The sequence below is a fragment of the Luteimonas soli genome, assembly GCF_042648865.1.
Taxonomy (GTDB): domain Bacteria; phylum Pseudomonadota; class Gammaproteobacteria; order Xanthomonadales; family Xanthomonadaceae; genus Luteimonas; species Luteimonas soli.
On the sequence record NZ_JBHRYA010000007.1, the window covers coordinates 517,213 to 567,923 of the forward strand.

At 70.7% G+C, this 50,711-nt stretch carries 43 protein-coding genes, 1 tRNA gene and 1 pseudogene (1 of these 45 running past the window's edge); 27 read left to right on the forward strand and 18 right to left on the reverse strand.

Annotated elements, in window-relative coordinates:
- Both ACFONC_RS09690 and rpoH read left to right on the forward strand, forming a co-directional pair.
- A protein-coding gene (locus ACFONC_RS09690) for a YadA-like family protein (protein ID WP_386743564.1) crosses the window boundary here: on the forward strand, positions 1-94 show its final stretch. 6,377 nt of this gene lie to the left of the window's left edge; 94 of the gene's 6,471 nt are visible here — the last part of the coding sequence; the start codon falls outside the window, past its left edge; its stop codon occupies positions 92-94.
- Positions 95-593: 499 nt separating this feature from the next.
- A complete protein-coding gene (rpoH, locus tag ACFONC_RS09695; protein ID WP_386744635.1) occupies positions 594-1,481 on the forward strand; it encodes an RNA polymerase sigma factor RpoH in 888 nt (295 codons plus the stop codon).
- Between the two features lie 129 nt (positions 1,482-1,610).
- On the opposite strand, the gene ACFONC_RS09700 is transcribed toward rpoH, so the two are convergent.
- Positions 1,611-2,909, reverse strand: coding sequence for an NAD(P)/FAD-dependent oxidoreductase (locus tag ACFONC_RS09700; protein WP_386743566.1), 1,299 nt, complete (start codon positions 2,907-2,909; stop codon positions 1,611-1,613).
- 162 nt (positions 2,910-3,071) lie between these two features.
- Here ACFONC_RS09700 and ACFONC_RS09705 point away from each other — a divergent pair, with 162 nt between their 5' ends.
- Positions 3,072-3,833 (forward strand): NYN domain-containing protein, encoded by a 762-nt coding sequence (locus tag ACFONC_RS09705; RefSeq protein ID WP_386743568.1) that lies wholly within the window; start codon positions 3,072-3,074, stop codon positions 3,831-3,833.
- A 141-nt stretch (positions 3,834-3,974) separates the two neighbouring features.
- Here ACFONC_RS09705 and ACFONC_RS09710 read toward each other — a convergent pair whose 3' ends face one another.
- Positions 3,975-6,188, reverse strand: coding sequence for a primosomal protein N' (locus ACFONC_RS09710; RefSeq protein WP_386743570.1), 2,214 nt, complete (start codon positions 6,186-6,188; stop codon positions 3,975-3,977).
- A 435-nt stretch (positions 6,189-6,623) separates the two neighbouring features.
- Between ACFONC_RS09710 and ACFONC_RS09715 the strand changes: the two genes are divergently transcribed.
- Together ACFONC_RS09715 and ACFONC_RS09720 are read left to right on the forward strand one after the other, a co-directional pair.
- Positions 6,624-7,589 carry a hypothetical protein gene (locus tag ACFONC_RS09715; RefSeq protein WP_386743572.1) on the forward strand — a complete coding sequence of 322 codons (966 nt, stop codon included), beginning with the start codon at positions 6,624-6,626 and terminating at the stop codon, positions 7,587-7,589.
- Positions 7,579-8,223: a DUF3106 domain-containing protein gene (locus ACFONC_RS09720; protein WP_386743574.1), complete on the forward strand. Its 645-nt coding sequence runs from the start codon at positions 7,579-7,581 to the stop codon at positions 8,221-8,223. The genes ACFONC_RS09715 and ACFONC_RS09720 overlap by 11 nt, the downstream gene beginning before the upstream one ends.
- Positions 8,224-8,399: 176 nt before the next feature.
- Here ACFONC_RS09720 and ACFONC_RS09725 read toward each other — a convergent pair whose 3' ends face one another.
- Complete coding sequence (locus ACFONC_RS09725; RefSeq protein ID WP_386743576.1) at positions 8,400-9,728, reverse strand: DUF3667 domain-containing protein; 1,329 nt, start codon at positions 9,726-9,728, stop codon at positions 8,400-8,402.
- Between the two features lie 139 nt (positions 9,729-9,867).
- On the opposite strand from ACFONC_RS09725, the gene ACFONC_RS09730 reads away from it, so the two are divergent.
- Both ACFONC_RS09730 and sppA read left to right on the forward strand, forming a co-directional pair.
- A complete protein-coding gene (locus ACFONC_RS09730; protein ID WP_386743578.1) occupies positions 9,868-11,247 on the forward strand; it encodes an MATE family efflux transporter in 1,380 nt (459 codons plus the stop codon).
- A gap of 174 nt (positions 11,248-11,421) precedes the next feature.
- Complete coding sequence (gene sppA / locus ACFONC_RS09735; RefSeq protein ID WP_386743580.1) at positions 11,422-13,323, forward strand: signal peptide peptidase SppA; 1,902 nt, start codon at positions 11,422-11,424, stop codon at positions 13,321-13,323.
- Between the two features lie 155 nt (positions 13,324-13,478).
- On the opposite strand, the gene ACFONC_RS09740 is transcribed toward sppA, so the two are convergent.
- On the reverse strand, positions 13,479-13,718 hold the full coding sequence (locus tag ACFONC_RS09740) for a hypothetical protein (RefSeq protein ID WP_386743582.1): 240 nt from the start codon (positions 13,716-13,718) through the stop codon (positions 13,479-13,481).
- 60 nt (positions 13,719-13,778) lie between these two features.
- On the opposite strand from ACFONC_RS09740, the gene ACFONC_RS09745 reads away from it, so the two are divergent.
- The 3 genes from ACFONC_RS09745 (at position 13,779) to ACFONC_RS09755 (ending at position 15,497) form a co-directional block, all read left to right on the forward strand.
- Positions 13,779-14,555 carry an SDR family oxidoreductase gene (locus ACFONC_RS09745; protein ID WP_386743584.1) on the forward strand — a complete coding sequence of 259 codons (777 nt, stop codon included), beginning with the start codon at positions 13,779-13,781 and terminating at the stop codon, positions 14,553-14,555.
- 79 nt (positions 14,556-14,634) lie between these two features.
- Entirely contained in the window at positions 14,635-15,063 is a 429-nt protein-coding gene (locus ACFONC_RS09750; RefSeq protein WP_386744637.1) for a helix-turn-helix transcriptional regulator, read from the forward strand.
- Positions 15,060-15,497, forward strand: a complete 438-nt coding sequence (locus ACFONC_RS09755) for a VOC family protein (protein ID WP_386743586.1) — start codon at positions 15,060-15,062, stop codon at positions 15,495-15,497. Before ACFONC_RS09750 ends, ACFONC_RS09755 begins: the two co-directional genes overlap by 4 nt.
- Before the next feature lie 113 nt (positions 15,498-15,610).
- On the opposite strand, the gene ACFONC_RS09760 is transcribed toward ACFONC_RS09755, so the two are convergent.
- The 9 genes from ACFONC_RS09760 to ACFONC_RS09800 all read right to left on the reverse strand — a co-directional run bounded on the left by ACFONC_RS09760 (position 15,611) and on the right by ACFONC_RS09800 (position 25,569).
- The gene (locus tag ACFONC_RS09760; protein ID WP_386743587.1) at positions 15,611-16,255 is read right to left on the reverse strand and encodes a hypothetical protein; all 645 of its coding nucleotides are present in this window, start codon (positions 16,253-16,255) and stop codon (positions 15,611-15,613) included.
- Complete coding sequence (locus tag ACFONC_RS09765) at positions 16,256-17,029, reverse strand: DUF4124 domain-containing protein (RefSeq protein ID WP_386743589.1); 774 nt, start codon at positions 17,027-17,029, stop codon at positions 16,256-16,258.
- 139 nt (positions 17,030-17,168) lie between these two features.
- Positions 17,169-17,729: an L-threonylcarbamoyladenylate synthase gene (locus ACFONC_RS09770; protein ID WP_386743591.1), complete on the reverse strand. Its 561-nt coding sequence runs from the start codon at positions 17,727-17,729 to the stop codon at positions 17,169-17,171.
- A gap of 267 nt (positions 17,730-17,996) precedes the next feature.
- Entirely contained in the window at positions 17,997-20,489 is a 2,493-nt protein-coding gene (locus ACFONC_RS09775) for a DNA topoisomerase I (RefSeq protein ID WP_386743593.1), read from the reverse strand.
- 175 nt (positions 20,490-20,664) lie between these two features.
- The gene (locus ACFONC_RS09780) at positions 20,665-21,582 is read right to left on the reverse strand and encodes an RDD family protein (RefSeq protein ID WP_386743595.1); all 918 of its coding nucleotides are present in this window, start codon (positions 21,580-21,582) and stop codon (positions 20,665-20,667) included.
- A gap of 34 nt (positions 21,583-21,616) precedes the next feature.
- The gene (locus ACFONC_RS09785; protein ID WP_386743597.1) at positions 21,617-22,366 is read right to left on the reverse strand and encodes a GYF domain-containing protein; all 750 of its coding nucleotides are present in this window, start codon (positions 22,364-22,366) and stop codon (positions 21,617-21,619) included.
- Positions 22,367-22,567: 201 nt separating this feature from the next.
- Complete coding sequence (locus ACFONC_RS09790; RefSeq protein WP_386743599.1) at positions 22,568-23,041, reverse strand: DUF494 family protein; 474 nt, start codon at positions 23,039-23,041, stop codon at positions 22,568-22,570.
- On the reverse strand, positions 23,038-24,225 hold the full coding sequence (gene dprA, locus ACFONC_RS09795) for a DNA-processing protein DprA (protein WP_386743600.1): 1,188 nt from the start codon (positions 24,223-24,225) through the stop codon (positions 23,038-23,040). Before dprA ends, ACFONC_RS09790 begins: the two co-directional genes overlap by 4 nt.
- A 252-nt stretch (positions 24,226-24,477) precedes the next feature.
- On the reverse strand, positions 24,478-25,569 hold the full coding sequence (locus tag ACFONC_RS09800) for a LysM peptidoglycan-binding domain-containing protein (RefSeq protein ID WP_386743602.1): 1,092 nt from the start codon (positions 25,567-25,569) through the stop codon (positions 24,478-24,480).
- Between the two features lie 306 nt (positions 25,570-25,875).
- Here ACFONC_RS09800 and def point away from each other — a divergent pair, with 306 nt between their 5' ends.
- The 5 genes from def (at position 25,876) to ACFONC_RS09825 (ending at position 31,944) form a co-directional block, all read left to right on the forward strand.
- The gene (gene def, locus ACFONC_RS09805) at positions 25,876-26,391 is read left to right on the forward strand and encodes a peptide deformylase (protein WP_386743604.1); all 516 of its coding nucleotides are present in this window, start codon (positions 25,876-25,878) and stop codon (positions 26,389-26,391) included.
- Between the two features lie 93 nt (positions 26,392-26,484).
- A complete protein-coding gene (gene fmt, locus ACFONC_RS09810) occupies positions 26,485-27,414 on the forward strand; it encodes a methionyl-tRNA formyltransferase (protein WP_386743606.1) in 930 nt (309 codons plus the stop codon).
- Between the two features lie 351 nt (positions 27,415-27,765).
- Positions 27,766-29,073 (forward strand): 16S rRNA (cytosine(967)-C(5))-methyltransferase RsmB, encoded by a 1,308-nt coding sequence (gene rsmB / locus ACFONC_RS09815; protein ID WP_386743608.1) that lies wholly within the window; start codon positions 27,766-27,768, stop codon positions 29,071-29,073.
- 47 nt (positions 29,074-29,120) lie between these two features.
- Complete coding sequence (locus ACFONC_RS09820) at positions 29,121-30,848, forward strand: ArnT family glycosyltransferase (protein WP_386743610.1); 1,728 nt, start codon at positions 29,121-29,123, stop codon at positions 30,846-30,848.
- Between the two features lie 85 nt (positions 30,849-30,933).
- Positions 30,934-31,944 (forward strand): glycosyltransferase family 4 protein, encoded by a 1,011-nt coding sequence (locus tag ACFONC_RS09825; RefSeq protein ID WP_386743612.1) that lies wholly within the window; start codon positions 30,934-30,936, stop codon positions 31,942-31,944.
- A gap of 48 nt (positions 31,945-31,992) precedes the next feature.
- Here the strand turns inward: ACFONC_RS09825 and ACFONC_RS09830 are convergent, their stop codons facing one another.
- Positions 31,993-33,030 carry a hypothetical protein gene (locus tag ACFONC_RS09830; RefSeq protein ID WP_386743614.1) on the reverse strand — a complete coding sequence of 346 codons (1,038 nt, stop codon included), beginning with the start codon at positions 33,028-33,030 and terminating at the stop codon, positions 31,993-31,995.
- 114 nt (positions 33,031-33,144) lie between these two features.
- Between ACFONC_RS09830 and ACFONC_RS09835 the strand changes: the two genes are divergently transcribed.
- Positions 33,145-34,149 carry a glycosyltransferase gene (locus ACFONC_RS09835; RefSeq protein ID WP_386743616.1) on the forward strand — a complete coding sequence of 335 codons (1,005 nt, stop codon included), beginning with the start codon at positions 33,145-33,147 and terminating at the stop codon, positions 34,147-34,149.
- 16 nt (positions 34,150-34,165) lie between these two features.
- On the opposite strand, the gene ACFONC_RS09840 is transcribed toward ACFONC_RS09835, so the two are convergent.
- From ACFONC_RS09840 to ACFONC_RS09850, 3 genes and pseudogenes are all read right to left on the reverse strand, one after another.
- Entirely contained in the window at positions 34,166-35,689 is a 1,524-nt protein-coding gene (locus tag ACFONC_RS09840) for a PH domain-containing protein (RefSeq protein WP_386743618.1), read from the reverse strand.
- Entirely contained in the window at positions 35,673-36,206 is a 534-nt protein-coding gene (locus tag ACFONC_RS09845) for a PH domain-containing protein (RefSeq protein WP_386743620.1), read from the reverse strand. The genes ACFONC_RS09840 and ACFONC_RS09845 overlap by 17 nt, the downstream gene beginning before the upstream one ends.
- Positions 36,203-37,156 (reverse strand): annotated as a pseudogene (locus ACFONC_RS09850) (lauroyl acyltransferase); the annotation flags it as partial. The pseudogene ACFONC_RS09850 and the gene ACFONC_RS09845, both read right to left, overlap by 4 nt.
- Positions 37,157-37,330: 174 nt before the next feature.
- Here ACFONC_RS09850 and dtd point away from each other — a divergent pair.
- The 11 genes from dtd (at position 37,331) to hemC (ending at position 49,668) form a co-directional block, all read left to right on the forward strand.
- Positions 37,331-37,771 carry a D-aminoacyl-tRNA deacylase gene (gene dtd / locus ACFONC_RS09855; RefSeq protein ID WP_386743624.1) on the forward strand — a complete coding sequence of 147 codons (441 nt, stop codon included), beginning with the start codon at positions 37,331-37,333 and terminating at the stop codon, positions 37,769-37,771.
- Between the two features lie 171 nt (positions 37,772-37,942).
- On the forward strand, positions 37,943-39,838 hold the full coding sequence (rpoD, locus tag ACFONC_RS09860; protein ID WP_386743626.1) for an RNA polymerase sigma factor RpoD: 1,896 nt from the start codon (positions 37,943-37,945) through the stop codon (positions 39,836-39,838).
- A 294-nt stretch (positions 39,839-40,132) separates the two neighbouring features.
- Positions 40,133-40,546 carry a DUF2231 domain-containing protein gene (locus ACFONC_RS09865; RefSeq protein WP_386743628.1) on the forward strand — a complete coding sequence of 138 codons (414 nt, stop codon included), beginning with the start codon at positions 40,133-40,135 and terminating at the stop codon, positions 40,544-40,546.
- Positions 40,543-41,970 carry a PQQ-dependent sugar dehydrogenase gene (locus ACFONC_RS09870; RefSeq protein ID WP_386743630.1) on the forward strand — a complete coding sequence of 476 codons (1,428 nt, stop codon included), beginning with the start codon at positions 40,543-40,545 and terminating at the stop codon, positions 41,968-41,970. The genes ACFONC_RS09865 and ACFONC_RS09870 overlap by 4 nt, the downstream gene beginning before the upstream one ends.
- Positions 41,971-42,047: 77 nt before the next feature.
- A tRNA-Ile gene (locus tag ACFONC_RS09875) sits at positions 42,048-42,120 on the forward strand.
- Between the two features lie 112 nt (positions 42,121-42,232).
- Entirely contained in the window at positions 42,233-43,762 is a 1,530-nt protein-coding gene (locus ACFONC_RS09880) for a glucan biosynthesis protein (protein WP_386743632.1), read from the forward strand.
- Positions 43,759-45,666 carry a glucans biosynthesis glucosyltransferase MdoH gene (gene mdoH / locus ACFONC_RS09885; RefSeq protein WP_386743634.1) on the forward strand — a complete coding sequence of 636 codons (1,908 nt, stop codon included), beginning with the start codon at positions 43,759-43,761 and terminating at the stop codon, positions 45,664-45,666. Before ACFONC_RS09880 ends, mdoH begins: the two co-directional genes overlap by 4 nt.
- Positions 45,667-45,844: 178 nt before the next feature.
- Positions 45,845-46,813, forward strand: a complete 969-nt coding sequence (locus ACFONC_RS09890; RefSeq protein ID WP_386743636.1) for an energy transducer TonB — start codon at positions 45,845-45,847, stop codon at positions 46,811-46,813.
- Positions 46,814-46,868: 55 nt separating this feature from the next.
- Positions 46,869-47,534, forward strand: coding sequence for an alpha/beta hydrolase (locus ACFONC_RS09895; RefSeq protein ID WP_386743638.1), 666 nt, complete (start codon positions 46,869-46,871; stop codon positions 47,532-47,534).
- A 301-nt stretch (positions 47,535-47,835) separates the two neighbouring features.
- On the forward strand, positions 47,836-48,573 hold the full coding sequence (locus tag ACFONC_RS09900) for a LytR/AlgR family response regulator transcription factor (RefSeq protein ID WP_386743640.1): 738 nt from the start codon (positions 47,836-47,838) through the stop codon (positions 48,571-48,573).
- Positions 48,574-48,750: 177 nt separating this feature from the next.
- Positions 48,751-49,668, forward strand: a complete 918-nt coding sequence (gene hemC / locus ACFONC_RS09905; RefSeq protein ID WP_386743642.1) for a hydroxymethylbilane synthase — start codon at positions 48,751-48,753, stop codon at positions 49,666-49,668.
- Positions 49,669-49,701: 33 nt separating this feature from the next.
- Here hemC and ACFONC_RS09910 read toward each other — a convergent pair whose 3' ends face one another.
- Positions 49,702-50,478, reverse strand: a complete 777-nt coding sequence (locus ACFONC_RS09910; protein ID WP_386743644.1) for a DUF481 domain-containing protein — start codon at positions 50,476-50,478, stop codon at positions 49,702-49,704.
- Positions 50,479-50,711 lie beyond the last annotated feature (233 nt).

Sequence of the window (50,711 nt, forward strand, 5' to 3'; positions counted from 1 at the left end):
GAAGCAGATCGGCGAACGCGCGTCGTTCTCGATCGGCGGTGCGTTCAGCAATGGCGACAACTCGGCCGGCATCGGTTTCGGGTTCGACCTGTAGCGCCCTGCGTGGCCCGCGTCGCCGGTCCCACCGGCGGCGCGACGCACGCCGCCGGCCTGGCCGAGCCTTCTCCCGGCGCGGCCAACGGCGACGCGGACCACGACCTTTTCTTCCTTCAGCCCCGGCCTCGTCCGGGGTTCTTTTTTTTGGTTCTTCGCATTCCGGGGATGCGCGGCCGGGCCAGTCGCGCGGGTTCCGGTGGTTCGCGGCGCGAAAAGCACGTCGGGGATGTAACCCCGACCTACGGCTGCCCAACGAACCCCCGATCCGGCTGCTACGCGCCCGACGGCGCGCCTGATCGACGCGGGAACCCCGCCCCACGGACGCGGTCGAAGACAGCTCACGGCCCCGGGACGCCCCGGCTGCACCCTCGATGCTGTCCCCCGGTTTGCAGGGGCCGCGTTTTAGGTTAAGCGCCCCCAGACCCGATCGACTGTTCCATGAACGGAACGCTGGGAACTTCCCTTTTCGTTAGCAGTCGTATATGGACACTGCTAAAATGACGCCCATGACCGCAACCACGTTCAATCAAGCCCTCGTCCCCAACAACCTGCCGGTGCCCAGCGCGCTCGGCTCGCTGGACGCCTACATCGGCGCGGTGCACCAGATCCCGGTGCTCTCCGTCGAGGACGAACAGGCGCTCGCGCACCGCTTCCGCAACGAGGAAGACCTCGACGCCGCCCGCGAACTGGTGCATTCGCACCTGCGTTTCGTGGTGCACGTCGCGCGCGGCTACAACGGCTACGGCCTGCCGCTCGGCGACCTGATCCAGGAAGGCAACATCGGCCTGATGAAGGCGGTCAAGCGCTTCGACCCGGAAGTGGGCGTGCGCCTGGTCAGCTTCGCCGTGCACTGGATCCGCGCCGAGATGCACGAGTACATCCTCAAGAACTGGCGCATCGTCAAGGTCGCCACGACCAAGGCGCAGCGCAAGCTGTTCTTCAACCTGCGCAAGAGCAAGAAGCGCCTGGGCTGGTTGAACGCCGAGGAAGTGCGCGCCGTGGCCGCCGACCTCAACGTGTCCGAGCGCGAGGTGCTGGAGATGGAGTCGCGCCTGTCCGGCCGCGACATCGGCTTCGACGCGCCCGCCAGCGAGGACGACGACCACGCCCCGCCGTCGCCGTCGGCCTACCTGGTGACCAACGACGAAGACCCGTCCGAGGCCTACGAGCGCATGGACAGCGAGGACCACCAGCTGCAGCTGCTGCGCGAAGGCATGAGCCGGCTGGACGACCGCTCGCGCGACATCATCAGGCGCCGCTGGCTGGACGACGACAACAAGGTCACCCTGCAGGAACTGGCCGACGAGTACGGCGTCTCCGCCGAACGCATCCGCCAGGTCGAGGCGAACGCGCTGAAGAAGATGAAGGCGTTGTTTGCGGCTTGAAGCCGGGATTCGGGATTCGTAAAAGCAGGACGCCAGGCGGCGATTGAAGTGCATGACGACGGCCCGGGAAACCGGGCCGTTTCCGTTTGCGGGCAATCCGCGCGGAGGGCATCGCCCATCGCCCGGGATTCATCGCTCTTCCGAATCCCGAATCCCGAATCCCGAATCCCTGCCCAGGATGATCCGCGCCGCGCGCTGGTAGCTCCAGTACGCCCAGGTCCAGTTGAGCATCACCACCAGCCGGTTGCGGAAGCCGATCAGGAAGAAGATGTGCGCGGTGAGCCAGAACCACCACGCCAGCGCGCCCGACAGTTTCAGCTTGCCCAGGTGCACCACCGCGGCCATGCGGCCAATGGTCGCGAGGTTGCCGTAGTCGCGGTAGCGGAACGCCGCCGCCGGCTTGCCGGCGATGCGTGCGCGGATCGCGTTGGCGACGTGGCGGCCCATCTGCTTGGCCGCCGGCGCGACGCCGGGCACCGGCTTGCCGTCCTGCTGGACCGAGGCGAGGTCGCCGGCCACGAACACGTCGGGTTTGCCGGGCACGGAAAGATCCGCCTCCACCTGCACGCGCCCGGCGCGGTCGAGCGGAACGCCGAGCGCGCGCGCCAGCGGTGATGCCGCCACGCCTGCGGCCCACAGCACCGTGCGCGCGGCGATGCGCTCGTCGCCGAGCAGCACGCCGTCGGCGTCGATCGCGTTCACCGGCGTGCCGGTGCGGACCTCGACGCCGAGCTTCTCCAGCTGCCGGCGCGCCTTCCCTGACAGCGAGTCGGGGAAGGTCGACAGCACCCGCGGCCCGGCTTCAAGCAACAGCACGCGCGCGTCGCGCGGCTCGATGTTGCGGAATTCGCGCTTGAGCGTGTGCCGTGCGATCTCGGCCAGGGTGCCGGCCAGCTCCACGCCGGTCGGCCCGCCGCCGACGATGGCGAAGGTCAGCAGCGCCTGCTTCGCGGCCGGGTCGCGTTCCGCTTCCGCGCGCTCGAACGCGGACAGGATCCGGCGCCGGATGTGCAGCGCGTCGTCGAGCGTCTTCAGCCCCGGTGCGTGCGCGGCCCAGTCGTCGTGGCCGAAATAGGCGTGGGTGGCGCCGCTGGCCAGCAGCAGGTGGTCGTAGCGCAGCGCGTCGCCGCGTTCTAGCCGTACCTCGCGCGCGGTGGTGTCGATGCCGGCGACCGTTTCCATCAGCACCGTCACGTTGCGCTGCCACTGCAGGATGTGGCGCAGCGGCGCTGCGATGTCCGGTGCCGACAGTCCGGCGGTGGCGACCTGGTACAGCAGCGGCTGGAACAGGTGGTGGTTGCCGCGGTCGAGCAGGGTGACGCGCACCGGCGCCTTCGCCAGCGCGCGCGTCGCCCACAGGCCGGCGAAGCCGCCGCCGATGACGACGACGTGCGGCAGGTCGCTGCCCGGGTTCCGGCTGCTGTCCATGTGGCCTCGTGATCGCGGGGGTGGCGCAATGATGCCGGTTCGCGCGTCGTGAAGCAGGCAGCGGTGGCGGGAGGTGGCGGTGGCGCGATGCCCATCGCCAGCGCGTCGCGGCGCGGGGGGCGGTTGCGCTAGGCTCTTCGCAACCACCGCCCGGACCCGGCCATGCCCGACAACGAAAAACGCATCGCCCTGCTGATCGACGCAGACAACGCGCCCGCATCGAAGATCGACGTGATCCTCGCCGAGGTCGCGCGCCACGGCGAGGCCAACGTGCGCCGCGCCTACGGCAACTGGAAGAGCCAGCACCTCAACGGCTGGGAGAAGGTGCTGCATACCTACGCGATCCGGCCGATCCAGCAGTTCGCGTATTCCACCGGCAAGAACGCCTCGGACATGGCGATGGTGATCGACGCGATGGACTTGCTGTACGCGCGCAACCTGGATGGCTTCGCGATCGTCTCCAGTGACGCCGACTTCACCCCACTGGTGATGCGCCTGCGCAACGACGGCGTCGCGGTCTACGGCTTCGGCGAGGAGAAGACGCCGGAGCCATTCGTCAAGGCGTGTTCGGTGTTCCTGTACCTCGAAAAGCTTGGCGAACCCGAGGCGCGCGACGTGGCCACCACCACCACGAAGGCGCGCACCATGCAGCAGTTGCAGGGCGACGCGGCGCTGGTGCGCACCCTGCGCAACGCGATCGATGCAGCGCAGGGCGACGACGGCTGGTCGCACCTGGGCGCGGTGGGCAGCCACATCAGCAACCAGGGCTCGTTCGACTCGCGCAACTACGGCTACCGCAAGCTCAGCGACCTGATCGAGGCGACGGGGCTGTTCGAGGTGCGCAAGAACGGACAGCTGCTGTCGGTGCGGGCGAAGAAGCCGGCCGCGCCGCGGAAGCAGGCGCGGAAGAAGGCGGCCGGTTGAGGCAAGGCAGCCGACGCAGGAAGGACAACAAGCGCGATCGTAGGATGGGTAGAGCGCAGCGAAACCCATCGTTCTCTCCACCGGCCGGTGATGGGTTTCGCTGCGCTCTACCCATCCTACGTTTGGTGTGATGCGCTTCGGCTAGTACAGATCCACCGGGTCCACGTCCAGCGACCAGCGCACCTTGCGTGCTTCGGGCAGTGCATGCAGCGCCGGCACCACCGCGTCGAGCGCGGCGTGCAGTTCGCGCCGCTGTACAGCCGACACCAGCAGCTGCGCGCGATGCATGCCCGCGCGCCTCGGCATTGGCGCGGGCAGCGGGCCGTGCAGTTCCAGCCCCGCGGCAGCTTCCTGCTTCGAGCCCGTCGCCGCGAACGGCAGCAGCAATTCCTTCGCCGCGCGCAGGAACTGCATCGGCGCATCGACATGCTTCGCTTCGGCACGCAGCAGCGCCAGGTGCGCGAACGGCGGGAAGCCGGCCGCCTCGCGCTGCATCAGCTCCCCGTCGGCGAACGCGTGGTAGCCGCCATGGACCAGCGTCTGCAGCAACGGATGATCGGGATGGTGGGTCTGCAGCAGCACTTCGCCGGGCTTGTCGGCGCGGCCGGCGCGGCCGGACACCTGGACCAGCAGCTGCGCGAGCTTCTCGCCGGCGCGGAAGTCGGCCGAGAACAACCCCTCGTCGATGCCCACCACGCACACCAGCGTCAGGTTCGGCAGGTCGTGCCCCTTGGCCAGCATCTGCGTGCCGACCAGCACGCCCGCGTTCGTCCCGAGCGATTCGAAGTGCTTCTCCAGCGCACCCTGGCGACGCGTGCTGCCGCGATCGATGCGCAGCACCGGCATGCCGTCGAAGCGTTTCGCCAGCAGTTCCTCGATCCGTTCGGTGCCGATGCCCTGCGGCTGCAGCGCCAGGCTCGCGCAGTCGGGGCAGGCCAGCGGCACGGACTGGCGCGCGCCGCAGTGGTGGCACTGCAGGCGGCGGCCGCCGGCGTGCACGGTCATCGGTGCGTCGCAGCGCTTGCACTGTGCGCTCCAGCCGCAGTCGTGGCACAGCAGCACCGGTGCGTAGCCGCGACGGTTCTTGAACACCAGCACCTGGCCGCCGGCGTCGAGCGCCTTGCCGGCCGCGTCGAGCAGGTCGTTCGAAAGGCCGGCGTCGAGTGGCCGCTTGCGCACGTCGAGCACGCGCACGCGCGGCGGCTTCGCATCGCCCGCGCGGCGCGTGAGGCGCAGGTGCGCGTAGCGGTTGGCGCGCGCGTTGTGCAGCGATTCGAGCGACGGCGTGGCGCTGCCCAGCAGCACCGGCACGCCCAGCGCCTTGCCGCGCACCAGGGCGAAGTCGCGTGCGTGGTAGCGGATGCCGTCCTGCTGTTTGTAGCTGCCGTCGTGTTCTTCGTCGATGACGATCAACCCGGCTTCGGGCAATGGCGTGAACACCGCCGAGCGCGTGCCGACCACCACACGCGCCTCGCCGCGCAGCGCCGCGGCCCAGGTGCGCGCGCGTTCGCCGTCGTTCAATCCGGAGTGTGTCGCGTGCACCGGCACGCCCAGGCGCGCGCGGAAGCGCGACAGCAGCTGCGGGGTCAGGCCGATCTCCGGCACCAGCACCAGCGCCTGCCTGCCGCGCGCCAGGCAGTCGGCGATCGCCTGCAGGTAGACCTCGGTCTTGCCGCTGCCGGTGACGCCGTCGAGCAGCAGCGCGGCGAAGCCGTCGACGGCGTGGATGGTTTCGATCGCCGCGGCCTGCTCGGCGTTGGGTTCCGGCCCGGGTTGCGGCGTGGGCGCCAGCCGCGATGCGGGGATCGCGATGCGTTCGACCAGTTCGCGCTTGGCCAGTGAACGCGCCGCGCCGCGCCAGTCGTCCATCAGTCCGGCGAGTGCGTCCTCGTCGCGCGCGGCCTCGTGCAGCAGCTCCGCCAGCCGTCGCGGCCGGCTGCCGCCGCGCAGGCCGGGCAGGGCGGTCGCACCGGCTTCGGTCAGTCGCCACGCCCAGGCGTGGGTGTCGGGCAGCGGTTCGCCGCGGCGCAACGCGGCGGGCAGTGCGGTGGCCAGCACCTCGCCCAGCGGCGCGTGGGTGTAGCGCGCCAGCCAGCGCAGCGAGTCGAACAGTTCGCCGTGCAGCAGCGGCGCGTCGTCGAGGCAGGCCAGCGCCTCGCGCAGCGCGGGCGTGTCGCCGGCGGCCGTACCGACACCCGCCACCACGCCGACCAGTTCGCGCGGCCCGAACGGTACCCGCACCCGGCAGCCGACAAGATCCGGCGCCGCCGTCATTCCCGCCGGTGCGCGGTAGTCGAACAGGCGCGGCAGCGGCACGGGCAGGGCGACCTGCAGGACGGATGCGTCGGCGGACATCGCGGAAGTCTAGCCGCCCGTGACGCCGGTCACCGTCGCACACGCGGTTGCGTGCGATAGCTCGCTCCGTTCCGATCTATGACGCGCAAGTTACCGCGGTGCCTGGGGTTTTTCCTTTATCCACACCGCATGTGGATAACTCTGTGCATCGCGGTCGTGTTCGGCCGGAAGTGCACGGGAAAACAGCAGCGATCGGCGACTTGGTCAAAAAAGTGCCAAACGGCACTCTTTCATATGAATCAAGCACTTGCCCGTGAAACCATGCGCCCGTGGAGCGAGGGGTTCGCGGGCCGTCCAGCTTTGTGACGACGCCATGACCGCTGTGTACAACCGATTTGGCCCGCGGCGGCGGGCAGGCCGATTTTTCCCGGTTAGTCAAGGGGGAAGGCCTCGCCCGCGGCGGCTATCATGCGGGGCGATCACACCGAGCAGACGATGCCGCGCACCCTCCACGACGCCGTTTCGGCGCCGGCCGCCCTGACCGCTTTCCTGCGTGGCGTAGAACGCCGCGGTGCGGTGTTCGCGCAGCTGCAGGTCGGCGACGCCGCCACCGGCGACCGGGCCCTGGTCGCCGCGATGCGCGCCTTCCGCCTGCCGGCGGCGAAGATCCCGTTCGCCGACTGGCCGCGCCAGTTCTGGACCCTGCTGCTGGCCACGCCGGAGCTGCGCGAGCAGCCGCAGGCGCCGTCCTGGGGCAGCGGTTTCGGCGCACTGGCCGGAATCGGCCGCGGGCCGCGCGCGGCGCTGCTGCTGCGCCTGGTGGCGGGGCTGCCCGAGGCCGAGGCCGCCGCGGTGCTGGGCGTGGCCCGGCCGACCTACCGGCTGGCGCTGCAGCGCGCCCTGCCGCACGGCGAGGACGGCCAGCCCGATACCCAGGGCTGGCGGATGCTCGGCGAGGCGACGCGGCACGCGGTGCGCGACCTGTCGGCCGAGCGCATGGCGCAGCTGGCGCGGATGCGCGAGGCCGCGGCGCTGGGACGCCGGCTCGACCCGCCGGCTGCGCCGCCGCGCGAGCGCGACCCGGCCGAGCCGGCGTCGTGGCGGACGCCGGCGATGATCGCCGCGGCGGCGGTGACCGCGCTGGCGTTCGGCGCGACCTTCCTGCCGGTGTTCGACGATCAATCCGACCAGGCGCCGACTTCGCGGATCGAAGTCGCGCCGCTGCCGCCGGGCGACGCGCCGGAGTCGACCTTCGACGCCCGCGCCGCGCTGCTGACCCACCCCGATTTCGACATGCTTGCCGACGCCTCGGCCGAGGAAGCCGCCGCGCGCGATCCGGGCTTCCACGCCTGGCTTGCGGCCGGAGCGAAGGTGCCTGTCATCGAGCCGGAAGGCGACGACGCCGCCAGCGTGGTGGCGGCCGACGCCGATGCGCCCACGGAAACCGAAGATGCGCCCTGAGCGCGCCACCGTTGCGTTGCTGGCGTTGGCGTTGGCGTTGGCGCTGCCAGCCGCGGCCGCCGCGCAGTCGCTGCCGCCCGGCCTGCTGGAAAAGGCGCAGGCCCTGCCGGCGCCGACCCGCGCCGAACTGCAGCGCCACGCCGCGGCCCTGGCGGCGATGACGCCCGCGCAGCGCGCCGCGCTCGAAAAGCGCGTGGCGCAGTGGGATGCGCAACTTCCGGCCGTGCAGCGCGAGCGGCGAGAGGCCTGGCAGGCGTGGCGCGCGCTGCCCGAGGCCGAGCGCCGGCAGCTGCGGGCCGCGGCGAAGGCGTACGCCGCGCTGCCGCCGGACCGGCAGCAGGAACTGCGCGCGAAGTACGACGCGCTCGACGGCAGCGAACGCCGCGGCTGGATGCTCGGCCCGGTGCTGGGCGCGGACTATCCGAAGCTGCACGCGTTGGTCTCGCAGGTGCCGTCGGACCAGCGCGAGGCCCTGCTGGCCGCCCTGCGCGCGCTGTCACCCGAGGGTCGCGACGACCTGGCCGTGCTCGCACAGCGCACGCCACCGCAGGCGCGCGACGCCCTGCGCACGGAGCTGCTGGCGCAGCCCGAAGCACAGCGCGATGCCTGGCTGCGCAAGCGCCTGCGCAGGTGAAGCACCGGTGCGGACAGTCGATGGGTCGCAGCCCTCGCGACCCGCCGTAGGTCGGGGCTACGCCCCCGACGCCCCGCGATCGGTCAAACCGGCCGGCTTTCGTTCGTAGCCCGGACAACGCGCAAAGAGCCGTCGGGGACGTAGCCCCGACCTACGGCTGGCTGAAGCCCCTCGGTCTACGCGTAGACCACGGCGAACAGGGCCGCGAACGCGGCGCCGAAGCTCAGCAGCACCACGTAGCAGAACCCGAGCACCGAGTACTTCAGGAAGGTCATGATCCAGCCCTGTCCGTAGGCGTGCTTCTGCATCAGCAACAGATAGATGGGCATCCAGCACCAGAGCAGGCCCTCGATCCACGTGAACATGGTATGCAGCGCGCCCGCTTCCGGCGCCAGCCAGCGCTGCAGCGCCATCACCAGGAACACCAGCAGCAGCGCCAGGCACAGGAACGCGTGGCTGTGCAGCGCCACCAGCAGGTGCTCCATGTAGAGCCGGCGCTTGAAGATGTAGGCGATCTTGAGCATCAGCGCGAACACCGGCAGCAGCACGAACAGCGTTGCCGGCATCGCACCCAAGTAGGCGTCCTTGAAGAATTCCTGGTCGGTGCGCATGCGTTCGATGTTCTTCTTGCCGCGCCCGACCTGTGCGTTGAGCCAGCGGTTGGCGAAGTCCGGCCACCAGCCCACGGTCAGCGGGTTGGTCACCGGGTCCCAGGGCTCGCCGTTGAACGAAAGGGTGTTCTCGTCGTCGTCGGCATTCACGTCGACGCGCGGGTCCGTCGCTGCCGCCGATGCGTCGTCGCCGGTTGCGCCGGGCTCGCGGCCGCCGGCGCCGTCCCCGGGCTTCGCACCGGCCGGGTCTCCGGCATCCGCCGATGCTGGTGCGGCGGACGCCGACGATCCGGACTTCGCACCCTTCGCCTCGCGCCGCTCCAGCACCCGGATGCGCGCGTCGGCGCTGTTGCGGATCGCCTGCTCGGCGATGCCCAGCCCCGCACCGAGCCCGGGCACGTCCGCGCCGTCGCCCTTGCGCGCTTCGGCCAGGTCCGCGAGCGCTTCGTCGCGCTGGCGGATGACTTCCTCCACCGTCTGCACCTGCGAGAAGCTCGCGTCGACGGGGCGGTCGTCGAAGTTGACGTTGTCGCCGAAGCTGAGCATCAGCTGGGCGACGAAGAAGGTGACGATGGCCAGGGTCACGAACAGCCGCACCGGGCTGACGTAGCGCACGCGGCGACCGGCGAAGTATTCGCGGGTCAGGAATCCGGGGCGCGCCAGCAGCGGCCACAGCGTGCGCGGCAGGCGCGTGTCCCAGTTGAGGACGGTGTCGGTGAAGTCGCCGAGGATGGTGGAGAAGTGCCGCACCATGCCGGTCACCGGCTGGCCGCAGGCGTAGCAGTACTCGCCCAGCAGCGGCGAGCCGCAGTTGCCGCAGGCGCCGCGCGCCGATGCCGGAGCCGGTGGTGGCGGCGTTGCCGGCTCGCGCCGGGCGTTGTCCTGGTCTGGCATCCGACTGTCCTCCGGCACGGCGAACGTGTCGCGTGCCATTCACGAAGGTCGGTAACATAGCCGCCAGCCGCGACCCGGCGCCAGCGCCCGACGGCCGATCGGCGCGCGGCCGCAGTCGCGCGGCACGCATCGCCTCCCCATGTCCCTCCCGATCCACGCTCCCGTGCGCTTCCGTGGCGAAGTGCGCACCACCGCCGTCCTTGCCGCGCCACTGGTCGCCGGCCACGTCGCGACCGGCATGATCGGCTTCGTCGACGCCGTGCTCGCCGGCCACCACGGCACCGCCACGCTGGCCGGGGTGTCGGTGGGCACGGCGCTGTTCTGGCTGGCGATGATGATCCCGATGGGCACGCTGATGGCGCTGCCGCCGTCGGTGTCGCAGCTCGACGGCGCGGATCGCCGCGACGAGATCGGCCCGCTGTTCCGGCAGTCGCTGTGGCTGGCGGCGGTGCTGGGCGTGGTGCTGTTCGCGCTCCTGAGCCTGGCGGTATACGCGCTGGGGCCGATGGGGATCGCGCCCGGGATCCGCCCTGGCGCGGCCGACTTCCTGCGCGGCATCCGCTGGGGCGTGCCGGCGCTGACGCTGTACTACTGCATGCGCTACCTCAGCGACGGCCTGCACTGGACGCTGCCGACGATGGTGCTCGGATTCGGCGGACTGCTGTTGCTCGTGCCGCTGGGCTGGGTGCTGACCTTCGGCCTGTTCGGCCTGCCCGAGCTGGGCGCCGGCGGCCTGGGCATCGCCTCGGCGATCATGCTGTGGGCGCAGGTGCTGGCGTTCACCGCATACCTGGCGCGCTCGAAGCGGTTCGCGTCGCTGGACCTGTTCGTGCGTTTCGACCGGCCGCACTGGGCCGCGATCCGCGGCCTGCTCGCCACCGGCCTGCCGATCGGGGTGACGGTGCTGATGGAAGGCGGGCTGTTCATCGTCACCGCGCTGTTGATCGGCCGCCTGGGCGAGTTGCCGGCGGCCGCGCACCAGATCGCGATCAACGTCGCCAGCCTGTGCTTCATGGTCCCGTTCGGGCTGGCCGAGGCGACCACGGTGCGGGTCGGCAACGCGGTCGGGCGGGGGCGAGGCAGCCGCGGCGTGCGCCGGGCGGCGTTCGCCGGCGGCGTGCTGGTGCTGGCCACGCAGCTGGTCGGCGGCTCGATCCTGCTATTCGGCCACGACCACATCGTGGCGCTGTACACCCGCGACGCGGCGGTGGCGGCGCTGGCCTCGTCGCTGCTGCTGTACGCGGCGGCGTTCCAGTTCCCCGATGGCATCCAGGTGCTGTCCGCCGGCGCCCTGCGCGGGCTCAAGGACACCCGCGTACCGATGCTGCTGGCCGCCTGCGCCTACTGGGGCATCGGCATGCCGCTGGGCGCCTGGCTCGGGCTGTGGCTGGGCTGGGGCCCGCGCGGGATGTGGATCGGGCTGATCGCCGGGCTGGTGGTCGCCGCCCTCCTGCTCGGCGCGCGTTTCCTGCGCTCCTCGACCGGGCAGCGGGTCGCCACGGTGACCGATGGCGCATGAAAACGCGGCGGCGGGCGGGCTATCCTGCCGTATCGGCCGCCTGTCCCTGCTGTTGTAGGAGCGGCGGAAGCCGCGGGTTTTTCCTGGCCTGATCGAAAAGCCCGCGGCTTCCGCCGCTCCTGCAAGGGCATCCACAAGGGTGTCGGCCCCACGAATTTCCCTGGAGTTCCTGCAATGAACCAGCCCCGCCCGGGCAACCGCAACGGTCCCGTCGCCGCCTTCTTCATCTTCGTCTGGGACGCGATGAACTTCGTCCGGCGGCTGGCGTTCAACATCCTGTTCTTCGGCCTGCTGCTGATCCTGCTCATCGCGATGGCGTCGGCCGGGCGGGTCAAGCCGCTGCTCGACGACACCACGCTGGTGATCGCGCCCGAGGGCATGCTGGTCGAGCAGTACAGCATCGACCCGGGCATGCGTGCGCTCAGCGCGCTCAGCGGCACCGGCGTGCACGAGGTGCAGCTGCGCGACCTGCTGCGCGCACTCGACGCGGCGCGTACCGACGACCGCATCGAACGCGTGCTGCTGCGCGTGGACGGCATGGGCTTCTCCGGCTACGCCTCGATCCGCGAGGTCGCCGCGGCCGTGGCCGAATTGCGCGCGGCGGGCAAGCAGGTGGTGTCCTTCGGCGAAAACCTCGACCAGATGCAGTACCTGCTGGCTGCGCAGGCCGACGAGGTCTACATCGACCCGATGGGCGGGCTGATGCTGGAGGGCCTGGGCCGTTACCACCAGTTCTATCGCGAAGGCCTGCAGGACAAGCTCGGCGTCGACGTGCACGTGTTCAAGGTCGGCGAGTACAAGTCGGCCGTGGAACCCTTCATCCTCGACGCCGCGTCGCCCGAGTCCAAGGAAGCCGACCTGTACTGGATGAACGATGTCTGGCAGCGCTATCTCGCCGACATCGCCAAGGTGCGCAAACTCAAGCCGGCGCAGCTGACCGCGGGCATCGACAACCTGCCGGCCGGGATCGAGGCCGCAGGCGGCGACCTGGCCAGGTACGCGCTGCAACAGAAGCTGGTCGACGGGCTGAAGACGCAGGAACAAGTGGAAGACCTGCTGGCCGAGCGCGGCGTCGCCGACGACGAGGCCGAGGGTGGCTTCCGCCAGGTGTCGCTCGGCGCCTACCTGCAGCAGATGGACGGCCCGCTGACGGTGGACGAGCGCCCGCAGGTGGCGGTGGTGGTCGCCGAGGGCGCGATCGCCGGTGGCGAGCAGCCGGCCGGCAGCATCGGCGGCGAATCCACCGCCGCGCTGCTGCGCGAGGCGCGCGACGACGACAACGTCAAGGCCGTGGTGCTGCGCGTCGATTCGCCCGGCGGCGAGGTGTTCGCCTCCGAGCAGATCCGCCGCGAAGTGGTCGCACTCAAGGAAGCCGGCAAGCCCGTGGTCGTGTCGATGGGCGACCTGGCCGCGTCCGGCGGCTACTGGATCAGCATGAACGCCGACCGCATCTACGCCGACCCGTCGACGATCACCGGCTCGATCGGCATCTTCGGCATGATTCCCACCATCCCGCGCACGCTGGAAAAGATCGGCGTGCACACCGACGGCGTCGGCACCACGCGCTTCGCCGGCGCGTTCGACATCACCCGGCCGCTGGATCCGGAAGTCGGGCAGGTGGTGCAGTCGGTGATCGAGAAGGGTTACCGCGACTTCACCGGCCGCGTCGCCAAGGCGCGCGACCGCACGGTGGAGCAGATCGACGAAGTGGCCCGCGGCCGCGTGTGGAGCGGCGCACAGGCGAAGGAGCGCGGGCTGGTCGACGCGTTCGGCGGCCTGCGCGACGCGATCGCCGACGCCGCCACGCGCGCCGAACTCGGCAAGCAGGACGACTACCGCGTGCGCTACATCGAGAAGATGGCGACCCCGTTCCAGCGCTTCTTCACCGGCTTCGCCGGCAGCCGCCTCGGCGGCGCGTGGCTGCGGCACTCGGAGTTCGCGCGCGAGATGGCCGGCGCCGCCGTGCTGGCCAATGCGGTGCCGCAGGTGCGCCACGACCTGCAGTTCCTCGACGCCGCCATCGCCCGCCCCGGCCAGCCGGTCAAGGCACTGGCGTACTGCTTCTGCGGCTTCTGACAACAAGCCCCGGGCTTCTCTGAAGCCCTCCCCTTCAAGGGGAGGGTTGGGTGGGGATGGGTTTCCCCACAGCCGCTCCCACAGGCGTACGGGGCGCCGCAGCTTTCCATCCGCAACCCGGACAACGCGAAAGCCGTCGGGGGCGTAGCCCCGACCTACGACCCCGTCGCCGCATCGATCGCCGCCTTCTGCTTCTCCGCCGCGTCCTGCACCGCACCTTCAACCGCCTTCGCCCGATCGATCGGCGCCTGGATCGCGTCGTGCAGCTGCGTATTCGCCTGCGGCTCCGGCGGCTGGTCCGGGGGCGGCGGCGGTGGCCGGTTGCACGCGGTGCAAGCCAGCGTCAGCAGCAGCGCACCAGGAATCATCGTCGACGTTGCGAGTGACCTCGGCATGGCGGCATCCTCGATTGGCCTCGGCGCTATGCTACGCCCACCCCGAACCGGAAGGCCGCAATGGACCCGCACCGCTGGCGACTCGACGGACAACTGGCGCTGGTCACCGGCGGCAGTGCCGGCATCGGCCGCGCGATCGCGCGCGAACTGCTTGGCTTCGGCGCCCGCGTGCTGATCACCGCGCGCAACGGCGACCTGCTCGAGAACGCGCGCGACGAACTGGCCGAGGAATTCCCCGGCGGCGACATCCGCGCCCTGATCGCCGACGTCGCCGACGACGAACAGCGCCGCGAACTGCTCGACTGGGTCGAGGACCAGGACGAAGGCCTCAACATCCTGGTCAACAACGCCGGCGGCAACCTCAGCCGCGCCTCCACCGAATACACCGAGGACGAGTGGCGCGAGATCTTCGAGGTCAACCTGTTCAGCGCCTTCGAACTCACGCGCTACGCCTACCCGCTGCTGACGAAACACGCGGTGTCGAGCGTGGTCAATGTCGGCTCCGTCTCCGGCGAAACCCACGTGCGCAGCGGCGCGCCCTACGGCATGACCAAGGCCGCGATGCACCAGATGACCCGCAACCTCGCCGTCGAGTGGGCCGAGGACGGCGTGCGCGTCAACGCCGTCGCGCCCTGGTACATCCGCACCCGCCGCACTTCGGAAAAACTGTCCGACCCCGACTACCTCGACGAAGTGCTGCTGCGCACGCCGATGGGTCGCGTCGGCGAGCCCGAGGAAGTCGCTGCCGCCGTTGCCTTCCTGTGCCTGCCTGCGGCGGCCTACATCACCGGTGAATGCATCGCGGTGGATGGCGGGTTCCTGCGTTACGGGTTCTGACCGCGCCGTTTTGGACACGACCGCGTCGACAAGCCACGATCCCGAACTGCTGCGCCGCCTGCTGCGCGCCAAGGACAGGATGGACGCCGCCTCGCACGAGGCCTGGCCCGTGCAGCGGCTGGCGCGCGTGAGCCACGTGTCCGCGGCGCACTTCGCGCGCGCGTTCAAGGACGCCTTTGGCGTGCCACCGCACCGCTACCTGCTCACGCGCCGGATCGAACGCGCCACCGCGTTGCTGCGCGACACCGACATGCCTATCCTCGACATCGCACTGCAGGCCGGCTGGAACAGCCTGGGCACGTTCGGCCGCACCTTCCGCGACGTCACCGGCGAAAGCCCGCGCGAACTGCGCGCGCGGCAGCGGGCCGCCACGCACGCGCTCGAACAGGTGCCCGGCTGCTTCCTCAGCGCCGCCCAGCGGCCCGACCTCACCATCGCAGTTTCGGAGAAGCGACGGCGCGAGGCCGGCGATACCGTGGGTGCCCCCAATACGAAGGAAGACCCATGAACCACAGCGCCCTGGCAAACAACATCACCGTCACCGGTTTGGTCGTCGGCCTGTACGTGCGCGACCAGGACGAAGCCCACGACTTCTACGTCGGCAAGCTCGGCTTCCGCGTCCACACCGATGCCCGCAACGGCGACTACCGCTGGCTGACCGTGCAACACCCGGACCAGCCGTCCTTCCAGCTCGGCCTGTTCGCGCCGCAGCCGCCGACGGTCGACGCCGCAACCGCGCAGACCCTGCGCGAAATCGTCGCCAAGGGCGCCATGCCGCCGCTCGTACTTGTCGTCGACGATTGCCGCGCCGCCCACGAGCGGTTGCAAGCCCGCGGCGTGGAATTCACCCAGGAACCAACGGAACGCTACGGCAGCGTGGATGCCAACTTCCGCGACCCGTCCGGGAACGGCTGGAAGATGATCGAGGCGCGAACCGCTTGAAGCCTTCTTCAAGTGGATGAGGTGGTCTACCTGCACGGCATCGCCGTGGTGGCCGACCGAAGGCCCGGCGCGCTGCGCCGGGCCGGGTTCCCCGCCGCCGCCGGGCACGGCTCCTAATCGCCGCCACCACAGGTCGTGTCGTTGAGGATCTTCGTCACTCGCGCGAACTCTTCCTGCAGGCGCGGCTTGTCGGCGCCGGGGGCGTAGCGCCAGGTGGATTCGATTTCGCGCTGGCGCTGCTTCCAGCCTTCGCAGGCGGATTCGTCGGGGACGCGCGAGCACAGGTCGTACTTCATTTCGCAGGCCTGGCCGCCGGCGCGGTTGGGGTCGCCGGCCAGGCCGGTGGTCTGCAGCCGCACGCAGCGGGGCTTGGGGTCGGCGTCTTCGCTCAGGTAATGCTGGTTGTCCCAGGTGTTGCACTGGTACAGCGGTGGAGGCGGCAGGCGGTCGGCGTCGGCGAGCTGTTCCGGCGGCGCGGCCTGCGGGCGTTCGACGGCGGGCGCCTGCGGCTCGGGGGCCGGTTCGAGTTCGGGGACTTCGGTGACGATCGGCGGCGGCGACTCGTAGTTCGGGATCACCATCGGCGACTCGACGACCTGCAGTTCCTGCTTGCTGCCCTTGGGGCAGGGGATGCCGTTCTGGATGGTCAGCGCGCCGAGCGCGTTGGTGCAGCGGTAGATGGTGTCGGTCCGGGTCTGCTGGGCCTGCACGGCCGTCGCCGCGGCCAGCACGGCAAGCAGGAATACCACGCGTTGCATTCAGGCTCCCCCGCAGTCCTCGGACAGGCGCGCGCTGATGCCGCGCTCTTCGACGTTGAGTGTCGCACGCTCGTTGGCCTGGGCGTTGAACCGGCGCTGGCGGATCTGTTCGCGGCGGTCGCGCAGGCGCGCGCAGACTTCCCGCTGCGGCAGGGCGTGGCACTCGTCGTGCACCCAGTAGCCGCCGCTGCCGTAGCCGTAACCATGGCCGTGGTGGCCATGCCCGTGGCCGGGCGGGGGCAGAGTCGGCGGTGGCGGGGTCGGGTCGACGCTGCGGAAGCGCAGCGTCGGCGGGCCGTTGCCGCCGCTCGTGCCGCTGCGCGCGGACGTGGTCGTCGCGATTGGCGTTGCCTGGCTACGGCCGTGGGTGGCGCCGGAGCCGCGCCGCCACGGGCCGCCGTAGGACGACCAGTTCGAGATCCAGCGCGGATTGCCTTCGCCGTCGTCGCTGGTGTAGCGGCTGCCGTCATCGCGGATGCATTCGTACATCGGCCGCGGGTCGTGCGTGGCCACGACGGGCTGCGGGGACGGTTCCGGCGCCGGCTGCAGCGCCGCAGGCGCGACGGGTTCGGCACGCGGCGGCGGGTCGCTGGGCTGGATCATGCGCCGGGTCTGCTGCGACTGGTCGTCGCCGCAGGGCGAGTCCTGCACGGTCAGGTGGCCGCCGGCGTCGGTGCAGCGGTAGATGGTGATGTCGCCTTCCTGCGCGAACGCGCCGCCGACGCTCGCGGCCAGCAGCAGCAACAGCAGCAGGCGGGGCGGGCAGGTGACCATGCCGGCATTTTGCGCACGGAAGGCGCGAAGGTGAAGTGCAGGGGTTGGCGTTTGTTGAAATGGCTGCACGCACGGGCGAATCCCGCATACCCCTTCTTCAAAAGGGCATGAGCGGTTCCCGATTCGCGGCCCCCGCCATTCAGGCCCGCAGTTCAGTACCGCTGCGGGCGTCGCGGATCGGGGTCGGGCGCGGCAGGTCGCCGGTGGCGCCGGGAACGTGGCCGTCGATGGCGGCCAGCAGCGCGGGGTCGATCTGCGCTTCGGTCCGCGGCGGCGGGAGGCCGGCTGGATTGGCGCTCGTCGACACCAGTGCGCCACCGAAGGCTTCGCACAGTGCGACCACGACCGGATGCGCGCTGACCCGCACCGCGACGCCGTCGTGGGCGCCGGTGATCCAAGGTGGCACGCGCGGCGTGGCAGGCACGATCCATGTGTGCGGGCCGGGCCAGGTGGCGAGGACGTCGTCGCGGCGTTCGCGCGGCAGGGCGTCCCAGTCGGCCAGTCCGTCGAGCTGTGCGGTCGAGGCGGCGATGAGGATCAAACCCTTGTCGACGGGGCGTTGCTTCACTGCCAACAGGCGCAGCACTGCCGCCTCGTCGAAGGGATCGCAGCCCAGTCCCCACACGGCCTCGGTGGGATAGGCGATCACGCCGCCAGCGTGCAGGACGGTGGCGGCTTCGGTAGGGGAGAGATGTGGCATGTGGGGATTGTAGGTCGGGGCTACGCCCCCGACACCCGCGAGGTCGGGTTGGGCCGCGATCCGGATCCGGTATGCGTGGGCGTTTCGCGGGCGTCGGGGCGTAGCCCCGACCTACGTCAAAGGCATCCCGCGTGCGTGGATGGTTCGCGGATTTGCGCCGTAGGTCGGGGTTACATCCCCGACGCCCGCAGCCTCACGGCGAGCCGCGGCCTGGATCCGGTGTGCGTGGATGATTCGCGGGAGTCGGGGGCGTAGCCCCGACCTACGTCAGAAGGGGGCGTCGTCGCCGGCGGTTTTCTTCGCCACCTTCTTCGTGGCCTTCTTCGCCGTGGTCTTCTTCGCGACCTTTTTCTTCGCGACCTTCTTCGTCGCCTTCTTGGCGGCCTTCTTCGCCGGTGCCTTCTTCGCGGTCGTCTTCTTGGCCGGCGCCTTCTTTGCCGCGGCCTTCTTGCCGAAGCGCCCGCGCATGGGCTTGCCGGTTTCTTCCATCAGCTTGACCACTTCCTCCAGCGTCAGCGACGCCGGCTCGCGGTCCTTCGGGATCCGCCCGTTGAGGCGGCCGTCGCTGATGTAGGGGCCGTAGCGGCCGTTGAGGACCTGGATGTCGCTGCCCTCGAACTCCTTGATGATCCGGTTGCGCGCGATCTCTTCCTTTTCCTCGATCAGGAACACCGCGCGGGCGAGGTCGACGGTGTAGGGATCGTCTTCCTTCTTCAGCGAGGCATACACGCTGCCGCGCTTGGCGAACGGGCCGAAGCGGCCGATGCCGACGCTGACTTCCTCGCCCTTGTCCTCGCCCAGCTTGCGCGGCAGGCGGAACAGGTCGATGGCTTCTTCCAGCGTGATCGTGTGCATGCTCTGGCCGGGGCGCAGCGAGGCGAAGCGCGGTTTCTCCTCTTCGCCCTCGGCGGTGCTGCCGATCGCCGCGTACGGCCCGTAGCGACCCAGGCGCACGCTGACCGGCTTGCCCGATTTGGGATCGGTGCCCAGTTCGCGCGCGCCGGTGGCCTGGCTGCGGTCGACGCTTTCGGTCTTCTCGTCGACCAGTTCCTTGAACGGGCCCCAGAACTTCTCCATCAGCGGCACCCACTCCTCCTCGCCGCGCGACACGGCGTCGAGTTCGTCCTCGAGCCTGGCGGTGAAGTCGTAGTCGACGTACTGGGTGAAATGCCCGCTGAGGAAGTTGGACACCGCGCGGCCGACGTCGCTGGGGCGGAAGGCGCGGCCTTCCATCTCCACGTACTTGCGGAACAGCAGGGTCTGGATGATCGAGGCGTAGGTGGACGGGCGGCCGATGCCGTATTCCTCCAGCGTCTTGACCAGCGAGGCCTCGGTGTAGCGCGGCGGGGGCTGGGTGAAGTGCTGGTCGGCGTGGATGCGGTCGAGCGGCACGCGGTCGCCGGTCTTCATCGCCGGCAGCTTGCGGCCCTCGTCGTCGTCGTCCTTGCCCTTGCTGTCCTTGCCTTCCTCGTAGACGGCCAAAAAGCCCGGGTCGACCACCGTGGTGCCGCTGGCGCGGAAGCTGTGCTCGCTGCCGGCGGCCAGGTCCACGGACACGGTGTTGAGCGTGGCCGGCACCATCTGCGAGGCGACGGCGCGCTTCCAGATCAGTTCGTAGAGCCGGCGCTCGTCGTCGGACAGGAAGCGCGCGACCTGCGCCGGGGTGCGCAGCGCGGAAGTGGGGCGCACCGCTTCATGCGCTTCCTGCGCGTTCTTGGATTTGGTGGTGTAGAAATTCGGCTTGTCCGGCAGCGCGCCGGTGCCATAGTCGCGCGCGATCACGTCGCGGATCTCGCCCAGCGCCTCGGCAGACAGGTTCACCGAGTCGGTACGCATGTAGCTGATCAGGCCGACCGTGCCTTCCTCGCCGATCGCCACGCCTTCGTACAGCTTCTGCGCCACCTGCATGGTGCGGCGGGTGGTGAAGCCGAGCTTGCGCGAGGCTTCCTGCTGCAGGGTGGAGGTGGTGAACGGCGCGGCCGGGCGGCGCTTGCGCTCCTTGCTGGCGACGTCGGTGACGTGCAGCGCGCCGTTGGCGGCCGACACGATGCGGCGGCGCGCCTCTTCGGCGGTGTCGCCGTCGGTGATGGTGAACTGTTCGAACTTCTTGCCGTCGAGCTTGGTGAGCTTGGCGGTGAAGGCCTGCACCGGGTGCGCGCACTCGGCCTCGACCGACCAGTACTCGCGCGCGACGAAAGCTTCGATTTCCTCCTCGCGCTCGACGATCATCCGCAGCGCAGGCGACTGCACGCGCCCGGCGGACAGGCCGCGCTGCACCTTGCGCCACAGCACCGGCGACAGGTTGAAGCCGACCAGGTAGTCCAGCGCGCGCCGCGCCTGCTGGGCGTCGACCAGGTCCGATGCGATGCCGCGCGGGCTGGCCATGGCCTCGCGGATCGCGCGCGGGGTGATTTCGGTGAACACCACCCGCTGCAGGGTCTTGTCCTCGAGCAGGCCGCGCTCGCGCAGGATCTCGGCGATGTGCCAGCTGATCGCCTCGCCCTCGCGGTCCGGGTCGGTGGCCAGGAAGATGCCGTCGGCGGCCTTGGCGGCCTTGGCGATGGCCGCGACGTGCTTCTCGTTCTTCTCGATCAGGTCGTAGCGCATGCGGAAGCCGTGTTCCGGGTCGACCGCGCCCTCCTTCGGCACCAGGTCGCGGACATGGCCGTACGAGGCCAGGACGGTGAAGTCCTTGCCCAGGTACTTGTTGATCGTCTTGGCCTTGGCCGGCGATTCGACGATGAGGAGGTTCTTGGCCATGGGCGGCTGGGCCTGTCCTTTGCGGTGCGTGGGGCGGAGTGGGAGCCGCGGCAATATATATGGTTTGCAGAAGAGCACGCCCGCAGCCTGGGCCACGGGCGTTCAGGTTTTCACCTATTTATAGTGGAATCACGCCGCGGCGGGGGCTGTCAAGCCCTGCCGCGCGGCTCCCCGGTCAGTGGCCGGCCGCGCCGACCGCCGCCAACGCTGCGAACATCAGCAGCAGCATGCCCACGAACAGCAGCCCGCCCAGCACCAGCACCACCCAGGCCACGGTGCCCAGTTCCTCGCGCTGCCGGTCCGGATGCGCGGTGAAGGCCCACTGGTCGACCACCACGGTGTCGCAGATCATGTCGTGCAGGGTCTGCTTGCGCGCGGTGAAGGCGGCCATCAGGAAGCCGATGCACAGGATCAAGCCACTGAGGATCATGGCGAAGTAGCGCCCGAAACCGCGCCAGAAGCCGAAGCCTTCGCCATCGCTGCGGACCGCCTTGATGCCGATCGCCATCTTGCCCGGCGTGGCCTGGTTGGCGGAGGCGTAGAACCAGCCGTAGTAGCAGGCGGTGAGCAGCAGCGAGGCCAGCTGCGCGATCAGCTGGATGGCCAGCGCGGTGCCGCTGTCGAGGCCGCCACCGAAGCCGAAGGCGACGCCGATCACGCCGCCGATCGCACCGCCGACGACGACGCTCAGCAAGCCGATGATCACGCTGTCGATCAGGTAGGCCGCGACCCGCTTCCAGAAGCCGGCATGGACCACGTGGCCGTCCAGGTACACGTCCGCCGCGCGCTCCACCGTTGCCATCGGCGGGGCGTAGGGCGAGCGTGGTTCGGCCAGCGCGTAGGGGTCGGAGGCGGCGCCTGCCGGCGTGTCCGCGGATGCGGTGGCGAAGCTCGCCCGGGCCGCGGCCGGATGCGCGGTTTCGGGGAGCACCTCGGCCATCACCGTGTGCCAGGGCTGCCACTGCGCCATGCCCTCGCGCCAGACCAGGGTGGCGGGGTCGAGCTGGCCGCCGGTGTGCAGCGCGGCCAGGTCCGAGGCGGCCACGGGGCCGTGGCGGTTGCGTTCGTAGTCGCTGTAGTACCACTGGGCCATGGCGGGTCTTCCGTGCGTGGGTCGTGCGGGCGGGTCAGTTGGCGCGGCAGTGCTGCGGGCGGTAGCGGGCGGGCAGGTCGCCACCGCTGCAGTCCCAGCCGGCCAGATCGCCGTCGCGCAGCGCTTCGAACAGCCAGGTCCGGCCTTCGATGGCGGGCTTGCCGTGCAGGGTGAACTCGAACGCGCAGTTGCCGTTGGCCAGCGCGCCGAATTGCACCGTGGTCGCCTTCTCCATGGCGGCGAACTGCTCCAGCAACGATGCGAAGTCGTCGTTGCCGGGACAACGGCCGTGGGCGCCCTCGAACTCGTCGACCGCGCGCTGCATCGCCGAGGCGGCCCCGACCAGGCCGGCGGTGGCCTCGGAGCGGATCATGTAGTCGTTGTAGGCGGGAATGGCGATCGCCGCCAGGATCGCCACCACCGGCACGGCGACCACCGCTGCCACGATCGCCACGATGGCGCAGCCTGACAGGCCGCGCCGGGCCTGCGGCGGCACGTTGCCGCGCGGGCTGGCCGAGGGCGGGCGGTGCGCCGCGGCAGGACGCGCGGTGACCGGCGGTGGTGCAGCCGGAGGCAGCGGTGGCGGCTGCGAGGCGTCGGGGGTGACCGTGTCGAGCTGCAGCTCGTCGGAGAAGTGGTCCAGCGGCTGCCATTCGCGCGCGCCGGCATGCCAGGCCAGCGTGTCGCGCTGGATCCGGCGGTCGACGTAGCGTGCGCGCACCTGTTCGGCCGAAAGCGGTCCGACGCGGCCCTGTGCGGGGTCGTGGTAGTACCAGTCCGTCATGTTGTCCCCTGTTGCCCCGTGCGGAGCGCAATCCGCGGTGACTGCGCCTCCCCGGCGCTGCCTCCCCGCTCCCTCGTTCCCAATGCGCCGTCATCCCCGCGAAAGCGGGGGCCCAGTGTCTTCAGGCGGCAGAAATCAAAGACGCTGGGTTCCCGCTTTCGCGGGAATGACGGTCAAAAGCAATTCCCCTGGTGCGCAGCCCTAGTGCACCGGCTCCGGCTCGTCGGCGAACATCTGCGTCTCCATCCACGCGTACGCGGCCTCGGAACCGGGCTGGTTGAACAGCACCATCAGCACGACCCACTTCAGGTCGTCGAGGTCGAGCTCGTCCTGGTCCAGCGCCATCGCCCGGTCGAGCACCAGCTCGCGCTGGGCCGGGTCGAGGATGCCGTGCTGCTCGAGCACCATCAGGAAGCCGCGGCACTCGACGTCGAGCTTGTCCAGCTCGGGGCCGAAATACACGCGGGTGGGGCCGTCGACGCGCTGGATCGCGGCGCTGGGGCGCTGCGCGGCGAGCGCGTCGAGCCAGTCGAAGGCCTTGCTGGTTTCCGAGGGGCTGAAGCCGGCCTGGAGCAGGCCGCTCTGGAGGGAGTCGCGGTCGCGGACGAGGTCCGCGTCTTCGGTGAAGTAGTGTTCGAACAGATAGAGCAGGACGTCCAGGATGCTCTCTTTCATTTCCCCCGGCCTGCGCCCGGAGGCGCGGTGTTCGCGGTGTCATGGCGCTTTCGGGCGTAGCGGCCGTGTTCCACGGATACGCGTCCCTCCAGTTCCATGACCAGCAGCATGGATGACAGTTCGGCGGTCGTCAATCCGGTGCGTTCGACCAGCCGATCCATACCGGTTGGGTCATGCCCGAGGGCTTGCCACAAGCGGTTGTAGTCGGGATCGTCCATCACGCCGGCGCTGGAAGGGCCGGCGACGGGCGTCCCGGGCCCTGAACTGGGGGCGTCCAGGCGGCTGCGCAAGGCGTCGCCGAGTTCGGCCGCCAGCGGCGCCACGGCGGCGATGACTTCGCCGGCCGCCTCCACCAGGCCGGCGCCTTCGCGGATCAGGCGGTGGCAGCCGCGGGCCATCGGGTTGTGGATCGAGCCGGGCACGGCGAACACGTCGCGGCCGGCCTCGCTGGCCAGGCGCGCGGTGATCAGGGCGCCGGAGCGCTCGGCGGCCTCGACCACCAGTACCCCCAGCGCCAGCCCGGCGATGATCCGGTTGCGGGCTGGGAAGCGGCCGCGCTGGACGCCGACCCCGGGCGGGTATTCGCTGACCACCGCGCCGTGCTCCGCGATGCGGGCGTACAGGCCGGTGTTGGCGCGCGGGTAGGGGTGGTCGATGCCGGTGCCGAGCACGGCCACGGTGACGCCCCCTGCGCCCAGTGCGGCCTCGTGCGCGGCGGTGTCGATGCCGGCGGCCAGGCCGCTGGCGATGCCCAGGCCGGTCGCGGCGATGGCGCGGGCGAAGTCGCGCGCGTTGTCGCGGCCGCCGGCGGTGGGCGAGCGGCTGCCGACCACGGCCACCGACGGGTGCCAGAGCAGGCCCGGGTCGCCGGCCACGAACAGGGCGAGCGGCGGGCTCGGGATGCGCCGCAGCAGGGCCGGGTAGTCGGGATCGTGCCAGCCGAGCAGGTGGTGGTCGGGTTCGGCCAGCCAGGCGCGGGCGCGCTCGCGCTGTGCGGACACGGTGGCGGTGGCTTCGATCGCGCGCACCTGCGCCTCGTCGCAGCCGGCGGCGCGCCACGCCCGTGGGCCGGCGGCGAGCGCGGCGGCGGGGTCGCGATGGGCATCGAGCAGGGCGCGGCGCGTGGCGGCGCTGCCGCCCGCCTCGACCAGGTGCAGCAGCGCGTCTTGGTTGTCGTTAGTCATCGCAGGGCCTGTTAACGCCATGGGCATGGGTCGCGTTGTGTCTCAGTGGTCGCCAGGTGTCGTTGCGCGGCGCCGGGCAGACTGGCCGTCTGCTCAAGCCGCGCGGCGGCGGCTGGCGGCTACTGAGGCGCAACCCGAAGGGCCGGCCGTGCGCGGCCCATGCCCATGGCGTTAGCAGGCCCTAGCGTAATGCGGAAACGACGACGGCGCCCTCGGGCGCCGTCGCGTTGTTGCGTCAGGAAAACCTGAATCTCAGTACGGTGCGTCCGGATGCTTGAGGTGATAGCCGATCCGGGTGGGCTTGGTGCTGTCCATGACCAGGCCGTAGCTGACCTTGTCGTAGGTGCGGAACACGATCACGTGGCCGGCGTACTCGTCGGGCAGGCGCACCTTGCCGTCGAAGCTCTCGGCGCCGGCCGGGAAGTCGGCGCTGTGCTCGACGCGGTCGACGACGTTGCTGCCTTCGCGCCAGATCGAGAACACGGTGCCGTTGTCGACCCCTTCGCGGGCACCGACCGACAGCGCCACCACGTCGCGCGGGCCGGCGGCGGTCAGGGCATCGGTCGCGGCCAGCACGCGGGCGCGGCCGTACTCGAGCTGCTGCTTCGGCGGGTGCGGGAAGAACTGCAGGTCGTAGGGCTGGGCGTCGACCGCGATCAGGCGGTCGCCGATGCGCACTTCGCGGCCGGCCTCGTCGAGCAGCACGGTGCTGGCCTCGATGCCGCCCACTTCGCCGCGGGTCACGGTGCCGACGTTCACGCGCATCAGCTCGTAGCCCAGCGTCTCGCCGCCCTTGTCCGGGAACACGACGTGGTTCCAGTACTTGCCGAAGTCGACGTCGCGCTTGCCGCGGTAGTCGAGGTCGTCCTTCTCGAGCAGGTCGCAGCACATGCCGGAGCGTTCAAGGCGCGTGTAGCGCACGGTCGGGCGCACCACCAGGTAGCGCTGGCCGGGCGCGGCCGCGGACAGGCCGCGCACGTAGACGACCTGGCCCTCGCTGCCGCGCAGGCGGTCCTCCTCGAGGCCGACCACGTAGGGCAGCTGCTCGAAGTCGTCGACCACGCGCAGGTCCTTGAGGAACGGCTCGATGTCCGACAGCGGGATCGCGTTGATCGGCTGGGCGACGTCGCGCGGGCCCTGCTGCACGGTGACGCGGTCCAGGTAGGCCAGGCTGATCACGTCGCCCGGATAGATCAGGTGCGGGTTGCTGATCTGCGGGTTGGCCTGCCAGATCTCCGGCCACAGCCAGGGATGCTGCAGGAACTTGCCCGCGATGTCCCACAGGGTGTCGCCGCGCACGACGACATAGGTATCGGGATGATCGCCACGGACGCTCTGCGCCATGGCGTAGCCCGCCACCATCAGCAGTGCGACTGCAAAACCCGTGCGAAGCCCCCGAGCGAAGCGTTGTTTAGAGCAACGCTGAAGCATGCCGGCCATCTACTTGCTCCCCTTGGAATTTTCCGGAATTTCCCCATTCCAGCCGGGGCACTATAGCCTACAGAACCCGGCGCAACGCAAGCCCGCGGGGGCTACAATTGCGGCATCGAGTCCACGGTTGTGACCGGTGCCACCCTTTGGCCACGCCGGAGCCCCCCGCAGCGCCCCGCGACTGCCGGACGCCCACGCCGACCACCAGAACGCCTTCCCATGCCCCTGCTTCCGATCCTCGAGCTGCCCCATCCGCGCCTGCGCAACGTCGCCGGCGCCCTGGATGCCGAACGCATCGCCACCGCGCAGTTCCAGCGCCTGCTCGACGACATGTTCGAGACCATGTACACCGCGCCGGGCATCGGCCTGGCCGCGACCCAGGTCGACGTGCACGAGCGCTTCATGGTCATCGACGTGACCGAGGGCCGCGACCAGCCGCTGGTGTTCATCAACCCGGTGATCCGCCGCCGCACCGAGCAGCTGCGCGAGCACCAGGAAGGCTGCCTGTCGATCCCCGGCATCTTCGCCGACGTGACCCGCGCCGACGGCATCGAGGTCGAGGCCCTGGACCGCCACGGCAAGCCGTTCGTGCTCGAGGTCGACGACCTGCTGGCGACCTGCATCCAGCACGAGGTCGACCACCTGGACGGCAAGCTGTTCATCGACTACCTGTCGCCGCTGAAGCGGGATCGGGCGTTGAAGAAGTACCAGAAGCTTCAGAAGGGCCGGGATTAGGGATTCGGGATTGGGGATTCGGAAGAGCATGATGGATCGCCGGGCGCTCATGCCTTTCCGAATCCCCAATCCCGAATCCCCAATTCCGACCCCATGAGAATCGTCTTCGCCGGCACCCCCGAGTTTGCCGTTCCCTCGCTGATCGCCGCCGCGCGCCGCAACGAGGTCGTCGCCGTCTACACCCAGCCCGACCGGCCCGCCGGGCGCGGGCGCGCGCTGACGCCGTCGCCGGTCAAGCGCGCGGCGGTCGAGCGCGGGATCGAGGTGTTCCAGCCCGGGTCGCTGAAGTCGCAGGTGTCGCGCGACGCGCTTGCGGCGCTGCGGCCGGACCTGCTGGTCGTGGTCGCCTACGGCCTGATCCTGCCGAAGTCGATCCTCGCCATCCCGAAGTTCGGCTGCTGGAACGTGCACGCCTCGCTGCTGCCGCGCTGGCGCGGCGCGGCGCCGATCCAGCGCGCGATCGAGGCCGGCGACACCGGCACCGGCGTGTGCCTGATGCAGATGGAAGCCGGCCTGGACACCGGCCCGGTGCTGCTGTCGCAGCCGCTGGACATCGGCCCCGACGAAACCGGCGGCCAGCTCCACGACCGCCTCGCCGAACTCGGCGCGCAGGTGCTGTCCGACGGCCTCGGCCTGCTGCGCGCCGGCATGCGCCCGGTGCCGCAGCCGCAGCCGGCGGAAGGCGTGACCTACGCGCACAAGCTCGACAAGGCCGAGGCCAAGCTCGACTGGTCGCAGCCGGCGCAAGTGCTGGCGAACAAGGTGCGCGCCTTCAACCCGTGGCCGATGGCCGAGGCGATGGTGGCCGGCGAACGCCTGCGCATCCACGCCGCGGTGGCGTTGCCGCGCGAACGCGACGCGGCGCCCGGCACCTTGCTGGCCGCCGGGCGCGACGGCCTCGACGTGGCCTGCGGCGAAGGTGCGCTGCGCATCCGCACGCTGCAGCGCGACGGCGGCAAGGCGATCACGGCCGCGGATTTCCTCAACGCGCGGCGCGACTTGCAGGTGCCGCGCGGCGCATAGGACCGCAGGCTGGGTTGGTGAAGCCAGCCCGGCCCGTGATCCTTGTGGGGCAGCTTCAGCCGCGAGCTTTGCCCCTCCCCCTGCGAAGGCAGGGGGTGAGGAGGGCCGCTTGCGAACCACCGGTTCGCGGCCCGACGAACGCCATCGAGTTGTGCTCGATGGCCGGACGGGTTGGGGAGGGGTGCCGTTGGGATCGGCTCGAACCGTGGCCACCCCCTCCCAGCCTCCCCCTGCCGTCGCAGGGGGAGGGGCAAAGCTCGCGGCTGAAGCCACTCCCAAAGGAGCGGGTACCAGGTGCGGGTCTTGAGCCATGGTCTGTGCGCCGCCGGCCGGCAGGCGGAGAATGTGGCGATGAACGACGACAAAGGGGCCCGGCCACGCGCCATCGCCGCGCAGGTGCTCGATGCGGTGCTGCATCGCGGACGGTCGCTGAAGGCCGAACTGGCGACGGCGCTGCCCGCGCTGGCCGACGTGCGCGACCGCGCGCTGGTGGAGGCAATCTGTTTCGCCGCGCTGCGCCAGCAGGCGCGGGCCGATGCGGCGCTGCGGGCGTGGGTGCCGCGGCCGCTGGGCAAACGCGACGGTGCGCTGCGGGCGCTGCTGCACGTGGGCTTCGCGCAACTCGATCCGCTCGGGCTGCCGCCGCATGCTGCGGTCGATGCGACGGTGGGCGCCGCACGCCTGCTCGGTCGCGCGCACCAGCGCGGGATGGTCAATGCGCTGCTGCGGCGCGCGCTGCGCGAGGGCCTGCCAGATGCGCGGGCCGATGCGGGGTGGCCGGCGTGGCTGCGCGACCGGCTGCGCGCGGACTGGCCGGAAGACTTCGATGCGATCGTCGCCGCCAGCGCCTCGCCGGCGCCGATGTGGCTGCGGGTCAACCGCCTGCGCGGCAGCCGCGACGAGTACGCCGAGCGGCTGCGCGAGACCGGCATCGAGGCGACCACCGGCGAGGCGCTCGCCGATGCGCTGCGGCTCCACGTGCCGGTCGCGGTTGCCGCGCTGCCCGGCTTCGACGATGGCGACGTGTCGGTGCAGGACGGCTCCGCGCAGGCGGTGGCCGATGCGCTCGCGCCGCCGGTCGGCAGCCGCGTGCTCGATGCCTGCGCCGCGCCCGGCGGCAAGGCGGCGCACCTGCTTGAACGCGACCCGTCGCTGCGCATGACCGCGCTCGACGTCGATCCCGAACGCCTCGAACGCGTGCGCGAAACCTTCTTGCGGCTGGGCGTCGGCGAAGACGCCGACCTGCGCGTGGCCGACGGGGCGGACCTCGAAAAATGGTGGGGTGAAACCACCGGCGACCGCTTCGACGCCGTACTGCTCGACGTCCCGTGCTCGGCCACCGGCATCGTGCGCCGCCAGCCGGACATCCTGCTGCACCGCCGCGCGGCCGACCTCGACGCGCTGCGCGCCACGCAGGCGCGCCTGCTCGACGCCGCGTGGCGCGTGCTCGCGCCCGGCGGCGTGCTGCTGTATGCGACCTGTTCGATCCTGCAGGCCGAGAACGCCGCACAGGTCGATGCCTTCCTCGCCCGCACGCCCGATGCCGCGGCCGAACCGCTGGACGCGCGCTTCGGCCGCGTGTCCGGCGCCGGTCGGCAGCGGCTGCCGGGCGAGGGCGGCATGGACGGCTTCTTCTACGCGCGCCTGCGCCGGCGCTGACCGGCGGCAACGGAATTCCGACGCCGCGCGCGTCTATCATTCGCCGCATGCCGTCGACACGCGACTCCCGTGACTTCTGGTTGCTGGCCATCCTGGCCCTGCTGGTGCTCGCGACCGGCATCGGCCTGCGCGACCCCTGGCCGGCCGACGAGCCGCGCTTCGTGCTGGTGGCGAAACAGATGTGGGAATCGGGCGACTGGTGGTTCCCGCACCGCGGCCAGGAGCTGTATTCGGACAAGCCGCCGCTGTTCTTCTGGCTGCTGGGCGCCAGCTACGCGCTGGTGCGCAACTGGACGGTCGCCTTCCTGCTGCCGTCGCTGCTCGCCGCGCTGGGCACGCTGTGGCTGACCTTCGACCTCGGCCGCCGGCTGTGGAGCCGGCGCGCCGGGCTGTGGGCCGCGGCCGCGGTGCTGTGCGCGTTCCAGTTCGCCTACCAGGCCAAGCGCGCGCAGATCGACCCGACCGTGGTGTTCTTCATCACCCTGGCCTTCTACGGCCTGGGCCGACACCTGCTGCTGGGGCCGCACTGGCGCTGGTTCTGGGCGGGGTGTTTCGCGGCGGGGCTGGGGGTGATCAGCAAGGGCGTGGGTTTCCTCGCGCTGCTGGCACTGTTGCCGTACGCGTGGATGCGCTGGCGCGACTGGCAGGGATTGAGCGCGCCGGCGCCGCGCGGGGCCGGGCGCTGGGCGCTGGGCGCGGTGGCGTTCCTGGTCGCGATCGGGCTGTGGCTGGGGCCGATGCTGTGGATGGCGCTGTCCGATGGCGACCCCGCGCATCGTGCCTATGTCGATGACCTGCTGTTCCGGCAGACCGCCACCCGCTACGCCGATGCCTGGCACCACACGCAGCCGGCCTGGTACTTCGCGCGGGTGGTGGCGGTGTCGTGGCTGCCGTTCTCGCTGCTGTTGCCGTGGCTGTTCAAGCCCTGGCGCGAGGCCTGGCGCATGCGCGACGCGCGGGTGTGGCTGCCGTTGGCGACGTTCGTGCTGGTGGTGCTGTTCTTCAGCATGAGCGCCGGCAAGCGCGACATGTACATCCTGCCGGCGCTGCCGATGCTTGCGCTGGCCGCCGCGCCGTTCCTTGACGGCCTGCTCGAACGCCGCGGCGTGCGCCGTGCGTTGTTCACGCTGGCGCTGCTGCTGGGGCTGGGGTTGCTGGCCGCCGGCGTGGCGGCGCTGGCGGGCGAGCCGCGATTCGAGCTGAAGCTGGAAGCCGGGCGCGGCATGCCCGCCGGGCAGGATGGTGTGTGGTGGGCGCTGGCCGCGATGGGCGCCGCGATCACCGGCGCGGCGCTGTGGCTGCAGCCGCGGCGCGCGGTGGCGCTGGTTGCGGCGATGACGGCGGTGCTGTGGTGCGGCTGGGGCCTGGCGATCGCGCCGCAGCTCGATGGCGAGAGTTCGTCGCGCGACCTGATGCGCGAGGTGCGCGCGCTGGCCGGCCCCGGCACCGAGGTCGGGCTGGTGGCCTGGCGCGAGCAGAACCTGCTGCAGGCGCGGGGACCGACGATGGAGTTCGGCTTCAAGCGCACGCCGGTGCAGCAGTGGAACGCAGGCGTGGCCTGGGCTTCGCAGGCGCCGGGCACGCGGGTGCTGTTCGTGCGCGAAGTCGATGCGCTGGCCGACTGCCTGCAGCGCGCCGGCGCGCGCCACGTGGGCGTCGCCAATCGGCGTACCTGGTCACTGGTGCGGCCGGACGCGGTGCCGGCCGATTGCCACCGGTTGCCGGAAAGCGCGGATTCGCAGAAGGAGGCCGCCGCCGCCCAGGCCGAGGGCTGACGGCGGGCTGGCATCCGGGTTCACCATGGCCACGGGCGTGGCGGCGGGTGCGCCATGCGACACTGCCGCCATGGATGGTGCACCCATGCGCATCGCGCACTTGCTGCTGACCCGGCGCTTCGCCGGGAGCGAACGCCATGCGCTGGAACTGGCCAACGCGCAGGCGGCTGCCGGCCACCATGTGACGCTGATCCTGCGCAAGGCCGGTGCCCGCGACCGGGCAGATGCCATCGCCCATCGCGCGTCCGCGGATGTCCACGTCGAAGTGGTCGGCGACCTGTTGCCGGTGTGGCAGGCGCGCCGGCTGCTGCGCCGCTTGCGTCCCGACGTGGCGCACGCACATTTGTCCGGCGGTTGCCGCGCGCTGCGGGGTTGGCAGACTCCGGCGCGACGCATCGCCACCCTCCATATCCGCTACAAGCCCAGGCAGCACGAGGGGCTGGACGGACTCATCGCGATCGCCCCCTGGCAGCTGGAGGCAATGCCCGCCAGCATGCGCGCGCGCACCGTGCAGATCGACAACTGGACGCTTCCGCAGGCGCCGTCGCCCGGCGCGCGTGCGCGCATCCGCGACGCGCATGGCATCGCTCCTACCGACTTCGTGTTCGGCGCGCTGGGACGCTGCGAGCCGGGCAAGGGCCTGGACGTGCTGGTCGAGGCGTGGAAGCGCGCCCGGCTGCCTGCCGACGCGCGCCTGGTGATCGTCGGCCAGGGCAGCACGTGGAAGTCATTGCGCGCCGCCGCGCCCGCCGACGTGGTCATGCCGGGCTTTGCCGACGCGCCGCGCGACTGGCTGGAAGCGTTCGATGTGTTCGTCAGCGCCGCGCGCAGCGAACCGTTCGGGCTGGTGCTGCTCGAGGCGATGGACGCGCGCCTGCCGATCCTGGCCAGTGCCAGCCAGGGGGCGCGGCACCTGGCCGGGCAGATCGGCAGCGCCTTGCTGCCGGTCGCCGATGCGGATGCGCTGGCTGAAGCGTTACGCGCGGCCCATGCCGCCCGCCCGCCGCGACGGGACTATCCGATGGATCGCTTCCGCATCGAAGACAAGCTGGCTCAAGTCGAGGCGTTCTATCGCGGCGAGGCGACGTCGCGCTGACACGCCCCCGGCGCAGCGGGCCGTCCGCCCGTCGCCCGGGCGGGGCACTCAGGCAACCAGCAGCGCGCGCAGCGCGTCGACCATCGCCGGCAGGTCGTTGCGCAGGCCCAGCGCGCGGGCGCTGCCGCGCAGCGCGTCGAGGTCGGCCGGGTCGGCCGCGGCGGCCTGCCACGCGGCCGCGACGGCGTCGCGCCGGGCCGCGCAGGTCAGCACCGCGTCGTGCGCGGCAAAGGCGTCGATGCGACCGGCCTGTTCCTCCTGCATCGGCACCGCCAGGCACGGCACGCCCAAGGTCAGTGCCTGCACCAGCAGGCCACCGCCGTTGACCACGTTCAGCCGCGCGGACTGCACCAGCCCCATCAGCAGCCGGTTGGACATGCGCGGCAGGCCGGTCCAGCCCGCGGGCAGGGCGTGTTCGCCCGGGTCGACCGCGAGCACCGGCAGGTCGCGCGGCCCGCCGGCCGCGGCCATCAGCGCCATCGGTGCCATGCCGTCGACGACGTAGCCCGGGCCGCCAGGGCAGGCCAGGTCGTAGCCGCCCGCGGCCAGGCCGTGCGAGGCGAGCAGTTGCGCGGCTTCAGTGGTGTCGGGCGGCTCGAACACGGCGTCGAAATAGCGGAAGTGCGTGTCGCGCAGCAGCAGGCGGCCGAGGCGTTCGGGCCAGGGCGGCCGCGCGCCCAGCCGCTCGGGCGCGAGCAGCCAGTGCGCATCGAGCAGGCGGCGCTTGCGCGGGTCCAGCCCGCGCCAGCGCGAATTCGGCCGCGCGCTGAGATACACGGTGCGGCTGCCGGCGGCGCGCGCAGCCTGCAGGGCGCTCATGCGCAGGCTGCTGTCGAACAGGCACGCGTGGGGGGCGAAATCGGCGATCGCCGCCGCGACCTCCGCCTCGCTGCGGGTGGGCGAGCCGGGCAGCGGCACCGCTTCGAACTCCTCGCGCGGGAACGGCGCCTGCCCGTGCACCACGAAGCGGATGTCGATCGCGTCGCCAGCCTGCCCGCGCAGGGTGCGGGCGAGCATCAGCGCGCGCTGCAGCTCGCCGCCGCCGCTGCCGCCGCTGACCGGGATGAACAGAAGCCTACGCTGCATGCCTGGGTTCCCGAAAAGTCGCAGTAGTATGCCGGGCATTCCGGTTGCTTCACGTGGCCGGATGGCGTTCCCCGCGCCGCTCCAGACCCCCTTGGCCGCGTTCCCCTCGCACGCATGCGTCCATTCCCCGTTTCCGATCCGCCGGTCACGTTCTTCATGGACGTCCCGACACCCGAGATCGACGCCTGGCGCCGGCTGCGTCCCGACGAGACGCCGCAGCGCCTGGTGCTGGGCGAGCACTACTGGATCGCGCTGACATTCGCCCGCCTGCGCGCAGCCGGCATGGCGGTGCACCTGGACAACCGGTTGCCCGCCTCGGGCGCGGTGCTGTTCTACGCCGGCGACAAGCGCGCGGCCTGGCGCCAGGCGCAGGCGAGCGGCAGCCGCGCCCTGCTGGTCGCGGTGCGCAGCGACCGCAACCCGGTGGGGTTTGCCGACGTGGAGATCGTCCAGAACGCCGCCTCCGCCGACGGCCACCGCAGCCTGCACGTCCCGCACTGGCCCCAGCCGGGGCTGGTGCCGCGTGATCCTGTGCGCGGTGACCGGCCGCGGACGCTGCTGTTTCCCGGCACGCCGCAGAACCTCCATTCCGGCTTCGGCGACGCGCGCTGGCGCCAGTTCCTGGACGCGCGCGGGCTCGCGTTCCGCTGCCACGGCGCCGGTGACGGCGCGCAGCGGGCCTGGCCCGACTGGCACGACGTCGACCTGCTGCTCGCGGTGCGTGCCAGCGGCTCGCGGCTGGTGCGCAACAAGCCGGGCTGGAAGCTGTTCAACGCGTGGCTGGCGGGCGTGCCGGCGATCCTCGGGCCCGAATCGGGCTACCGCGAACTGCGCCAGGGGCCGCTGGACTACCTGGAGGTCGACGGCCCGGAGCATGCGATGGCCGCCATCGACCGCCTGCTGGACGAACCCGCGCTCTATCAGGCCATGGCCGACAACGGCCTGGCGCGCGGGCAGGCCTTCAGCACCGAAGCGACGCTTTCGCGCTGGCGGCTGCTGGTGGACGACGAGCTGGTGCCGCGGGCAGCGGCGCAGCTGTTCCGGCCCGCGCAGGCCTGGAAGCGCGGCGCGCGCGAGGCCGGCGTGCGCCTGCGCCGGGTGCTCAGCGGCGCGGCCTGAGCGGCGCGCCGCGGCTTCACCAGCGCAGCGGCAGCCGCGCGACCTCGCCGCCAAGCCGCGCGTGCAGGGCCTGCGCCTCGCCCAGCGGCAAGTAACGCAACCGCAGCGGCGACGAGGCGCCGGCGGTGTCGAGCCACAGCGTGGCCATGCCCAGCCAGCGGTCGAGCGGCGACTGCCGCACTTCCAGCGCCTGCAGCTTGTCGATCTCGGCGAAACGCCAGCGCCGCGACCACCAGCCGCTGCGCGCGCCGACCAGGCGGGCGTCGATCGCGTAGCCGGCGTGATGCGCGTGCCGGCGCGCGACGAACACCACCCATGGCAGCCATAGCAGGCCGGCCAGTCCCCACGGGCCGAAGCGCCAGCAAAGCGCCGCGGCCAGCAGCAGCGCGAACACCGCGCCCGGCAGCGACAGCCGCCACCACGCGCGCGGATGCAGCGGCAGCCAGCGCGCCGGCGGCCAGTCCGCGCCGGGCAGCAGGTGGCGCACGAGCTCGTCGCAGGCTGCCGGTAGTGCGACCGGGGCCAGCTCGCGCAGGCCGCGGCGGCGGCTGTTCTCGTCCCCGGCCACCGCCGAGTCGACCTCCAGCGAGCGGCGGCCGAACCAGCGGTGCAGCAGCCCCTCGCGCAGCGTCCACGACTGGATGCGCCGCCGCGGCGCGCTGGTGCGCAGCCGGGTCAGCAGCCCGCGTTCGACTGTGAGGCGGCGGCCGTGCTCCTCCAGCCGGAAGCCCCAGTACTGCAGCAGCGCCAGCGCCACCGAGAGCACGCGCAGCAGCACCGCGAACGCGAGCAGCGCGGCGAGGATCGCCAGCGCGTACTGGCCGACGCTGAAGTGGTGGCTGCCGAAGAAGGCCTGTGCCGCACTGCTCCAGCGGTCGGAGACATCGTCGGGCAGCTGTGGGTTGAGCTGCGAGATGGCCACCGCCGCGCCGCCGACCACGATCATGCCGCGGTTGGAGATCAGTCCCAGGCGCAGCACTTCCGCGGGCGGCAGCGCAAGCAGCACCCGGTCGCGTGCCGTGTCCGCCGGCGCCTGCGCGGCATCCGTGGCCGTGGTTGCCGCGGGTGGCGTCGCGCCGCGCCGGCGCACCAGCGCCTCGAGCGCGATGGCGTCGTCGAGCTGCAGCACCCGCATCTGCGCCTCGGGCTTGTCGCCGCCGGCCGACTCCAGGCGCACCTCGGCCACGCCGAACATGCGGTGCAGCAGCGACTGGTGGATGGCGACGTTGTGGATCCGCGAGAACGGCACCTGCCTGCGGCTGCGCTCGAGCAGGCCGCTGTCGATGACCACGCTGTCGGCGGTGATGCGGTAGCGGAAGGTCAGGTAACGCCACACCGCCACCACCGCGAAGCCGCCCACGGCGACCAGCGACCACAGCTGGTTGCGGTCGCCGCGGCCGAGGAACACCAGCACCAGCAGCGGCACCACGAACTGCCGCAGCTGCTGCAGCAGCACGAACAGCCACGACATCGGATGCAGCCGGCGCACCGTCCCGTCTTCGGGGCCGGCGGGCGGCGGCGGTTCAGTCGGCGTCGTCATCGTCGTCGGTCTGGCGTGCGAGGTGGTCGCGCAGGCGTTCGGCGTCGACGGCGTCGAGCCCGGACAGCGATACCTCGCTGTGGCGCGTGCCGGCGGTATGGATGACCAGCGTGGCCAGCCGGAAATGCCGCTCCAGCGGCCCGCGACGGATGTCCAGGTGCTGCACGCGCGAACCGGGCACGCGCGTGTCCGACTGCCACAGCCGCCCGCGGCGCAGGCCGAAGCCGTCGGCATCGAGCAGCCAGCGGGTGTGGCGATATCGGCGCCAGCCCAGCCATGCGCCGAACGCCGCGGCGACCACCACGCAGGCCGGCAGCAGCCAGGCCGGCAGCGGCAGCGCCACGGCGATGATGCCGAAGACGATCGTGGCGATCGCGAACGGCAGGGCGAAGCCGAACGCCGTCGTCGCCACGAACAGCGTCCGCGCGCGCGCCGGCAGCTTCTGCCAGCGGTCGGGCGCAGGCATCGTGGGAGCCGGCGGCGGCGACGCGTCCGCGCCGGCTTGCGGGTCGCTCATCGCTTGCGCTCCAGGTCGAGGTAGGGGTTGGTCTGGCCGCTGCCCGGCGGTCGCTGCTTGTAGCGCTTGTAGGTCCACTGGTATTGCGCCGGGTCGCGCCGCGCGATGCGTTCGACCGCGGCGTTGAGCGCGGTCGCGGCGACCACCGGATCGGCGCTGGCGATGTCCTCGGGCGCCGGTTCGAAGCGCAGCGCGAACCCCGGCCCGGCGCCGATGCGCTCGCAGTAGCCGAACAGCACCGTCGCCCCGCTGCGCTCGGCCAGCCGGCCGAGCAGGGTCATGGTCAGCGCCTGCACGCCGAAGAACGGGGCGAACTCGCCGTCGCCGGCCTTGGGCTGCTGGTCGGGCAGGATCCCGACCACGCCGCCGGCCTTGAGTACCTTGAACAGCTGGCGGATGCCCGGGCCCTCGGCGCGCACCTGGGTGACGCGGTCGCCTTCGTCCGCGCGCACCCGGCGCAGGAAGGCCTCGCCGATGGCCGATTCCGGTGCGCGGTACAGGATCGCCAGCGGCGTGCGCATGGCCAGCCACTGGTTGAGCAGTTCCCAGTTGCCGTAGTGCGGCGCGGCGATGATCACCCCGCGGCCGGCGGCGATGGCGGCGTCGAACAGCCCGCTGCCGTCTTGGGTGCGGATCAGCTGCAGGTTGCGCGCGTGGCGATGCGTCCACAGGTGCAGGGTTTCCAGCGCCTGGTACGCAGTGGTGCGCAGCGCCGCGCGCTGCAGGTTTTCGCGCTGCGCCGGCAGCAGGTCCGGATACGCCAACTCCAGGTTGCGCGCCGCGACCACGCTCTCCCTCGCGCCGCTGCGTCGCCAGCCCCAGGCCAACACGTCCCCCAACCCGCGCAGCCACGCCCAGGGCAGGCGGCCGAGCGCGGCGGCGAGCAGGTACAGCAGCCAGGCGGCGAATCGGGTCATGCGGGGGAGTGTAGCGAGGGGGTGGGGCGCAGATGGAAGGCGCCGGGAGAAAGCGGGCGGAAGAACACATCGTCATTCCCGCGAAAGCGGGAACCCAGCGTCTTGCATCGCGGCCGCGGAAAGCCACTGGGTTCCCGCTTTCGCGGGAATGACGGCAAAAAAAGCTACGCTGTTCCAGCCCCCAGCCCCCAGCCCCCAGCCCCGCCCATGCTCACCCTCATCCAGCGCGTCACCTCCGCCAGCGTCACCGTCGACGGCGACACCCTCGGCGCCATCGGCCCCGGACTGCTGGCGCTGGTCGGCGTGGAGCCGGGCGACGGCGATGCGCAGGTCGAGCGGATGACGCAGCGCCTGCTCGGCTACCGGGTCTTCGCCGACGAGCAGGGCCGGATGAACCGTTCGCTGGCCGACAGCGGCGGCGGCCTGCTGCTGGTCAGCCAGTTCACGCTGGCGGCCGACACGCGGTCGGGCATGCGGCCGGGGTTCAGCACCGCGGCTGCCCCGGAGGACGCTGAACGGGTCTTCAGCCAGTTGCTGGCGAGCTGCCGGAAAAGTCACCCGCCGGGGGTGGAAACCGGCCGGTTCGGTGCCCATATGGTGGTCAGCCTGGTCAATGACGGCCCGGTGACCTTCCTGCTCAAGGCGTAGCGCCGCCGCTTTTCGCGTTTGACAGGGAATACGGGGGCGTCGTTTCGAACACCGCAACGCCGTCCCCGGGCCCGATCCCGGGCGGATTCCTGGCGACATGGCAGGTCAAAAAGCCCCTGCGGCGGTATAATGCAGGGTTCTCTTCACTCGAATTTCCCGGTGGCTCCCCACATGGCCAACGAACGTCAGGCCCCGCAGTCCGACATCAAGCAGCTGATCAGCAAGGGCCTGGAACAGGGCTACCTGACCTACGCCGAAGTCAACGATCACCTCCCCGACGACATGGTCGACCCGGAGCAGATCGAAGACATCATCGGCATGATCAACGGCATGGGCATCGAGGTGCACGAAGTCGCGCCCGACGCCGATACCCTGCTGCTCGGCGACAACAACACCGGCAACCGCGAGGTCGACGACACCGCGGCCGAGGAAGCGGCTGCCACGCTGACCGCGCTCGACGCCGAAGGCGGCCGCACCACCGACCCGGTGCGCATGTACATGCGCGAGATGGGCACGGTCGAGCTGCTGACCCGCGAGGGCGAGATCGCGATCGCCAAGCGTATCGAGGAAGGCCTCAACCAGATGACGCTGTCGCTGGCCAGCTTCCCGTGGACGGTGCAGCTGCTGCTGGAAGACTGGGAGCTGCACAAGGCCGGCAAGAAGCGCCTGGCCGAGATCGTGGTCGGCTTCAACGACGGCCTCGACGACGAGCCCGAACCGCCGGTGGCAGCCACTGCCCCCGCGGCCAATGGCAAGGACGACAAGGACAGCAAGAACGCCAAGGACGACGACGACGACAGCGACGACGACAGCGACGACGACGACGGTGATGCCGAGGACACCGGCCCCGCCGGCCCGGATCCGGTCGAGGTCGCGCGCCGCATGGACGAGCTGGCCGCGCTGTACGCCAAGTTCCAGAAGGTCTACGCCAAGAACGGGGCCAGCGCCAAGCAGGCGGCCAAGCTGCGCGAGGAGATGGCGAACCTGTTCGTCACCTTCAAGCTGCCGCTGCCGCTGGTCGACGTGCTGGTGCGCAAGCTGCGCGAGGTGCTGGGCGAGATCAAGGACCACGAGCGCCGCATCCTCGACCTGGCCACGCGCAAGGCCAAGATGCCGCGCAAGGACTTCATCCGCTCGTGGGAAGGCAACCAGACCAACCTCGAGTGGGTCGACGACGTGCTCAAGCGCAAGCAGAAGTGGTCGAGCGGCCTGCGCGAGGTGAAGGACCAGATCATCGCCCACCAGGAAGCCACCATCGCCATCGAAAAAATGATGCGCGTGGACCTGGTCGACATCAAGGACATCAGCCGCACGATGGCCTACGGCGAAGCCAAGGCGCGCAAGGCCAAGAAGGAAATGGTCGAGGCCAACCTGCGCCTGGTGATCTCGATCGCCAAGAAGTACACCAACCGCGGCCTGCAGTTCCTCGACCTGATCCAGGAAGGCAACATCGGCCTGATGAAGGCGGTGGACAAGTTCGAGCACCGTCGCGGCTTCAAGTTCTCGACCTACGCGACGTGGTGGATCCGCCAGGCGATCACCCGCTCGATCGCCGACCAGGCGCGCACCATCCGCATCCCGGTGCACATGATCGAGACGATCAACAAGCTCAACCGCATCTCCCGCCAGATGCTGCAGCAGTTCGGCCGCGAGGCCACGCCGGAAGAACTGGCGAAAGAGATGGACATGCCCGAGGACAAGATCCGCAAGGTCATGAAGATCGCCAAGGAACCGATCTCGATGGAGACGCCGATCGGCGACGACGAGGATTCGCACCTTGGCGATTTCATCGAGGACACCAACGTCGAGTCCCCGATCGATTCCACCACCAATACCAACCTGATGGAGACCGTGCGTGACGTGCTCGCCGGCCTGACCCCGCGCGAGGCCAAGGTGCTGCGCATGCGCTTCGGCATCGACATGAACACCGACCACACGCTGGAAGAGGTCGGCAAGCAGTTCGACGTCACCCGCGAGCGCATCCGCCAGATAGAGGCCAAGGCGCTGCGAAAGCTGCGCCATCCGAGCCGCTCGGAGCAACTGCGTAGTTTCCTCGACATCGAGTGAGTCGGCCCGGCATCGCAAACCAAAGCCCCGCATCGCGGGGCTTTTTTTTGGTCTTTCGCTCGATTGCAGGAAGGGCTTCTGTCTGATTGCGTGGTTTCGCCGCGACCTGACTTGCCCGGCGCCCCAGCTTTTCGCAACGTGGTCGGAGGTCTCGACAGGCCTGTCAGGAAACCATCCCCCCTCACGAATCCGTAACGCGACAATCGGAACCCTGAACAGGGCGCATGCACCTGCACACCGTGCCGTGCGCGCATCTTCCCGAAAGGATCTCCGCTGATACAGGAGGGCGTTGCCATGGCGGTCACGTTCGAACGAAGCACGGGGGCGATCGGCCCCTTCCATGCGGTCTTCCTGGCCGCCACGACTCCGCTGTTCTTCGGCGCGTTGCTGAGCGACATCGCCTATGCGAAAAGCTACGAGATCCAGTGGAGCAACTTCGCCTCCTGGTTGCTGATCGGCGCGATGGTGCTGGCGACCATCGCCTTGCTGTGCGGGATCGTCGAATTCTTCCGTGGTCTCCGCAGGCCCGTCTATCTGCTGGTGCTGGCCGCGACCTGGATCGTGGGCTTCTTCGATGCGCTGCATCACTCGCGCGACGCCTGGGCCATCATGCCGACGGCCGTGGTGCTGTCGGTGATCGCCACGGTGCTCGCATGCGTGGCGACATGGATCGGCTTCGCAAGCCTGCGCGCGGGAGGTGTGCGATGAAACGTCCGATCCTCGCCCTCGCCCCTGTGATCGCCGCCGTCGCGCTGCTGGCCGCCTGCAACCAGTCCGCACCCGACCTCAACCAGTACGGCGCCAGCCCCGAGCTGCCGGAGCAGGATCGCGGCCTGCTGCCCAACATGACCATCGCCCGGCCCGCACGCTGGGGCGACCGCGCGCCGACCGTGCCGCAGGGCTACCGCATCAGCGCGATCGCCACCGGCCTGGGCATCCCGCGCCAGACCCTGGTGCTGCCCAACGGCGACATCCTGGTGGCCGAGGGCCGCGGCGGCAACGCGGGCAAGCTCAAGCCCAAGGACGTGATCGCCGGCTACATCAAGGCCAAGGGCAATACTTCGGTCAAGAGCGGCAACCGCCTGACCCTGCTGCGCGACGCCGACGGCGACGGCAACTACGAGCTGAAGACCGTGTTCGCCGAGAACCTCAACGCGCCCTACGGCCTGGCCCTGGTCGGCAGCACGCTGTACGTCGCCAACCAGGACGCGCTGGTGAAATTCGATTACACCGTCGGCCAGACCCGTGCGAGCGGCGCACCGGTGAAGGTCACGGACCTGCCGTCGGCGATCAACCACCACTGGACCAAGTCGCTGGCCGCAAGCGAGGACGGCCGCTTCCTGTACGTGGGCATCGGTTCCAACAGCAACATCACCGAGCGCGGCATGACCGCCGAAGTGGATCGCGCCGTGGTGTGGCAGATCGACCCGCAGACCGGGATGCACAAGACCTACGCCAGCGGCCTGCGCAACCCCACCGCACTGGCCGTCCAGCCCGGCACCGGCGTGCTGTGGGCGGCGGTCAACGAACGCGACGAGCTCGGCCCGAACCTGGTGCCCGACTATCTCACCTCGGTGCGCGAGGGCGGCTTCTATGGCTGGCCCTACGCCTACTGGGGCCAGAACGTCGACCCGCGGGTGATGCCGCCGGATCCGGACAAGGTCGCCGCGACGATCGTCCCCGACTACAGCCTCGGCTCGCACGTGGCCGCGCTCGGCCTCTCGTTCTCGGTGCCCGCGATGGGCGCCGGGTTCGCGGACGGCGCGTTCGTCGGCGAGCACGGCAGCTGGAACCGCGACCCGCCGGTCGGCTACAAGGTCGTGTTCGTGCCGTTCCGCGACGGCAAGCCGGCGGGCGATCCGGTCGACTTCGTGTCCGGCTTCCGCGGCGAAGACGGCATGACCCGCGGCCGCCCGGTCGGCGTGACCGTCGACCCGCGCGGCGCGCTGATCGTGGCCGACGACCTGTCGAACACCATCTGGCGGGTGACGCCGACGACGCCGGTTGCGGTGCCCGCCGCCGCCCCGCCGGATGCAACGCAGGACGCCGGCGCGATTCCCGACGCCGGCAACGCGCCCGCCGATGCTTCCGAAGCAGCGGCGGATCCGGCCTCCGACGAAGCGTCGATGTAGGCACGGGCATGCCCCGCAACTTCCCGCAGGCCTCGCCGCGTGCGGGGCTTCGCGTTTCCGCCATAATTCCCCTGCACGGGCCTATAGCTCAATGGTCAGAGCAGAGGACTCATAATCCTTTGGTTCCAGGTTCGAGTCCTGGTGGGCCCAAACCAACGCCAGGTGACCCGGCGCGCGAGCGGGCCATGGGCCGTGCCATTTACGTTCTGCTGAACTCCGCCTCCGTATAGTGCGCGGCTGCCAATCCGCGCGTGGGGTACCGGTGCATCGTCGTGAAGTGATCCAGGCGGGACTTTCGTTGCCCCTGCTGTCGTTCGGCGGCGCGCTGGAAACGTTTGCAGCGCCGCGCACGCAGGTTGCGGCGTCCGCGGGCGCGTTCGACGACGACACCGTTGCCGGGCTTGCACGGGCGCTGGCTGCACAACCGTACGGGCAGCCTGGCAACGCCCTGCCGCCGGCGCTGGCGGACATTGGCTACGACGAATACCGCGACTTCCGCTATCGCGCCGAACGCGCGCTGTGGCGCAATGACGGGCTGCCGATCCAGGCACAGTTCTTCCATCGCGGTTTCCTGTTCAAGGACCGGGTCGACGTCTACACCGTGCGCGACGGCCGGGCGACGCCGTTCGCGTTTTCCACCGACCTGTTCGACTACACCCCGCAGCCGGTGCCGAAGGTCGGCGACATCGGCTTCGCCGGCTTCCGCCTGCATGCGCCGATCAACCGCGCCGACCATTTCGACGAGCTGTGCAGCTTCCTCGGCGCGAGCTATTTCCGCGCGGTGGCGAAGGGGTTGAACTACGGGCTGTCGGCACGCGGGCTGGCGCTGGGCAGCGGCGAGCCGGCGGCGGAGGAGTTTCCGCGCTTCACCACGTTCTGGCTGGAGCGGCCGGCGCGCGACGCGAGCGCGATCGTTGTGCATGCGCTGCTCGACAGCCCGAGCGCGGCCGGTGCGTTCCGGTTCACGGTCGATCCGGGCGAGGACACCGTGTTCGACGTCGACATGCGCCTGTATCCGCGCGTCGATCTCGCGCACGCGGGCATCGCGCCGCTGACGAGCATGTTCGAATTCGATCCCAGCGACCGCGTCGGCGTCGACGATTACCGCCCCGCGGTGCACGACTCCGACGGCCTGGCGATGCTCAACGGGCAGGGCGAACAGAGTTGGCGCCAGCTGCAGAACCCGCGCACGCTGCAACACAGCGGCTTCCAGGACCGCAACCCGCGCGGCTTCGGGCTGATGCAACGCAAGCGCCGCTACGAAGACTTCCAGGACGCCGAGGCCCACTACGAAAAGCGACCGAGCCTGTGGGTCGAACCACGGGGCGACTGGGGCGAGGGCGAGGTGCACCTGGTCGAGATCCCCACCGCCGACGAGTACCACGACAACATCGTCGCCTTCTGGCGGCCGAAGCTGCCGATCGCCGCCGGCCGCGAGCATCGCTGGCACTATCGCCTGCACTGGTGCCGTGACCACGCCTGGAAGCCGGAGCTGGCCACCGTGTCCGCGACCCGCATCGGCGCCTCGCACGACGGCGCGCGGCTGGTGGTGATCGATCTTGCGGGCGGAAGGCTGTCGGAGCTCACCGATGACGCGAAGCCGCAAGTCGACGCCGTCGCCTCGCAGGGCACGCTGCGCAACCCGGTGGCTTACCGCAATGGCGAAACCGGCAGCTGGCGGATGAGCTTCGAACTCGACCCCGGCGGCGCGCGCGTGAGCGAACTGCGCGCGCGGCTGGTCGACGCGAACGGACCGCTGTCGGAAACATGGCTGTACCGGTGGATGGCATGAGCGCGACCGACGCGCCGGCGCAAGCCGCGTCGACGTTGCCGCCCGAAGCGCCGCTGGACATGCCGGTGCAGTCGCTGCACGCGGGCCGGCTGCAGGGGCGCCGTTTCCCGACCACGCCCGGCGGCATGTTCTGGCGGCGCGCGGCGGTGATCGGCGCGGCGATCGGGCTCACGCTCGTGGCCACCTACCAGATCTGGTGGCTGCTGCGCGGCGAGGGCACCGACGTGCTGGAAGCGGTGCTGCTGGTGCTGTTCGTGTTCCTGTTCGCGTGGATCGTGCAGGCCTTCGTCGGCGCGCTCGCGGGCTTCGTGCTGATCGTGTCGCGACGACGCGCGCGGCTGAACCTGTCGGCGAAGTTGCCGCGCCCGGAATTGTCCACGCGCACCGCGCTGCTGATGCCGACCTACAACGAGGACCCCGAGCGGCTGATGGCCGGACTGCAGGCGATCCATGAATCGCTCGCGGCCACCGGGCAGCTGGAGTGCTTCGACTTCTTCGTGCTCAGCGACACCCGCAAGCCGGAGGTCCAGCGCGCCGAGCGCGTCGCCTTCGATGCGCTGCGCGACCGCCTCGGCGCCGGCGCGCGCGTGTTCTACCGCCTGCGCGACGACAACCACGAGCGCAAGGCCGGCAACATTTCCGACTGGGTGCGGCGCTGGGGCGGCGCGTACCCGCAGTTCCTGATCCTCGACGCCGACAGCCTGATGACCGGCGATACCATCGTGCGCCTGGCCGGGGCGATGGAAGGCCACGACGACGTCGCGCTGATCCAGACCCTGCCGGTGATCGTCAACGGCAGCACCCTGTTCGCGCGCATGCAGCAGTTCGCCGGGCGCGTGTACGGGCCGGTGATCGCCTACGGCGTGGCCTGGTGGCACGGTGCGGAGAGCAACTACTGGGGCCACAACGCGATGATCCGCACGCGCGCGTTCGCGCAGTGCGCCGGGCTGCCGGAGCTGCGCGGAGTGAAGCCCTTCGCCGGCACCGTGCTCAGCCACGACTTCGTCGAGGCCGCGCTGATGCGCCGCGGCGGCTGGGCGCTGCACATGGTGCCCAGCCTGGGCGGCAGCTACGAGGAAGGCCCGCCGTCGCTGACCGACATGCTGGTGCGCGACCGCCGCTGGTGCCAGGGCAACCTGCAGCACGGCGCGGTGCTGCCGGGCAAGGGATTGCACTGGGTCAGCCGCTGGCACCTGCTGATCGGCATCGGCCACTACTTCACCGCGCCGATGTGGGCGATGCTGATGTTGGTCGGGCTGGCGATCCCGCTGCACCATGCCGGACTGGCGTGGGGCAACATCGAGCTGTCTGGTTTCTCGCCGACCACCTACTGGCGCGAACAGGATCCCGACCGCTTTTTGTGGGTATTCGTGTTCACCATGGGCATGCTGCTGGCGCCGAAGCTGATGGGCTTCATCGCCACGATGTTCGACCGCGACCTGCGCCGCGGCTGCGGCGGCGCGGTGCGCACGTTCATCGGCATGCTGCTCGAAACGCTGCTGGCCGCGTTGATGGCACCGGTGACGATGTACGTGCAGTCGCGCGGCGTGGCCGAGGTGCTGGCGGGCAAGGATTCGGGCTGGGAGTCGCAGCGCCGCGACGACGGCAGCCTGCCGTTCTCCAGCCTGCTGCGCAGCTACGGCGGGCTCAGCCTGCTGGGCGTGCTGGCGGCGGTGATGGCGTGGAGCATCTCGCCGGCGCTGGCGGCGTGGATGTCGCCGGTGATCCTCGGCCTGGTGCTGTCGATCCCGATCGTGATGCTGACGTCCACCCGCGCGGCGGGCCAGTGGCTGCGGCGGAGGCGGATTTTCTGCACGCCGGAAGAGCTGTCGCCACCGCCGGTGCTGGTGCGTGCCAGCGAGCTGCGCGCGCAGCGAGGGGCGGAAAGCACGTCGGGGATGTAACCCTGGCCTGCGGCCGGACGCTGGAGTGCGGACTCGCCGCTGATTGGTCAACTGCGGAAACGTCGGCCTGCGACGACGGTGCCCGTGCACGCGGCTGAAGCATGATCGCAGCGCAACGGTCATCTGCCGTCGCTACGCTCTTCGGCTCGAAGCCACAGGGGGCTCGAGGATGAGGGCAATGAGAACGGGTGCCGCCATCTCGGTGGCGCTGTTGCTGGCCGCATGCGGAAGCAGGTCGCCCGAGGCACCGGTTGAAACCGCAGCACGCGCTGCGATGCCTGCACGGGAAACGGACGCGCCCGCGTCCGCCGCGGACAGCCTGGGGGCTCGCGCCGCGCGTGCGATGCGCGAGGGCCGGATGTACACGCCGGCCGGCAACAGCGCGATCGACCATTGGCTTGCTGCGCGCGAACGCGATCCCGATGACGCCACGACACAGGCAGCGATCATCGACATGCAGCCGTACCTGCTGATCGCGTGCGAGCAGGCGATTGCAGCCGGTGATTTCGACGAGGCCCACCGGTTGTTCGACCTGATGACGCGTAGTGCGCCCCGCGCACCGGCGCTGCCGCGCCTGGCGGCCGCGCTCGGCGATGCCGAGAAGGCGCAGCAGCTGGCGCAGGAGGCACTGGAGCGGGAGGCGCGGGAGCAGGAGGCGGCAGCCGCCGAGGCAACGAAGCAGGCCGTGCAGGCGACCGCCTCTGTTGCAGCAGAAGGCGCCGCGGAATCCCTGGCCACTGCCGACCGCCAGGAGCCTCCCGAGGAGACGCCCGCGGCCGCACCGGCGCCCGAGAAGGCAACGCCACCGGCCGTCGCCGCCGCGCCTGCCGCTGCCGCACCTGCCGCCCCGCCGCCGCCCGCAAGCGCACCGGCAAGCACCGAGTCGACCGCGCCGCGGCTGTTGCGCAAGCCGCCGCCGCGCTACCCGCTGATCGCGAGGAGTCGCCGCATCGAGGGCAGCGTGCGGGTTGCGTTCACCGTCAACACCGACGGAACGGTTGCCAACGTGCGCGTGCTCAGCGCCGAGCCGGACGATGTCTTCGACCGTGCCGCGGTCGAGGCCGTCGAGCAATACCGCTTCGCACCGGGCGGACGCAGGCAGGACAGCGCGGTCACCATCAACTTCTCCCTGGGCGCAAGCAGTTGAACAGCGGCGTCCGCGCGGCGCCGGGCATAATGGCCCGCCGTCCCGGACCCACGCCATGCTCGAGACCATCGAACGCGAAACCGGCCCGTCGCCGCGCCACGGCGTGATCTGGCTGCACGGCCTCGGCGCCGACGGCAGCGACTTCGTGCCGATCCTGCCCGAGCTTGTGCGGCCGGAATGGCCGGCGATCCGCTTCGTGTTCCCGCACGCGCCGGTGCGCCCGGTGACGATCAACAACGGCGTGCCGATGCGCGCCTGGTACGACATCCGCGAAGCCGACCTGGCCAACCGCGCCGACGAAGACGGCGTGGCAGAGTCGGTTGGACAGGTCGAGGCGCTGATCGCGCGCGAGGTCGAGCGCGGCGTACCGGTGTCGCGGATCTTCCTCGCCGGTTTCTCGCAGGGCGGCGCGGTCACCCTCGCCGCCGGACTGCGCCGACGCGAGCCGCTGGCCGGGCTGATCGCACTGTCGACCTACGTGCCGGCCGCGCACAAGGCCGCGGCGGCGCTCGCCGAGGGCGCACATGCGCAGCCGGTGTTCATGGGCCACGGTACCCAGGACCCGGTAGTGCCCTTCCGCGCCGGCGAGCAGAGCCAGGCGCTGTTGCGCGAGCTCGGTTTCACCGTCGACTGGCACGCCTACCCGATGCCGCATTCGGTCTGCCTGGAGGAAATCCGCGACCTCGGCGACTGGCTGGCGCCGCGCTTGGCTGGCCGCTGACCCGAGGCTGTCCGACTTGCAGGAGCGGCTTCAGCCGCGAGCTTTTGGCTCCCTCCCCTGCGACTGCAGGGGAGGGTTGGGGAGGGGTGCCGTTGGCATCGCTCCGAACCGTGAGCACCTCCTCCCAACCTCCCCCCTGCCTTCGCAAGGGGGGAGGGTCCAGGCAAAAGCTCGCGGCTGAAGCCGCTCCTACGGAGAACACCGCAGCCTCGGCAGCGTGCATCCCGCATGGCTTCGCCATGGCGCGGCAGCTACTATCGATGCGAACCCGCCCCACTGCCGCCGTGAGGACACCGCGACCATGAAAGTGGTCATCGCCGACGACGAACCGCTGGCCCGCGAGCGCCTGCGCCTGCTGCTGGCCGAACATCCGGACCTGCAGCTGGTCGCCGAGGCCGGCGACGGGCGGCAGGCGCTGCACGCTTGCGCCGAGCACGACGCCGACCTGGTGCTGCTGGACATCGCCATGCCCGGTATCGACGGGCTCGAAGCCGCGCGCCACCTGGCTGCGTTCGAGCCGCGACCGGCGGTGGTGTTCTGCACCGCGTACGACGCGCATGCGCTGTCGGCGTTCGAGGCGGCGGCGGTCGACTACCTGGTCAAACCGGTGCGAGCCGAGCGCCTGCATGCGGCGCTGGAGCGCGCGCGCACCTTCGTCGCCGGACGCGACCACAACGCCGCCGCCGGCCGCGACGGCCAGGGCAAGCAGCGCACCCACCTGTGCGCGCGCCTGCGCGGCAGCCTGCGCCTGATTCCGATCGAGGACATCCACTACCTGCAGGCCGAGGAAAAATACGTGGTGGTGCACCACGCCCGTGGCGAGGACCTGATCGAGGAGTCGCTCAAGTCGCTGGAGGAGGAGTTCGGAGAGCGCTTCGTGCGCATCCACCGCAACTGCCTGGTCGCGCGCCACGAGCTGGTCGAACTGCGCCGCGAGCCCGACGGCCACGTCCACGCCATCCTGCGCCACGGCAAGCAGCCGCTGGAAGTCAGCCGCCGCTGCGTCGCCGGCCTCAAGGAAATCGTCAAGCGGCTGTAGGTCGGGGCTACGCCCCCGACACCCGAAGCGGCCGCAGGTCGGGGCTACGCCCCCCGACACCCGCGCGTCCCGCAGTCGGCGCCAAGCCCGATGCCCGCGGGAACCCATGGAAAGAGCCGTCGGGGGCGTAGCCCCGACCTGCGCCCATGGATCGCGTCGCAGCGGCGATAATGGCGCATGGCCACGATCCGCATCGCAACCCGCAAGAGTCCGCTCGCCCTGTGGCAGAGTGAACACGCCGCCGACCTGCTGCGCGCCGCGCATCCGGGCCTGGACGTGGTGCTGGTGCCGATGACCACCCGTGGCGACGAGGTGCTGGACCGCTCACTGGCGGCGATCGGCGGCAAGGGCTTGTTCCTCAAGGAACTCGAGCTGGCGATGCTGCGCGGCGACGCCGACTGCGCGGTGCACTCGCTCAAGGACGTGCCGATGGACCTCGAAGGGCCGTTCGCGCTGCCGGCCATCCTCGCGCGTGCCGATCACGCCGACGCCTTCGTCAGCAACCGCTTCGACGACCTTGATGCGCTGCCGCAGTTCGCGCGCGTGGGTACTTCGTCGCTGCGGCGCCAGGCGCAGCTGCGCGCGCGCCGGCCCGACCTGCGGCTGGCCGACCTGCGCGGCAACGTCAACACGCGCCTGGCGAAACTCGACGCTGGCGACTACGACGCCATCGTACTGGCCTGCGCGGGACTGCAGCGGCTGGGCTTCGGCGAACGCATCCGCGCGCGGCTCGATGTGCCCGACTGGCTGCCGGCACCGGCGCAGGGCGCGATCGCAATCGAATGCCGCGACGACGATGCGCGCACCCTGGCGCTTTGCGCGGCGCTCGACGACGCGCCGACCCGTACCTGCGTCGAGGCCGAGCGTGCGATGAACCGCGCGCTGCACGGCAGCTGCCACGTGCCGGTCGCCGCGCTGGCACGGCTCGATGGCACGCGGCTGCAGCTGCAGGGGCTGGTCGGTTCGGCCGACGATGGCCGCGCGGTACGCGCCGAGGAAACCGGCGACGCCATGCAGGCCGAGGCGATCGGCATGGCCGTCGCGCGCCGGCTGCTTGATGCCGGCGCCGCGGAATTCCTGCCGCCGCGCGAGTGATAGCGGCGCCGCGACGATGCGGCGCCGGGCGCGTTACTGGATCTTGTAGACCAGGTTGATCGTGGTCAGCGTGTCGGTCTTCTTCGTTCCCGGCTCGACGTCGCTGTTGTACCGCGCCTGCAGGCCGGCCTTGAGCGCGAACTTCTCGTTCATCGCCACCGCGATGCCGATGTCGTTCTGCACGAAGGTGTTGTCGCTGCCCGCTTCGACCAGGAAGGTGTCGTAGATCGCGCTGTTGTCGGTAAGCTGGTGCTTGAAGTCGACCAGCCCGCGGCCGACCACGCCGTTCTCGACCAGGCCGGTCTCGGCATCGCGCGCGCGGCGGAAACCGGGGCCGATCTCGGTGCTCAGCGCGGTCCGCTCGCTGTCGATGAATTTGTGGCCGTAGCCGACCGACGCGATCGCCTGGTAGTCGTAAGGCGAGAAGTCGTCGTTCTCGTAGCGTGCCGCGCCGACGACGTAGTTGCGCGGGTCGAACTTGTACGCGCTCGATGCCCCGACCTCGTAGCGGTTGGCGCTGAGTTCGTAGCGTTCTTCCTCCACGCCGTCGCCGTCGAAGTCGCCGGTCACCTCGCCCTTGGAGCGCAGCGTCGAGACGTGGAACCCGTGCTTCCAGGACTCATCTTCCCTGGCGAACGCGAGCTTGGCGTTGACGCTTTCCGAGCGCGCGTTGCCGCGCGCGAGCGCGAGGCCGAGTTCGCCGGTGCCGGTCCAGCCGGTGGGTGCGTCGGTGGTGGTCGTGTCCTGTGCGGCCGCGGCGAATGGGATGGTGGTGGCCAGCAGCAGGGGCAGGAGTGGCTTGTTGGGCATGGTGGGTCCTTTCGAAGTGCGGGGAACGAATACGGAAAAGGCCGCTCCAGCGGCCCGTGATGCTTAGGGTAGCGCGGCACGGAGAGCGGGCCGTAGGTCGGGGCTACGCCCCCGACGCGCTTTTTGCGTTACCGCCGCGGGCGTCGTAGGGCGGGTCTTGACCCGCCTTATGTTCCGGTTCCGCTGAAATCAAGAAAGATCAAAAGCTTTCGCGCCGTGACGGCGCGAGCCAC

Bases quoted from the DNA above. Each gene is read 5' to 3' on its own strand.
- rpoH (WP_386744635.1), top strand. From the start codon at position 594: ATGACGCCCATGACCGCAACCACGTTCAATCAAGCCCTCGTCCCCAAC.
- ACFONC_RS09700 (WP_386743566.1), bottom strand. From the start codon at position 2,909: ATGGACAGCAGCCGGAACCCGGGCAGCGACCTGCCGCACGTCGTCGTC.
- ACFONC_RS09705 (WP_386743568.1), top strand. From the start codon at position 3,072: ATGCCCGACAACGAAAAACGCATCGCCCTGCTGATCGACGCAGACAAC.
- ACFONC_RS09710 (WP_386743570.1), bottom strand. From the start codon at position 6,188: ATGTCCGCCGACGCATCCGTCCTGCAGGTCGCCCTGCCCGTGCCGCTG.
- ACFONC_RS09715 (WP_386743572.1), top strand. From the start codon at position 6,624: ATGCCGCGCACCCTCCACGACGCCGTTTCGGCGCCGGCCGCCCTGACC.
- ACFONC_RS09720 (WP_386743574.1), top strand. From the start codon at position 7,579: ATGCGCCCTGAGCGCGCCACCGTTGCGTTGCTGGCGTTGGCGTTGGCG.
- ACFONC_RS09725 (WP_386743576.1), bottom strand. From the start codon at position 9,728: ATGCCAGACCAGGACAACGCCCGGCGCGAGCCGGCAACGCCGCCACCA.
- ACFONC_RS09730 (WP_386743578.1), top strand. From the start codon at position 9,868: ATGTCCCTCCCGATCCACGCTCCCGTGCGCTTCCGTGGCGAAGTGCGC.
- sppA (WP_386743580.1), top strand. From the start codon at position 11,422: ATGAACCAGCCCCGCCCGGGCAACCGCAACGGTCCCGTCGCCGCCTTC.
- ACFONC_RS09740 (WP_386743582.1), bottom strand. From the start codon at position 13,718: ATGCCGAGGTCACTCGCAACGTCGACGATGATTCCTGGTGCGCTGCTG.
- ACFONC_RS09745 (WP_386743584.1), top strand. From the start codon at position 13,779: ATGGACCCGCACCGCTGGCGACTCGACGGACAACTGGCGCTGGTCACC.
- ACFONC_RS09750 (WP_386744637.1), top strand. From the start codon at position 14,635: ATGGACGCCGCCTCGCACGAGGCCTGGCCCGTGCAGCGGCTGGCGCGC.
- ACFONC_RS09755 (WP_386743586.1), top strand. From the start codon at position 15,060: ATGAACCACAGCGCCCTGGCAAACAACATCACCGTCACCGGTTTGGTC.
- ACFONC_RS09760 (WP_386743587.1), bottom strand. From the start codon at position 16,255: ATGCAACGCGTGGTATTCCTGCTTGCCGTGCTGGCCGCGGCGACGGCC.
- ACFONC_RS09765 (WP_386743589.1), bottom strand. From the start codon at position 17,029: ATGGTCACCTGCCCGCCCCGCCTGCTGCTGTTGCTGCTGCTGGCCGCG.
- ACFONC_RS09770 (WP_386743591.1), bottom strand. From the start codon at position 17,729: ATGCCACATCTCTCCCCTACCGAAGCCGCCACCGTCCTGCACGCTGGC.
- ACFONC_RS09775 (WP_386743593.1), bottom strand. From the start codon at position 20,489: ATGGCCAAGAACCTCCTCATCGTCGAATCGCCGGCCAAGGCCAAGACG.
- ACFONC_RS09780 (WP_386743595.1), bottom strand. From the start codon at position 21,582: ATGGCCCAGTGGTACTACAGCGACTACGAACGCAACCGCCACGGCCCC.
- ACFONC_RS09785 (WP_386743597.1), bottom strand. From the start codon at position 22,366: ATGACGGACTGGTACTACCACGACCCCGCACAGGGCCGCGTCGGACCG.
- ACFONC_RS09790 (WP_386743599.1), bottom strand. From the start codon at position 23,041: ATGAAAGAGAGCATCCTGGACGTCCTGCTCTATCTGTTCGAACACTAC.
- dprA (WP_386743600.1), bottom strand. From the start codon at position 24,225: ATGACTAACGACAACCAAGACGCGCTGCTGCACCTGGTCGAGGCGGGC.
- ACFONC_RS09800 (WP_386743602.1), bottom strand. From the start codon at position 25,569: ATGGCGCAGAGCGTCCGTGGCGATCATCCCGATACCTATGTCGTCGTG.
- def (WP_386743604.1), top strand. From the start codon at position 25,876: ATGCCCCTGCTTCCGATCCTCGAGCTGCCCCATCCGCGCCTGCGCAAC.
- fmt (WP_386743606.1), top strand. From the start codon at position 26,485: ATGAGAATCGTCTTCGCCGGCACCCCCGAGTTTGCCGTTCCCTCGCTG.
- rsmB (WP_386743608.1), top strand. From the start codon at position 27,766: ATGAACGACGACAAAGGGGCCCGGCCACGCGCCATCGCCGCGCAGGTG.
- ACFONC_RS09820 (WP_386743610.1), top strand. From the start codon at position 29,121: ATGCCGTCGACACGCGACTCCCGTGACTTCTGGTTGCTGGCCATCCTG.
- ACFONC_RS09825 (WP_386743612.1), top strand. From the start codon at position 30,934: ATGCGCATCGCGCACTTGCTGCTGACCCGGCGCTTCGCCGGGAGCGAA.
- ACFONC_RS09830 (WP_386743614.1), bottom strand. From the start codon at position 33,030: ATGCAGCGTAGGCTTCTGTTCATCCCGGTCAGCGGCGGCAGCGGCGGC.
- ACFONC_RS09835 (WP_386743616.1), top strand. From the start codon at position 33,145: ATGCGTCCATTCCCCGTTTCCGATCCGCCGGTCACGTTCTTCATGGAC.
- ACFONC_RS09840 (WP_386743618.1), bottom strand. From the start codon at position 35,689: ATGACGACGCCGACTGAACCGCCGCCGCCCGCCGGCCCCGAAGACGGG.
- ACFONC_RS09845 (WP_386743620.1), bottom strand. From the start codon at position 36,206: ATGAGCGACCCGCAAGCCGGCGCGGACGCGTCGCCGCCGCCGGCTCCC.
- dtd (WP_386743624.1), top strand. From the start codon at position 37,331: ATGCTCACCCTCATCCAGCGCGTCACCTCCGCCAGCGTCACCGTCGAC.
- rpoD (WP_386743626.1), top strand. From the start codon at position 37,943: ATGGCCAACGAACGTCAGGCCCCGCAGTCCGACATCAAGCAGCTGATC.
- ACFONC_RS09865 (WP_386743628.1), top strand. From the start codon at position 40,133: ATGGCGGTCACGTTCGAACGAAGCACGGGGGCGATCGGCCCCTTCCAT.
- ACFONC_RS09870 (WP_386743630.1), top strand. From the start codon at position 40,543: ATGAAACGTCCGATCCTCGCCCTCGCCCCTGTGATCGCCGCCGTCGCG.
- mdoH (WP_386743634.1), top strand. From the start codon at position 43,759: ATGAGCGCGACCGACGCGCCGGCGCAAGCCGCGTCGACGTTGCCGCCC.
- ACFONC_RS09890 (WP_386743636.1), top strand. From the start codon at position 45,845: ATGAGAACGGGTGCCGCCATCTCGGTGGCGCTGTTGCTGGCCGCATGC.
- ACFONC_RS09895 (WP_386743638.1), top strand. From the start codon at position 46,869: ATGCTCGAGACCATCGAACGCGAAACCGGCCCGTCGCCGCGCCACGGC.
- ACFONC_RS09900 (WP_386743640.1), top strand. From the start codon at position 47,836: ATGAAAGTGGTCATCGCCGACGACGAACCGCTGGCCCGCGAGCGCCTG.
- hemC (WP_386743642.1), top strand. From the start codon at position 48,751: ATGGCCACGATCCGCATCGCAACCCGCAAGAGTCCGCTCGCCCTGTGG.
- ACFONC_RS09910 (WP_386743644.1), bottom strand. From the start codon at position 50,478: ATGCCCAACAAGCCACTCCTGCCCCTGCTGCTGGCCACCACCATCCCA.